This window comes from Sinorhizobium medicae (genome assembly GCF_007827695.1).
Taxonomy (GTDB): Bacteria; Pseudomonadota; Alphaproteobacteria; order Rhizobiales; family Rhizobiaceae; genus Sinorhizobium; species Sinorhizobium medicae.
The window spans coordinates 57,672-114,577 of sequence record NZ_VITA01000014.1; the positions used below are offsets into that span (position 1 = coordinate 57,672).

The following is a 56,906-nucleotide window of genomic DNA, read 5'->3' on the forward strand; positions in this document are numbered from 1 at the left end:
GCGAGGACGGCCTGCCCGAACTGCAGGTTGAAACGTCGCAATCTGGCAAGACACTACCGGAATGCCGCCGTTGAGGAACGAAAAGGCGCTGGTTGGGCGTGGATGGCCACGTCGTGGTGAACCCATGGAACGACGCGACAAAGCACAGGAGAACCTTTCCCGGCTCGAAGAGGCCGCGCAACAGACTGCTGATCCAAAAACTATGCAACAGAAGGCGAAAAGGCCGGAGGAAAAATTTCGCTTCAGCCTCCGCAAGAAAGACGTCTGGTGGACGGTTGGCTTGGCTGCGGTTGCCTTGCTGCTTTTTGGCATCCAGATCCTGATCAGTTGGCGCTTAGATTGGCTCGACGCGCCCTTGCGCCTCCGCGTGATGAACTACGTCAAGGGTGGCCTTCTCATTTTTATTATGCTGACCATTGCGAATGTTATTGAAGTCTTTCTCATTGGCCGAATTCCCAATCGTGTCTCGCGTTTCAACCTGAAACGTATTTTTCGTTTGATCGTCGTGGTCGCCATCGCCTTCGTGACGATTTCGGTCTTGTTTGTAAACTGGTACGCCGCGTTCGTTTCGCTCGGCCTGATTTCTTTGATTCTTGGCTTTGCGCTGCAAATGCCGATCTCCAGTTTCATCGCGTGGATCTATATCCTCGCCAGGGCTCCTTATCGGGTTGGCGATCGAATTCGCATCGGCGATGCCCATGGCGATGTCATTGACGTCAGCTATCTCGATACGACGCTGTGGGAATTCGGCGGCGAGTACCTCTGGACCGATCATCCGAGCGGACGCATCATCAAGTTTCCGAACTCCACCGTCTTTGACACGCCGGTCTTCAACTATTCCTGGCCGCTGTTTCCCTACGTATGGAACGAAATCAAGTTCCAACTCGCCTATAACAGCGATCTCGAGTTCGTGGCGCAAACCATGAAAGAGGTCGTGGAAGAGCACGTCGGCGATATCATGAGCCAGAAAGTGAAGGTCTATAGGCACATCTTATCTAAAACGCCGGTGGACGAACTCGAAGTGAAGGAGCATCCCGTGGTTCATTTTCGCGTCAGCGAAAACACCTGGCTCGAGGCCATCGTGCGTTATCTCGTGCCGCCAAAGGAAGCGGGACGCACCAAAACACGCTTGATCACGGAAATGCTGGCGCGAATGAACGCAGAGCCCGATCGCGTGCTGTTTCCGAAGAGCAATTTGAGGTGAACTTCCTCGCGCCATGCCCGCAGCACTCCTTGCCTGCGTCGCGACAGGAGGCAAGCCATACCTGCAGCGTGTGTGCCTTCGACACGGCCTCCTTCCGCTCATTCGTCCACACGGTCTTCCGACAGCAATCGTATTCGTCGGTTGCCCATGCTGTTGACTAGACACGCCAAGCGCCGGAACGAGACGATCGAGATCGGCACGAGCAAACCCGAAGGCTGCGGAGGAAAACACTGCGGCTATCAAAGAAGTCATCAAGCGGTCTGATTCGGCCAATAGCTGGCGCTAAAAAGGAAGCTCAGCGACCGCTTCCACCCATTTGAGACGGTATGTGGCAGGCCGATGTACCGCCGCGATCGGGACAATGATGTCCTGCGAGTAGTGCTTTCGGATTTCCCTGAGCGCAGCGATCGTCAGTCCTCTCCACAAAGGAAGATCCTGAAAGTCCCCGCTCGCTGGCTTGGGTACAGTCGCCTTCACGAGGAAGCCGATCTTTTCAGGGTCGAAGTTCAGAAATACTGGCCGCCGTTCATGCAGCTTTTCGGCAAGGGTGGTCTTCCCAGCTCCAAACGGTCCGTTGATCCAAAATTTCAATGTGCATGGCCTCCGTGTCGCCCGCTAAGTTGACCGCTCGCGTTAGTGCGAGCGTACGTTTGTAGCCGTTCCAAAATGTTGCTCTAGGAAGGCAACACCGAAAAACACAATATCCTGCGAGCAATCCAGGACCTTGCACCAGCCTAGCGATGGATGGCGACCCGGAGGTTACTCCGTTTGTCGCTGGTCCGTGGGAGGACGCGATCCAGCATAAGCGCTTCGTTCGAGAGCATATTTCAAGGAACTATGGGGACGGGCTCGGATGCCGAAAAATCATCGCCAAAGACGATCCCGGCCGATTTCTCGGCTCCGTCATGCTGGTGCCCCACAACGAAGTCGGACCGGATGTCGAAATCGGCTGGCGCCTGAATAGGGCGGTGTGCGAAGGGGATTTGGAACCGAGGCGGCGGCCTGATGATCGCTTTCGCTTCCCGAACACCGAGCATCAAGCGGATCGTAGCGGATATCCATCCCGAAAACCTGCGATCTATACGCGTCGCAGAGAAGATTGGCCTTCACCACCTTTTCACCGCACATGAATCGACGCCGGTTTGAAACGCGTGCTTTCCGTCTTCAGACTACCCGCGCTGCAACAGAGTGGATCGAGTTGTTGCCGTAGCCCAGACGGTTCCACTCAGCGTGCTCGGGTTGGGTCCGGCCCGTCATGTCGGTGCGCGCGCCCGTACGGTGAGTGGCCCCGTCTCCTCAAGTTGCGTGATCAACTCCCACCATTGCCAGGCAGAGCGTCGTCGTTCGCCAACAAGCCGCGCTCCGCGCCAAGGGCTGCCGTTCAGGCTTACATCGACCCGTGAGATGTTACCGGCACCCGACCACGCGACCCCACGGATCGCAGTGTCGCCGCGCGGCAGATTCTCCCCCTCTTCAGGCGAAGATTTCGTCGCTCGTACGTTCATTCAGCTTCACCTGCGCGCGCTCATCGTGCCCGTTTCGCACCCAACGGTACCAGTATTTCTCCCCCTCATAGTATGCCTCGCAGGGTTGGTCGGTAACGACAATCTCGGTCAGCCACTTGACGGATGCTACCGCATACCAACCCGGCACGATCAGCCGCAATGGATAGCCATGAGGTGGTGAAAGCGGTTCGCCGTTCATCTCATAGGCAAGAAGCGCATCCAATACAGCTTACGGCTCGCACCGCCGGACAAGCAATCCGGCCATGCGCGACGCGCAGTTGACGGCAAATACCGTCGTCTAAGATCGTCCATGCATCGACACACCCTCTAGCATTGCTAGTGCTTGTAGTGGGCTTTGCGGCGGACGTTGTTTCCGTGTCCTTGCTTCATATTGCGGAACAATATTTCAATCGAAATGCCCTGGCCGGGAGACGGCCAGGGTTTCATTTATGCGCCTTCAGGTGCTGAGATTGAACTGCCCGACATCGTCGCCGAAAAGAAAATTGGGCTCCCGGGGCATCCTGCGCGAATGCAGGTGAACTTGTCGTGACAACAGAAGAGACGAGTATGGTGCCCGCCAGCGCGAAGGCCCTCCACCCCTGGGACCTGGCAATAGCCGCGGCGGTCGCACCTAATCTGCTCTCGGAAATAGGCTTCGTTACAATGCTCCTGGTTGAACTGGAGTGGCTGAACGAAGTTATGAAAGAACTGCACTATATATCGGCGGTAGGATGGTATCGCTCACCACAACTGCCAAGGCGAAATGCACGCGTCAGGCTGGACCGTGAAACAGCCGTCCAGCCCTGGGGGATCATTCGACGCTCCGGACAGCCGGCAGCCGATAGGAGCCATCCAGAACCGTCGTCTCAGGACCGTAGAAGCGCATGGTCAAATTGAAGTCGCCCTCGGGAGCGGGCAGCCAATTGGCAGTGTCTGCTGGTTTGTTCTTCTGAATGAGTATCGTCAGCGAGCCGTCAGCGTCCTTGTTCAACCCGTCCGTCGTGCTGCCAATGCTGTAACGCTTGAACTCGTTCTCGACGAACAGCATGTCGGAACCATACATCGCCATGTTCCAGAATACGGAGACAGGCGGAAGTTTTCCGGCATCAAAGTGCAGGACGTACCTCTTCGAGCCGTTGAGGGGCTCGCCCTTGTCGTCGACGCTGGTGTTGGGATAGATGACATGATCGGAAAGCTGGGCTCCGACCTCGTATTTGGCGAGCGCCGCGCGAAGGCCGGGATCGTATCCCGCCCTGCCGCCAGCGAAGGTGTATTTCCAGCCGTTGGTGATTTCCCCGGTCGCCGCCCATTTGCTGTCGACGATCTGCTCTCCCGTCTTGATCGCTCGTTCCAGACCTTTCTTTGTCGACTCGTCGAGCGATTTCCACTGAAAGCCTCCGCCGACGCTCAAACCGATCTGCTTGAACGATGAGACGAGGAAATCCTGCGAGTCGGCGGACGCGGGAAGACGTTTCGTCATCGCGTCGCCGAGCTCGTCGAAATACCTGATCCCCTCGGGGGCATCGCTTTCGAAAAGCCTCATCTGCGGACGTGGATCGGCCGCCTTGTGTGCTAGCCCGTCTCGCAGATAGGCGGATAGGGGCATAAGGTGGAAACCCTTCTGGGCCTCGACAGCATTTGGAAGGTCTGCTTCCCCGTTCGCCAGAATCCGGACGGCGGCCACGCCGATCTTGGTACGGCTCTTCACCTGGATCATGTCCCCCGGAACGTCCCCGCTGAAATCCGGTCCGGTGACAATGTAGACGCCGGGTTCCGCACCCTTGGTTCCGCCGATGTTTCTGACGATCTCGTCGAAGGAATCCCCGATCTGAACGATATACCAGCGCGGTTGCGAAAGAGAGGGAACGAAGATGACGACCGGCTCGACCGTGAGGTCGAGCGTTGCGTAGGCATCGATGGTCACGTTGTTGGGCGTGACGACGAACCTGTCTTTGGCAGTCTTCAACTCCGAATACTTGCGGAAATCATTGATGAAGGTTCCGCCGACCTCGACGCTCTTCGGAGTGCTTCTGCTGTAGTAGTACAGCGGGAAGCCCCAGAGATAGGCCTGCAGACCTACCGCGTATGCGATCTCCTCCCTGCTCTGGTCGGGTGACATTTTGACGGCTGCTGCGCGTGGGTCGGCGCGACGACGGAGAGCGAAACGGCAAAGGCAACGAGGATTCTTTTTAACATCCCACTCGACCTTTCAATTGGCTACCACGATATCGGGAAGGGTCCACGTCTTGTCGAAGAGAGGCTTTTGCGGGCCGTAGAGGCGGAAAGCACTTCGAAGCGGCCCCCGGCTTTCGTGGGTGTCCAGTTCGATTCTTTGCCGGACGGCGCGTCGGGGCCGAAGTATAGATCAACAGTCCCGTCCTCGTTCACCTGAAGCCCCGGCGTCTGCGAGGATTTGCTGGGGCTCGCGACATCGCGGATCAGCGCGTGAGTAGCCCTGTCATAGACCACGGCCGACCAGTACTGCGTGACTGGCACGTTTGCGGGGATGGTGAGCTTGTACGCCTTTCCTCCGTCGAGGGGCGCCCCATGCTTGTCCTTTGTCGACATCAGGTAGAATTGCCCCGCACCGAGGTGCTTAACCGTGCTGAAAGCCCAATAATCTGTGACGCCCCTGGCGTCGATGGCGTAGCTGTCTGGCGACTCGTAGAAGCTGTCGGACACCTCCATCAATTCCGGAGATGCGGGCACGGCCCAGTGCGTGTCCTTGAAGTACGGAGCGAATGTCGTTTCATAACGGAAGTCGAACCAGGCATGCGCTTCGTCAACGGCGCTTTCAAGCACCTTTCGGGCAGACTCGTCTGGATTGAACGGCTTTCCCTTCTCGATGCCGATGGTCTTCAGCATGTCGACCATGACTTTGTCCCGAGACAACCATGGTTCGTACTGGACGACCCGGTTGAGCGACTGGAAAAAGCTGAGGTCATAGCGGATGGTGGAGTCGAACATCTGTCCGAGAACGTCGATGAACTTCGTCTTCGACGGGCTGGCTTCCTGTGCCAGCGGATAGAGTTTGACCTTCAAGCCGTAATCGACGGCGCGCCTGGCCGCATCTGGCCCACTGCCATTGATCACGGACCGGAGCAGACCGAAGCCCTCATAGGTCGAAGACGGCAGGACGATAAAGCCTTCGGGAGGCTTCTCCTTGTAGTCGGGCGGCAGGATCAGATACTTCCCGCCTTTACCCTGGTCCACGCCCGCCGGGCCGACGTCCTCCAGTGCCGCCTGCCACACGTCCATCAGCGTTCCCGTGATCGATCCATCTTCTCCCGCAGGAGGGATTTCGATCACAATCGGTCCGGCCATCTTCGTGTCCCAGAAAGGCTTGAAGTAGATCGTGTCCGGGTTGGGTGTGAGTGTCTGGTTCCTCCAGTCGAACAGTCCGCCCCAGTAGACGATCTGGTTGAAATCGCCGCCTTTTTCCTTGAACGCTTGCAGCATCCGGTCGAAGTTCACCACCGGAATGCCCCAGTTGACGGCTTCGACGGCCCGCCTCTCAATGGTTCGGTTTCGAAGCTCGTCCGTCGTGAAACCAGCTGCAGTGTCGGCCGTCGAAATCGATAGGGCGAGCGCGAGGAAAATCGGCGAGTGCTGCATGCGAGGCTCCTCTGCGTTTGTTGACGAGGATGCTGCAAGGCCTGCGTGTCGACAAGTGCCTAAAAGTAAAGGTGACAGTCACCTCGTCGTTGCCTTATCTGCGACCAGTCGCCCTCGACCCCAAGCTGGAGCCCGACACTACGCAGTCGCGCCGGAGAATGGCCCAGAAGGCTTGGTTCGAGACTTGCGATGACCTTCCTGTTCCCCAATAGCAAAGCCGCCGCACCTCTCGTTGTAAATTAACGCGCCTGCTACCGTAGGCACTTTCCTGAAGATCTCGGCGCTCAATCTTCTCGCCAGAGTTACGTAGCCGCCGGAACACGATTGGCGCAATCATGTCTCAACCACCGGTTCATGGAACGATAATGGAGAGTCCGCTGGGTCACCGCTCGGAACCGCCGGTCGATGCCTTCTGATCGCTGACGTTGTACAACGCCTCTGACAAGATGCTCGTTGAGAACCTGATCCAGCACTACAAGGTTGGAACGGATACACAAGGGCTGAAGAAGGGACCGGATGGATGGCTTACGATTGCCATCCAGAACGCGCAGCCGTCAGACGAAAACCTAAAACTGGCTGCCCGCCCCGAAAGGAGATTTCTACCTGTTCCTGCGCCTGTATCAGCCGAGCGACGCGATTTTGAGCGGGACCTAACCGTTGCGGCAGGTCACCCCGGAATAGTAGCCAACTGCACTCTGTATGCAACGCCACACGGCGGAGGACGAAAGATGCATCTCATTCGAAAGGTGGCTTCGACCACCGCCTAGCTTGCTACCCTGGCCGTTTCGCCGATCGTTTCGGCGCAGGACGGCACGGAAACTCTTGGACGCCACCCGCCTGCAGGTGCGACCGCCTCGGTCAAGGACTTCGACTACCCGATGATACCAGAGGGCGTTTGAAAGCGGTCCTCTGGAATATGCCTGCAATAGCGATCCACAGTTTCCGACGGGCGGCGTTTGATAATCTCGGCGTAAAGGACAACGACATCATAGCCTATTCCGGCACGGGAACGCCGAAGCTGGAAGCGATCACTGCCAATAGCACGACACCTTACATCACGGCCTTCACGGACCTTCGCAAAGGCCCGGTCGTGCTGGAAATCCCAGCCGCCAGCGATGAGGGCAGCGTCTATGGTCAGGTGGTGGATGCGTGGCAGTCTACCATCGCCGATGTTGGCCCATCGACTGGACGGAGGCAAGGGAGGCAAGTTGCTGTTTACGCCTCCCGGCTATGAAGTGACGATACCTGCTGGATATAATCCCGGTCGCCTCACCGAACTACCGCATCGCCTTTGCCTTTCGCTCGGCAAGAGCGTAGCGGATGCCTATGCCTATGCCTACGCCAAGAAGCTGCGAATGTACTCCCTGTCCGAGGCCGACAGCCCGCCCAAGCAGCGCTTCGTCGATCCGATCAATGACCGATATCCGACGCTGCCCTTCTATGACGAGCGTCATTTCGAAGACATGGCTGACATCATGAGCGTCGAGCCGGTCAAAGAACAGGACAAGGTCATGATGGGCATGCTGCAGTCGCTTGGCATCGAGCCCGGCAAGCCATTTGCGCCGGATGAGAAGACGAAGAAGGTCATGCGGCAAACGGCTATCGATGCGTGGTTCTATTTGCAGGAGTGGTTCGACAATATCCCGAAAGACCGCCTCTATTGGCCGGACCGCCACTACGCCTCGCTGCTCACGACCGACGCCAACCTCGCTTCACTTTTTACCTACGACGACCACATCGATCTGATTGCTCCGGCCGCAGAATATTTCTGGTGCACCTACATGCCCGAAGAACTGACGGATAGCCCTGCAACCCAGTATCTGATGGCGATGGCTGACAAGGACGGCAAGTCACCGAAGCCGGGAAACTCTACAAGCTCGACGTTCCGGCGGAAATGCCCGTCAAGCAATTCTGGGCTCTGACGGTCTATCCCCGCGCCACTATGTCTTTCATCTACCATGACAGCAATCGCACGACGCTTTCGTCGTATGATGACGACAACATGAAGAAGAACGCCGATGGCGGTGTGACGATCTATGTCGGTCCGAAAGCGCCCGTCGGCCTGGAATCGAATTGGTTACCGACGGCAGGTAAACGACCGCTTCCCGCGATGCGCTTTACGGCGGAACGGATGCTTTGAACGACAAAACGTCCAAGGTGCCTGATTTTGAGCTGGCGGATTAACAGAGGGGTAGTCTGTCTGTCCGCTCCTCGAAACGTAGTTGGATACTCGATGTCGATCCTGGGTCTGGCGTGATGGCCGCCTACCGGCACCGCCCTGGAGTGGGTGTCCACTAGGTGCTAGTGGACACTATGGCGGCAACTGATGTCGTGAATGAGTGAGCCGCGTGGACCCGTCGTTATTTTTCAGCTGAACTTAACGTTGCGATCAGTCCACAGGCTGATACTGCACCCCAGTAATCAGCTTGCAACCTGAAATCGGTATTCAGCCTACGGACTGATATTGTGGCGCTGAAAATCAAGCTACAGTCTGAGAGTTCTATGAAGAGCGATACTCACAAGAGAGCCCGCCTGCGCCTCGACGAGAGGCTTCAGGCGCTACAGCCCTCTGACCGGTTCAGGGCGCCCCCGCAGGGATGGGTACGCGCTCTGCGCGACGCTCTCGGCATGACGCGCAGCTCGGCTCGCGCATTGGCGTTCGGCCCCAAACTATCGAAGCGATTGAGAAGTCAGAAGCAGCAGGGACGATCCAGCTCAATACGCTGCGCCGCGCCGCCGAGGCTCTCGATTGCACGCTTGTCTATGCCCTCGTTCCAAACAGCTCGCTTCAAGCTGTCGTTGAGGCTCGGGCACGCAAGATCGCGATACGCGAGCTGCAGCGCGTTGCGCACACGATGCGGTTGGAACTCAAGGGACGGAGAATGCAGACTTCGAAGCTCGCGTCCAAGCCTACATTCGCGACAAGCTCTCTGAACGCGATCTCTGGAACGAAACATGACGGATCTCTTCCAAGAGCCTGATGACGCAACGCCGCGTGAGCCGCACGAGCGAGAGGGCCTGCTACAAACCTGGATCACCCACCGCAGCGACCTCAACGAGGCCGAGCAGGAAAACATCGTCGAGGGTGCGGCCTGGGCGCGCGGCCGCCGGCGTTTGCCCCTTGAGCAGATGCTCACTGAAGACTTCATGCGGTCACTGCATAAGCGAATGTTTGGCGACGTTTGGCGATGGGCCGGTTCGTTCCGGACGACGGAGCACAACATTGGAGGTCAGGCCTATCGCATCGGAATGGAGCTCACGAGTCTATTGGGCGACACCCGCTATTGGATCGAGCATGAAACTTTTCCGCCGGAGGAGATCGCGATCCGGTTCCACCATCGGCTGGTCGCTATTCACCCATTTCCGAATGGAAACGGTCGTCATGCGCGACTGGCGGCTTATCTTGTGATTCAGGGCCTTGGGGGAGCCTTTCAGTTGGGGCGGCGGTAGTCTAGCCGACGTGGGTCAACAGCGCGCACGTTACGTCGCAGCACTACGCGCAGCGGACAATCATGACATCGGGCCGCTGCTGGAATTCGCGCGCAATTAAGTGCTGTTTCGCTGCGTCACGTAATTACCAATAGAACAGGTAGACTGCGCACATGCTCGATGAGCTGCTCAAGTAGCTTTAAAGATGTCGGGTTGCAAATTCCGAGGCATTCCGCCCCCTGATTCCGAATGATGCCGCCCCCTGCTTGGGCTGTTCGTCGGGGTCCTGCTGGTGAGACGTTCGTCCTTTCAGTTGCGCTGAGAGGAAGGAACGCGATGCCAGCGGAGAGACTAAGATGCGGCGTGTCCGCGAGATTCTGAGATACAGATTTGAAGATAAGCTTGGTCACAAGTCGATTGCGCTGCGGGTCGGTGCGGCTCCCTCGAGGGTGCGTGAGACACTGCGCCGTGTTGAGATCGCAGGCCTGTCCTGGCCGCTTGGGGAGGATGCTGGAAGCGGCTTTGTACAAGGCCGCGGGAACGAAGACAGGGCACCGCCGCAGCGCTGAGCTGGATTGGGCCCATGTTCATCGCGAGCTCAAACGCAAGCATGTGACGTTGCAGATACTTGAGACGAATATATCGGCCTTCATCCTGACGGGTATCGCTATAGCCGCTACTGCGATCATTATCGTGGCTGGGCCCTGAAGCTGCCGGTGACGATGCGCCAAGACCATGCGGCCGGCGAAAAGCTCTTTGTCGACCATGCCGGCGACACGGTCTCGGTAGTCATCGATCGACTATCGGGGAAAACGCGGCAAGCCCATCTGTTCGTTGCTGTGCTCGGGGCAGCCAAGCGCGCACTGGCTTCGCAAAGCCCTTGATATGATGTGAGCCAAGGTCGGCAAGGTCGAACAGGCCACTGACGAGTTGCCGTGTACTCCGGCTGATCACCACACCATTCGGCGTGGCGAGCGATTGCAGCCGTGCTGCCAGATGCGGTGTTTGACCGACGACGGACCTCTCTTGCGCCTCCCCGACTCCGATAAGCTTCCCGACCACCACGCCACCGGTTGCGATACCGACACGGATCGCCAGCGACAGGTCGTGCTTCGGCCTAAGGCTGTGAATAGCCTCCACCGCTGCGAGGGGTGCTCGGGAACGATCAGAACAGTCCAGGACCTTATTGTCCTTTGGGGCAGAATGGGAGCTTCGGCGAGGGAGCGGCTATCCGCTCGGTTTTGGTGCAATACAGAGTGTGCGCCACGCTAATGACACTGCAGGGTTGATCTGTTAGGTTAACGTAACTTCCCGATGCAAAGGACGCGCAGTATGGTTCGAGCCTGCAGGGTTCCACCACGCCAGACTGTCATCGGATTTTTGTGTCTTCTGTTCGTCTTGATCATTCCGACAGTGGAAACCTGCTCGGCGGAAATCATCGGCCGGGTTCCGCGCGTCCTCATTCTCTATCCCTATGACGAGAGGCTTCCCGCGACGACCTTCGCAGGCGAGACAGCACGGGCACGGCTGCTAGAGTCGACCGAAGGCCTGGTCGACCTGTTCTCGGAGTTTCTCGACCTTTCGAGATTTCCCGAGAAAGTTCACATCGACCGAATGGCGCGGTATCTCGGCGAGAAATACCAAGAACGACGTCCGGATGTGGTGATTGCGATCGGTGAGGAGGCAACGAGCTTCATCATCAAGTACCGCAACGCGATCGCTCCCGAAGCGAAGATCGTGTTCTCTGGTTTTAGCGGCGCCGACGCCGCCAAGATGAAGCTGCCAGACGACGTATTTGGAGCCTTCAGCGACTATGACATCGCGAAGACGCTCGCCATGGCGCGCCGACTCCAGCCGGACGCCCGCGAACTGTTCATCATCGGGGGGTCCGCACCCTTCGATCGTTCCTGGATCGCGACGGCGCGCAAGGATCTTGCCGGCGCCGCGGGCGGTCTTAAACTGACTTACTTCGAGGATCTCACGATCGATGAATTCGTGGATCGCGCCTCTCGTGTGCCGGCGGGAAGTATCATTCTGGTGCTGACCATTCTCAGTGATCGCAGCGGCCGAAACTTCATTCCGCGGGACGCGCTTGAACGGATAGCCGGCAAGGCCAACGCTCCCGTGTATGGGCCCTATGCCACTTACATCGGCCACGGCGCAGTCGGCGGCAACACGGTCACCTTCGAGTCGATGGGAGCGGCTGTAGCCGAACTGGCCGTCGCCGCGATTGCCGGAAAGCCGATTGCGAGTGTCAAGGTACCGCAAACCTATGTGGCCGATGCGAGACAGCTGAAACGCTGGGGGTTGCCGGAGAGCGCTCTCCCATCCGGTACGGTCCAGAGCTTTAAAGAGAAAAGCCTTTGGGAACAATACTGGCCAGCGATCGTCGGTATTGTCGCCGCGCTTGCGCTTCAGGCCGTGATCATCACAGGTCTTCTGGTGGAGCGGCATCGTCGGCGGGGCGCGGAGCAGGAATCGCGTCTCCGCCTCCTCGAATTAGTGCATCTCAACCAGTCGGCAACGGCGGGAGCCCTATCGGCATCGATCGCTCATGAACTGAGCCAACCGCTCGGCGCAATCCGCAGCAATGTCGAAACCGCTCAAGCCCTGCTTTGGAACATGAATCCGAATATCGATCTCGTCCAGCAAATTCTCGCCGATATCCGCGACGACGATCAGCGTGCCAGCGATATTATTGTTCGGCTGAGAGGACTGCTGAAGAAACGAAGTGAGATCGACTGGCAGGAGTTCGACCTCAATGACGTGATCAGCAGTGCCATTCAGATTCTTCACGCCGAGGCCGAACAAAAACGCGTCGTGGTCAGTTCAAAACAGCCGGCCCGGAAGCTGCCGGTGCGGGCCGACAAGGTGCATCTCCAGCAGGTCATTCTCAATCTCGCCACCAATGCGATCGACGCCATGGTCGATGCGGCCACGACGCACCGAGAGCTTGTCTTCCAGACCGCACTGATGGAGGAATCCAAGGTGGTGCTGTCTATTTCGGACACCGGTCGCGGCATCCCCAGGGATCAGCTCGACAGCGTTTTCAATGCGTTTTACACGACCAAGCCGGCGGGCACTGGGCTTGGACTTTCCATCGCCCGCGCGATAATTGAAACCTATGGCGGCAAGATATGGGCAGACAATCGCGCTGAAGGCGGCGCTGTTTTTCGCTTCGTCCTGCCCCTTGCCCAGCATGGATGAACCGCAATGGACCCGATCGTTCACATCGTCGACGACGACAAATCCTTTCGGACCGCCTTGGCGCGGTTGATGGGCGCCGCCGGATTTCGCACAGCCACGTACGAGTCAGGCGAAGACCTTCTGGCGCGCCTGTCAGACCCCGAGGCCGGATGCATTCTACTCGACCTGCACATGCCAGGCTTGAGCGGTCTGGAGCTCCAGGACCAACTCGCCGAATGCGCTCCAATGCTGCCGATCGTGTTTTTGACGGGGCGAGCCGAAATCAGGGCAACCGTTCAAGCGATAAAGGCAGGCGCTGAGGATTTCCTGGAGAAACCGGCCTCCAGGGAGGCGTTGCTGGAGGCGGTCGATCGAGCATTGCGCCGCTGTGATGCACGGCGTGCCGAATACGATCGCATCCATGCACTCAAGGCACGTCTGGTGAGCCTGACCCCGCGGGAATTCGAAGTGTTCGGCCTGATCACCCGCGGCAGGCGCAACAAGCAGATTGCCTATGATCTAAGTACGTCCGAACGGACGGTCAAGGCGCACCGGCGTAGCGCCATGGAAAAGCTCGGGGTGGGTTCGCTGGCCGAGGCAGTTTCGATCGCGGAGAGATTGGGACTACTTAATCCGATGGCAAAGCCGCCGCAGCACCAGAATAAACGGCGCGCTTCCCCATAGGACAATATCAAAATTTCCAAGTTGGTCATACGATCATCATGATCGGAGCTGGTTCATGCTTTCCGCATGGGGCTCCAGAAAGGCATAACTTGGAAAGCCCACCACGCGAAGTGGCTGTCGTGGAAGACGATCCGAGCATGCGGAAGAGCGTCGCGCGGCTCCTGAACGCACATGGTTTTGCGACGGAGGTTTATGCGTCGGCCGAAGCCTTTCTGAGCTGCGCCAGTCAAAACCGGTTTGGTTGCATTGTCCTCGACATTCATCTCAGCGGCATGTCTGGCATCGAACTGTGGCACCGACTGAAAGACACCGATTTCCGGATCAAGGTCATCTTCATCACGGCCTTGGACGATGGGGTGCTCGAAGCGGAGGCGATGAAAGCGGGATGCGTGGCGTATCTTCACAAGCCATTTCCGGCCGACGCTCTGATCGGAGCTGTCAACAGAGCATTGGGTGCTTAGCAAGGCGATGCCGTCTATCGCGCCTGTTGCAGCGTTTCGATGCTCTAGCTGCTTAATCCGGGTGCCCCACCCCAAGCAATCAGGTCGAGCAATAAGATCGGCGCTATTGACGCCGATCCCGAAACGGGACCGCAGCGGCTTCCAGGCTGCCAGTTATCGTCATCACGGTGATCGTAAAAGCGGCCGCGGCCAGTTTCGGTTGCGCCTCCAATCGGCAGAAGCCCTTTCCGCCGGAAGCGCCGACTGTCGCCGTCAAGAGCGCCCTTGGATCCTCGATGCATGTCACCAGAACGCGTGCAGCGGGTTTAGGACAAAGACATGCAAAAAACAAGATTTGAAGCGCTCCCATGAATTCGATTGAACTCGACGTGGTTCAAGGCGCGCCGATCTTGCGAAATTTGCCGAGCAACGCGGGTCGATCTTACCAGCGGTCGGCGGGTTCAGACGACTTCCCCTAAGGACAATATCGCTCAGTGAAGAAACGCGTAAGCTGGGATGAGTTGTTTAAGCAGCCGCGCTTGATTGCCCCCTGGTTACAAGCGCATAACCTAGGAAGGAGCATGACATGAATCGCCTTGCAACTTTTTCGATGATCGCCAGCCTGTCCGCCCTGAGCTTCGCTGGAATCGTGCACGGCCAGGGCGCCGAAATGAACTGGCCTAAAGAAATTGAGCAAACCGTGCGCAGCCACAGCGGCGACAAGATCAATGTCGTCGACGTCAGCACACTCTCGGAGCAGGACCAAACACGCATGTGGGTCGACAATGCCACGCCGGAACAACGCGCGGCGCTGCTCGAGGCCGTCGAAGCAAACAAGCCCTTGGCTGAAAAGCTGAAGGCACAGAATGTCGAGATGAACAACATCGGCGGCGCTGAGCAGGCGGCTGATGGCGGGCTGACGATCTACGTTCGCTAATCTCTGTTCGGTGAAGCGGGGTGCGAACGGTATCCGCAGCCGCATCCCGCTTCAGAGTCAAGGGCGCCGGGCACATCGACTCCGTCGCCATGATGTAGGTGTCTTCGGCACTTGGACGGTTCATGCTTGCATTCGCGTTCGTGTTGTTGCCGGTCATGCTACGTCTAGGAGCCTTTCGGCTGCTATACGCAAGAGCGCCGCTTGGGCAAAGCCCTGCTGCCGCACGTGTCGATGCTGCGACGGCGCCTCGCCGTCACCGCGGTTCGGATCTGGTCTTTTCGGGCTGATCGCGGCCTGTCTGTGGCGTCTCTTCTCACGGGCCTCCGTTAGTGCCTCCTGAGCTGCGTGCATCGCGCGCTAGGAAGAGGAGCAAATGCACTTGTCATCAACCGCCCGCGCTGCCCTGCCCGCCTTGGCAGCTCTGATCGCCGCCTATCTTCTGCTTGCCTATTTCCTGGTGCCCGAGATGTGGATCTTTCGCGAGCATCGCCTTCCACACTTCGATTCGATGGTGACGGCGACCGCCGATGATATCCCCGGTGACCCGATCAACGTCGGTCTGGTAGGCTCAAAAGCACAGGTGATGGGCGCCTTTGCGGCTGCTGGTTGGCATGCCGCCGATGCAATTACCTGGCGCTCCTCGATCGACATCGGCCTTAGCGTTGTACTTCACAGGCCGGACAGCGCCGCACCGGTAAGCCCGCTGTTTTATCGCGGCCGAAAGCAGGACCTAGCCTTCGAAAAAGCGGTTGGGAACAGCGCCGATCAACGTCATCACGTGCGGTTCTGGCAAACGGATCAGAGCGACAACTACGGCCGACCGTTCTGGTTCGGTTCGGTCACCTTCGATCGCGGGGTCGGACTCAGTCATGACACAGGTCAGATCACTCATCACATCGCCGCAGACGTTGACGTCGAACGAGACGGTCTTATCCGTGACCTGCAAGCCGCAGGGCAAATTGCGTCAACCTACGACATCGGCGGCGTCGGGGCGACGATGAATGGTCGCAACGGTGGCGGCGATTCCTACTTTACCGATGGCTTCGCGTTAATCGGCATTGTGCGAGCAGAGCCGAGAACAGGCAAGGCCCGCGCTAATACTTCCCGGTAGATAGCTAAAGCAGTTAAGCGCGATTGCTAAGGCTTTGAAGGACCCACTGACGCGTCGCCAACTAGGCTCGAATGCTGCTCGCGGTCATGAAGATCACTTGAATGTCGGTAACAGCCCGTTTCAGGTAGTGCCTACATCGATGCCAGACATGCCGCCAATATGGATGTCAAGAACAACGCAACGGGTTGAACCTGTCTGGACCTTGTTGAGAAAGCTCTCGGCTGTCGGCTATCCTTCTGTCATGATGCCGTGCGCATTCAACAGCCTTTCGACGCTTCTGCGCATACTTGCATCATCATCGACTACAACCACGGTGCCAGGTGAATTTTCCAAGGAGAGCACCTTTCGGGGCCAAACCGACGGCGGACCCGAACCAAATCTGCGACTATCTTAGCAAGCCCAGAGCGGCCGCTATTGTCCTTTGGTGAACCCTCAAGGGCGGGAATGGTCGCCGATGGTCCCGACAAGTCCCAATCTCTCGGCGATGGAAACCGTTTCGGCCAGCGACCTTGCGCCGATCTTCTCGATGAGAATTGTGCCTATGGGCCTTGATCCTCCTTTCCGACCCATCGGTCCGCAAGGTGGGCGATGTCGCCTGGCCGAGGAGGCAGCCTTCAAATCCGACGACGGATTTCGCGACGCTCAAGGCGGACATCTAACCAAAGAATGCCGCCAAGACCTGGCTCAATGCACGGCTAGGAGGAATCCAGAACGCGGCGTCCTAGTCTTCATCCAATGGCTTCAACAACCGGTTCGAAGACTCGGTCTGTCGCTTCGTGCAGATCGTTCACGATTCCGGCGTCAAGAGTGCGCCCATACTTGGCCGTCGCGCGGCAGGCTTCTGGCGTGTGGTTATGACCGAGAAATCACCAACTATACCCGCAACACGTTGGAAGCGCAGTTCCAATATCTCGCCGCCTATCCGGAGGTGAAAGAGGTATCGATCCTCGCGAATTCAATGGGCAACTGGCTGGCACTCGAAGGCTTGCGGCAGATGGATATACGCAACGACGGTCCTTCGCCGAAGTTCAAAAACGTGATGCTTGCGGGTCCCGACGTCGAGTTGCTCCGCTCGCAGATCAAGGACATCGAAGAGCGGCGGCCGCGCTTCACTTTGTTCGTATCCGCCGACGACCGGGCGCTGGCCTTCTCGCCCAAGATGTGGGCGACGTTCTCCGGCTGGGATCCATCGATCCGGAGCTGGCTCCTTACAAGGACGAGATGACAGAAGTTATGGTATGAACGAATCGCATATTCGTAAGGACGCATGTCGTCCCTCGCAGCGACGGAGGGAGAGGAGCGGGCGATGTCGAATTTTATGATGCTCGTAGTTTCCGGAGCAGTTGCCGCGGTGTCGTATGGCGTTTCGCCGCTGCTGATCGACCATCCGCAAGCGGTCGACTCGCAGACCGATTGGGAATTTTCCGTCGCACCCTATCCCTTGACGGCGGGCTACCGTGCAGCAGGGCCCGATCCTTGAACTCGCAAAAATTCTAGCACTTTTCCGAAAAGCCTCTGGGGGTACGACAATGGCATTCTCCGCATCCACGAACTTCATTTGTCTTCTGATGTTTCTCGGCGGAACAGGCTCGCTCCAGGCTCAGGAGTCCAGTTCCGATCTGGCAAAGAAGCTGTCTAACCCGATCGCTTCGCTGATCAGCGTACCGTTTCAGTTCAACTACGATCATGGCTACGGTCCGCTCGACGGGGACAAGATAACCCTCAACATCCAGCCCGTAATACCGATTTCTCTGAACGGGAACTGGAATCTCATCTCGCGCACAATCCTGCCGGTGACCTGGCAGCACGACATAGCCGGGCCATCCGGGACGCAGTTTGGCCTCGGCGACACCGTCCAGAGCTTCTTCCTTTCTCCCGCCAAGCCAACCGCGAGCGGGATTATCTGGGGTGCCGGTCCAGTGTTCCTTATACCGACCGCGACAGACGACCTCCTGGGAGGTGAGAAATGGGGGGCTGGACCGACGGTCGTCGCCCTCAAGCAGGACGGCCCTTGGACCTACGGCTTGCTTGCCAACCACATCTGGTCGTTCGCGGGCAATGAAGAACGGAATGATATCAGCAGCACGTTCGTGCAGCCGTTCCTCTCCTATACGACGCCTGATGCCTGGACCTTCGCGCTGAACACCGAGTCCACGTATGACTGGAAAGCGGAGGAGTGGTCGGTTCCGATCAATTTCACGGTTTCCAAACTGGTGAAGATCGAGGAGCAGCCGATCAGCCTTACGGCTGGCCTGCGTTACTGGGCGACTGCACCGGACAATGGCCCGGAGGGTCTTGGGATACGGGTGGCGGTGACGTTTCTGTTTCCCAAGTAATGTGAATGGGTCAGAATAGGGAGCTACGCAACGACATCGGGTGGGCAGAGAATCCGCTATTGACGGACATTGACACTGGACCCGTCGTTGCGTGACAACTTCGGTTCACGTGCTGCCGCGGACGATCGGCTTCGTTTCGCACCGATCCTGACTCTGACGCCCCGGGCTTGGGTGGCGTTCGCGACATCCCGCCAGCGTCGAACACGAGCTGACCGATGTGGGCCGCTCCCCTGATCACGCCGCTGAGGCGTGCACGCCAATTGGTCGTTGGGGAAAGAGCCGGAGCGCTGCAAGGAGGTACTCGGGCGCATTGACGTCGGTAAACCCTTGACAATCCCACAACGTGGCATCCAGCTGAGCCTGAAATCCTGAAATTGCAATGACCGACCGTAAAGGAAGCTTACCGGCCGGCGCACGGTTCCAACCGATACACTATGCGACTTTCGAAGCCCAGAACGTGAACATCCTCGAAACAAGCCGTGCGGCGCTCGTGAGAACGGCTCACTTCAACCGCTGCTTACTTTAGCACCGGGCGCGATCGAGGCTCGATTCGCCGGAAGCGGACTGTCAATTCGTTGCGGAGGACGGAAGGTTTGCGCCCCAAGTCGGACACTGAGCAGAGCACGGTGGTATCCCAGAAGCGGGCATGCATACATGCCGCCGAGTTGCAGGTTTGCACCACTTCCAGACCTCACCTCGGAAGCTGCGATCGACGCGTTTCGACCCGTTGCGGTCCTCCAACTATGTCGCGGTGAACGACAGGTCTGCCCCCTTAAACCGGTCCTACGAGCTCGTGTCCTGCACACGAGGGCGGTTTGGGTAATACAGCCTTCCAAGAGATAGTTTCCTGTTCAATACTAGATCGATAGATCATCGCTGAAGAAAATGCCCGGTTTGCCATACCGGGCAAGTTGGCGGGAAGATGCCTCGTTCCCGCGGGGAAACTATACGCACATGACCTTATGCAGCCTGGTGAATTAGAGCCGAGCGCTTCCCTCCATGAAGGTCGGGGGCAAAAATGCACGCGGCGTTGTGGTCCGGCGAAAGGACATGTGATGCTGGTGCTCTTAGGGCGCAGTCCTCAACCGCAAGCGGACAACGTGTCCGGAATCGGCAGCCGGACGGTGGATTGGTCGGACTTGGCACTTCGCCCTTCAGCAAAGGAGCGCTGCGGAGCTTTTCAACGCGTGGGTCGACCTCGGGAACGGAGGCCAGCAACATCTGAGAGTATGGGTGGCCAGGATGATCGTACAGTTCCTGCGACGGCCCATGCTCAACGATCTTGCCTAGATACATGACGTAAACGCGCGAGGCTGCCTGCCTCACAAGTGCAAGGTCATGGGCGATGAACAGGCAGGCGACACCCAGATCCTTCTGCAAGCGCAGGAACAGGTTCATGACTTGCGCCCGGATGGAGAGATCGAGGGCGCTAACCGGCTCGTCGCAGATCAGAACTCGCGGGTTCACCGCGAGAGATCTGGCAATGGCAACGCGCTGACGCTGGCCGCCCGATAGCTCGCGTGTGTGACGGTCCCTTGCCGTATGAGGCAGACCGACCTGCTCCAATAGTTCCTTGGCCCGACGAGTTCTCTCGTCCGCCGACCTGAGGCCATCGATCAATAGAGCTTCGTCGATCGCCTCGCCAACCGTCTGACGATCGTTCAGGGACGAATAGGGATCCTGGAACACGTACTGCAGAGCCCGACGACTGTTTCGCAGTGCGGCGCCCGAAAGCGTGCTGAGGTCGACCCCGTCGAGCAGTACCCGTCCAGCACTTGCCTTCTCGAGACCGACGATGGTTCTTCCGAGCGTGGATTTTCCGCAGCCGGATTCGCCGACCAAACCGACGATCTCGCCTGGATAGAGCTCGATCGAAACATCGTCGACCGCATGGACGTACTTGCCCCGCTGGACGCTCTTGAAGCGTGTTTGCAGGTTTTCGACTTTGAGAACAGGTGCGTGTGTCATGCCGCAGCCTTTCCTTGGTTGACGACAGGGCAGGCTACGCAAACATTGCTGTCGGCGGTTGGGACCATTGGTGGGCGCGCCCGAGTGCATGCGGCCACTGCGAACTCGCAGCGCGGCGCGAAAGCGCAGCCCTGGATGGGTGCGCCGAGCGTTGGGGGCACACCGGGCAGCCCCCGGAATTCGGAGCCGATCGGATCGTCGCGCCTCGGAATCGCGTTGATCAGGCCCCTTGTGTAGGGATGACGAGGATTGACGAGGACCTTGTCCACCGGCCCGCATTCGGCAGCCCGTGCCGCATACATGACGACGATGTTGTCGGCCGCACCGGCGACGACGCCCATGTCGTGGGTGATCAAGACCATCGCCATGTTCAGGCGCTGCTGCAGGTCCTTCAGCAAGCGGAGAATCTGTGCCTGCACCGTGACATCGAGGGCAGTCGTCGGCTCGTCGGCGATGAGCAGCTTCGGCTCTCCAGCAAGTGCAATAGCAATGACGATCCTCTGTCTTAGGCCGCCCGACAATTCGTGCGGATATTGACTCAGCCGAGCGGCAGGATCTGAGATTCCGACAAGTTTGACGAGGTCGAGTGCCCTCGCCTCTGCTGCGCGAGGGCTCATGTTGAGATGCAGCTCCGCCATTTCGGCGATCTGCCGCCCGATACGTCTGACCGGGTTAAGCGCGCTCATCGGATCCTGGAAGATGAACCCGATGGACTTGCCGCGCAACTTGCGGACTTCCGGCTCGGAGAGGCCGATCAGCTCCTGCCCCTCGAACCGTACCGAGCCGGAGAGATTCGTCGTCACGCCCGTTGGCATCAGGCCGAGCGGGGCGAAGTTCATCACGGTCTTGCCGCTACCACTTTCGCCGACTATGGCGAGACACTGACCCTGCCGGATCGCGTAACTGACACCGTCAACCGGGCGCAGCGCGGATTTCGCGGTCAGCAGATCAACCGTCAGATTCTTGACGGACAACAATGGTTCATTTTGCATCGAGACTCTCCTTCCCCCAACCTGCGACCTCGATGCGGCGCGCCGCTAGCGTGCGCCGGGTGAGTGGCTTCGGAATGCGGTTGAGCGCTATCGATTCGCCAAGGGTATTGAAGCCGATGACCGCCGCGGTCAGGGCAAGGCCTGGCAGGAGCACCTGGCGCGGGTCGGACTCGAGATAGGGCAACGCGTCAACGAGCATTTGACCCCACTCGGGCGTTGGTGGCTGAATCCCGAGGCCCAGAAAGCTAAGCGTGGCGACTGCAAGTGCTGCGACACCGGCGTCGGCCGTCGCATAGACCATCACCGCACCGATCGTGCCTGGCAGCAGATGATTGAAATAGATGCGCCAGGGGCTGGCGCCCAGTACGCGCAACGCCTCGATATGCGGCTTGCTCATGATGCTGACGGCGACGGCGCGGCTGATGCGGCCGCTCATCGGCCACCAGGCGAGAGCGAGCGCCAACACCATTGTCCAGTAACCAGGGCCAACGATGCCGATGACAGCGAGCGCGATGATCAGGCTCGGTATGGAAAGACCCACGTCGACCACACGCATCAGAACATCGTCGACCCAGCCGCGGTGGTAGCCGGCGATCGTCCCCATGGCGATGCCGATCGTCATGGCGATGCCGAGAACAGAGCCGACGCTGACCAGCGACGTGTTAGCCGCGATAAGCAGGCGGCTGAGAGTGTCGCGGCCGAGATGGTCGGTCCCGAGCCAATGGGCGGCACTCGGACCAGAGCCGGCCTCGAGGAGGTTCTGGGCGCTCGGGTCCTGAGGAGCCAACCAGGGCGCAAAAGTACCGAGGGCGACGAACAGTCCTATGGTGATTAAGGCCGCTCTGGGAATCTTGTTCAGTCTGGCGAAGAGAGGTTTCAGGTTCTTCATGATCAGCTCCATTGCCGCCTGATGCGAGGGTCGGTCAGAAGCACTGCGAGATCGACAATCAGGTTCACGAGGATAAAGAAGGTGAGAAAGATGAGCAGGCATGCCTGCACCACCATGAAGTCGCGGAAGCGAACGCCGGCGAGGAAGTAATCACCCAGCCCCTGCCAGGAGAAGAGCGGCTCGACGATGATCGCCGTAGCGGTCATGAGCCCGACCTGGGTGCCAAGCGCATTGATGAACAGCGGGGTGATGTTCGGCAATGCATCGCGGAATAATATTGCGGTGCGGCTGAGACCTTTGCTCTTTGCTGTCAGAACGAAGGGACTAGACATCGCCTCTTCCAGCCCAATCCTAACGACGCGGCTGAGGACCGCAGCAGGCAGAACGGCAACCGTGAGCCACGGAAGGACCCAGGTTTCCGGACCGCTGAAGCCGAAGGAAGGTAAGAGCTGGAAGTGCACGGAGAAGGCGTAGATCATCAGTGCGCCAACGAAGAAAGTCGGTGTCGACGCGCCGAGAAGTGCCAGACCGCGGGAAACGCGGTCTGGCAATTTGTAGGGCCAAAGGGCGCCGAGGAATCCGAGTGCCAGGCTCAACAGCGTCGCAATGATAGCTGAGCCGGCAATCAGCGTTCCGGTGATGGACATACGTGCGGCAAGGTCCGCGCTGACGTCCTGGCCTGTCCTGTAGGAGATCCCGAAATCTCCGCTGACCGCGTCGCCGAACCAATCCACGTAGCGCATTAGCAGCGGCTTGTTCAGTCCTATTTCTTCGGCAACCTGCTCCACATATCCGGGCGTCGCGACCGCTCCGCGGAGCTCGGCGATCAGGACGGCGACATTCCCCGGAGCGGAGACGACGAGGGTGAAGCACACCACTGATGCAAGGAAAAGCAGGATCAGTGACTGCTGCAGCCGCTTGCTGATGAAGTGAACCACGGCAACTTCCTCCTACTCGGCGGCCAAAACGATGTTTTCGTATGGCATGTCGTATTCGGTGACGGGACTGGTGAAGCCCTGTACCCGGTTGGAATGCGCCCAGATGCTTGGTACGTAGACCAGCGGCGCAATCGCGTCGTTGTCGCGCAGCCAGTCGTAGACCTTCTGAATGGTCGGCTCGATCTGGTCTCCGGTTGCGGCCGTGGCCGCATTGATCAACGGATCGAGGTTAACCGGATCGGTAACCAGCTTGCCCTCGACATCATTCTTGAAAGTCGACAGGCACAGCCCGACGATCGAGCCAAACGGGTCATAAGGCGCGCCGTAGGTCAGGAAGAAGCCGAGGTCGTACTTCTGTTCCAGCATGTCGGTGTGCTTGGAAGCATGGTCGACCGAGCGGATCACCAGGTCGATGCCGATCTCCTTCATCTCGGACTGGATGACTTCGGCGATGATCCGTGACCCCGGCACTGCGTCCGGACTGACGACCATCTCGAGCGTCAGCGGCTTGCCATCCTTGGATCGAATAGGACCACCAGTCCAGCCGGCCTTCTCCAGCAGCGCGGACGCGGCCGCCGCGTCGCGGACGGGAGCGCCATGCTGCTTGCCGGCATAAGGCAAAGCGCTTGAGAACAAGTTACCCGCAGGCTTGGCATAGCCATGGTAGAGCACCTGAGAGATTGCCGCACGATCGATGCCGATACTGATCGCCTTGCGTACCTGCGAATCCTTGAGTGCCGCGGCGCGATCGGGATTGAACGCCATCACCAGTGTAACATTGCCCGGATCGACGACGACGTTGACGGCGGCCGCCTCGAGTTGCTTGGCCTCTTCCGGGGTCAAGGGCGCAATCCAGAAGCCGCCGACCAGATCGATCTCGCCGCTGCGCAGTGCCGCGACCCGCGAGCGCGGGTCGGGAATAACCTTCGCCTCAAGACGCTCGTATGATGGTTTGTCACCCCAATAGCCGTCGTAGCGCTCGAATGCGCTTTCGGTGTCATCCGCCTTGACTTGGCGCCAAGGGCCCGTACCGACCGGCTCTTTGAACTTGCCATCGGCTCCAACGGACATCGGGCTGAGGAAGCGTGGCGGCCGGGTGTAGGAAAGCTCTTGCATCAGCGCCAGCACGGGCTCGTTGAAGTGGAGGGTGATGTGGTAGTCGTCAACGACTTCGAGCGACTCGAAATACTTCGAGCAGTTCATCCAACTGAACTGGTCGAGCCCCATCCACCGCTCGAGATTCCACTTGCACGCGGCGGCATCGAACTTGGTTCCGTCCTGGAAGGTAACACCCTGTCGCAAGGTGAGATGTAGCGTCTTGCCACCGCCCTCGATCTTCCAGTCGGTCGCGAGACAAGGTTCGATCTGGCCTCCCCGGCCGTATTTGACCAGCGGTTCGAACATCAGGTCCTGTATCGCCCAGATTGCGTAGTGGCTTTGCGGATCGAGGTTACCTGCGGGCTTTGCGATAGCGACCCGCAGCGTGCCGCTTGCCCCTTGCGCGTATACAAGCTTGGACAAGGCGCCCTGCGCCATGACCAATCCCACGGCGCCGAATGCGCCCTGCAGGAACGTACGCCTGTTCACTGTCATTGTAGCTCCTCCCTTTGATGTCCCCGGCGCCGTCGACCGCCATCGGCTTTCAGTGCCGTTATGTATAGACAATCTGACTGTCTCATGTATACAATCTGGCGTCAAGATTGTATTTTTTTGAGCGAAACCGGTGCCCAGTAATGGTAGGTTGCGTTGAGGAGCAATTGACGAATTAGTGACACCAAAGGAGACTACTCAGCGTTTATGCGGACGAAACGCAGGATTTAAGCCGGTTACTGCTCGTTCGCTGCGCGTTAACTTGTATTATTTTTCGTATACAATCCGGTCTGTTATGCTGATCAAACTGATAAATCCAAACACGACGACCGCGATAACAGAGCTCATGGGAGAGGCAGCACACGCGCGCTCGGCATGCGGCGCAAGGCGACTGTCAGCCACGCCTTTTGTCTCGTCATGACCGACCGTGTCCGCGCCAACGCCTTGGTCGAGCAGTTGGCCCGCGAAGACATCGCGATTGCTACCACGGCGCAGCAAGTTGGCCGGCTCCAGCCGCAGCAGAATTGCGACAAGCCGGCATCCGCCTACGCGCGGGTTCAGATGGTTGGGGACACCTGGGGTCCCTACGGCAATCTCGACATGCTTGAGCGCGCGCTGTTTATCGGCTTGCGCAACAACTTCCGCAAAGACAGCGACCTCGAATATGCCCTGCATGTCTGCACGCAGGGCGGCGCCGACGTGCTGGAGCTTCAGAACTATGGTCTGTACGAGGGATCTTATGCGGACATCGTGCTCGTCGAAGCCGAGACAATCGCCGAAGCGGTCGCCTCTCGCCCCCAACGCAAGCTTGTGCTCAAGCGTGGCGAGCCGATCGCGCGCTACGGAAACGCCTTGTTTACTGCCGCGTGAGTTCCGTGGAGTCAGGTACAATAGGTAGACGCAGCTTCAATAAGGGAATAAATCGCAGGTTTCAGGCGCGTTGGGAACAACTGCATGTTTAAGGACGACAGATCAGCGGAGAAGCAGACCAGTTGGTGGCCGATCTATAAAGCTCTGCGCGATGCAATCGTAAGCCATCGGCTGGCACCCGGCACCAAGCTGCCGGAGGACGAACTGGCGTCGATCTATGCGGTTAGTCGGACGGTAGTTCGATCGGCTCTTCAGGCGCTGACACATGACAGGCTGGCGCGCCTGCAACCGAACCGCGGCACCTTCATTTCCAGCCCAAGCAAGACGGAAGCCCGCGACGTTTTTGAAGCGCGTATCCTGATCGAGCCGAAAGTTGCGGCGATAGCGGCTGGGAACGCAAAAAAGTCAGACATTGCCAAGCTGCACAAGCACATGCAGGCCGAGCATGAGGCCGTCCAGTCGGGCGACACGAGCGAGGCGATCGCTGCCTCTGCACAATTTCACATAGAAATTGCCGAGATAGCCAACCACACCGTCTTTACGGATTTTGTCCGCGAGCTCGTTTCGAACTCGTCGCTTGTCGTCGCACTATACTGGAAAAGACGCGAGACGACCTGCGAGAGCCATGCCCATGAGACCTTGATCGAGGCAATAGCAAACGGAGGCGGGTCCGAAGCCGCCGACCTGATGAAGAGGCATCTGGAGGACGTTTTGTCGGGGATGGATCTCGGCCCCGCGGAAAGAAAACAGGAGCGGTTGGCGGACATTCTCCGATTGCGCTGAGTGGGCAAACGTATCACCTGTTCGTGCCGTTCTGACCGGTGGCTTCAGTTTCCATGATCGAGCTCGCCACGACCAGGGGCTTTCCGGGCGACTTTGAAGCTGGAAGCACCAGCCTTACGAATTGCTGGCGTCCGGAAACAAAGAGAATGTAGAGCCGGTTGGTTTGCACGGGGCTGCGTTCCTCGGAAATCTTCTCGGCATCTGTCCGGGTGAAGAAATCCTTCTGAAACTGTTCTGGGTCAATGCCGGGCAAGGCGAGTGTGCAGGTGAGGACCGGCTTCCCGCCAACCGATGCTGTGGTGAAGCCGATGATGGTGCCGGCCGGGAGCCCCCCGTCCACTTTGGTCGTCAGCCATACCCGCACTGACTTCGGATCGGCGATCGGCGCAAGTTCTTCAAACGCCACTTCAGCAAGCAATTCCCAGTCGCGGCCGCTAGCATTTTGGCTCATCCGCAGGAAGCTTGGCCCCTCCGCCAAACAAATGTGGTGGAACTCTTCGACAGTCTGCGTTGTATCGCTGGCGGAACGGGCTGCCAGCGGCGCTAAAGAGAGGAGAATTGCCCCTGCCAAGGCTGTTCGGCGGCACGCGACTGAACTCATCGGCCTCTCGAGAGTTTGGGCGATGACATCTAACCCCTGAACACAGTCTTGGTTCCCCCCGAGGCTTCGTCTCGGAGATGTGCGAGTTGAGCTTGGCAAATGGCGAAAGAAGGGCGTCGGCCGCGTCGCACCCCCCGCAAAGTGTTCAAAACCTTGGTCTTGTTGCGGGCCATTACCGCCAAGCCTATAACCTCGTGTCCAGGCCCGACATACGCTCGCCCAGCCGCCTCCAGCGGTGGGCTCAACAGGTTCGCAAACCATGAAACGACCATTTCTGTTTTTCCTGCTGTCAATCGCGATGAGCACATGCTCTGCAGCAAGGGACCGAGGCAATGTCTTCCGAGGCCTCATGGCTGCTGCCTATCAAAATATCGTGTCGACGTACGAATGCCGCAACGTGATAGGAACATCTCACTATGTTCTTGCTCGGGTCGAGGCTGAGAACGCGTTTCGCTTACGGCATGCCGACTGACTCTGCGATCGCAGCAGTCGACAAAATTATGGGCAAGTCGAGAGTGCTTCGAGTCCTGCGGAGCGATCACTGAATGATTGCATCGAGTTCACGCGGCAAACTCAGAAAGATCTCAGCGAATGGCAATCGAAAATGAACGCCTTGAAATGGCAAGAATGAAGCGGTCGAACAGACTACAATTTGCTTGGACGCGACTGAACAGCCGCTGACGGGATGGCCGCCAGCGGCTGCTGTTGTCGGTTCGGGTCACATCATCTTGTTAATGTCGCTGTAGCTTCCTTCTGTTTTCAGCGTCACGGTAACATCGGCATCGGTCCGGTTGCGCCAGAACCACCCGTGCTTGCCGTTGAATGCCGCCTCGAGAACGCCTTCGGCTCCCGGAGCGCCGCGCCCCTTCTCATAGCTGGTGCTTTCGCCACCGCCGTCGCCATGCATGTCGAAGTTCACGACGCCGCCGTTGGCGCTCCAGGAGTAGGTTACCTTGGCACCGGCCGCCATCGTCAGCTTGATCTCGGTTCCTTCACCTGGCTTCAGCGTCACGGACATCTCGTCCTTCCTAACCTCCTGAGCATTGGCCGTTCCGACGAACATCTCGCGGAAGATGCGGTCTATCAGGAACGAGTCCTGTTGGGTTTCCGGTTGGCCCGAAGCGGGCTTCGCCTCTCCGCTTTCGCTCTGGCGGCGGTCGGCTTCCGCTTCCTCCGAGAGCTGGGTCTTGATCTCGCCCATCTCGGTGAGCCCCAGCACGGAGCCAGCTCCGGTCGGATCAATGCCGTACTCGGATGGCAGCACGACCGTCACGAGGATCGCGGCGGCCGCGGCCGCGGCGGCAATGGTCGATCGGATGAGCTGGCCGGAGGACGGCAGGTCTTCGGGTGCAGGTGCTTGCGAATTGAACATGTTCTGTCTCTTTCTTGTGCGAGGTTAGGCAACAAAGTAGCCGGTGAGCTGATAACCGATCAGCACGAAGCCGGCGGCCATCATCAGCACGTTGGCGGCATAGGCGTGTTGGAGAAAGCTCGGTGTCTTTCTCCAATAGCTCATCGCGATCAAAATCATCGCGAGAGCGATGAGCTGGCCGATCTCGACACCGACATTGAAGGCGAGAAGGTTGGGGACGAGTCCGTCTTGCGCGATCTCGTACTCCAGAATCTTCGTCGCCAGGCCGAGGCCGTGGAAGAAGCCGAAGATCAACGTCGCGAGCTTGGTGTCGGGCTGATATCCGAACCAGCGCTGGAAGGCCCCGAGATTGTCGAGCGCCTTGTAGACGACGGAAAGGCCGATGATCGCGTCGATCAGGTAGGAACTGACGTTCCAGCCGAAATAGACGCCGAGCAGCATCGTCGTCGAATGGCCGACGGCGAAGAGGCTTACATAGACGGCGATGTGCTTCAGCCGGTAGAGGAAGAAGATCACGCCGAAGAGAAACAGCAGGTGATCGTATCCGGTCACCATGTGCTTCGCTCCTAGATAGACGAACGGGATCAGATGGACGCCCGTGATCTCCTGGATGTAGCCCTTGTCGCCTTCCGCGACAGCATGGGCGGCCGCCGTGCCCGCGAAAGCCAAAAGCGAAAAGATGGCGATAGCGAGCTGGAGCGCGAGCGAGCAGGGCGCAAAAGCGCGGCTGCCGCCTGCGAGAGGTGGTTGTTTCATGAGGCGTTTCCGTGGATGTGTTGAACCAGCCGCCGAGGCGGCAACGATCAGCTCAACGAGAGCATGCGCGGAGGGCGTTCTATGCCGTTGGGCGGTCCTTCGCTCAGGCTAGCAGTCGCTAGGGAATACACCGGATCGATGGGCAGCGGTGTGCCGAAGTCGTCCGCCGCGACCAGCTCTGCCTTCTCATGCGTATGGTCCGCATGATGATGGTCGGGAGCACTGCTTGTGTCGTCGACGAGGTCGAGATCATCGTGCGAATGATCGCCGTGTTCATGGGAATGACTGTCCACGGCAACCATCTTCGTGTGGGCCGAATGTAGTCGCGGCGAGTGGGTGGCGGGTGCGCAGAACGCGTAGAACAGCATGGCCATCCCCGCCGCGAACGCGGCAAAAACGGGCAGCAGTCCTTGGCCGCGACGAAGCATCATCGGCGCACTGATAACCGTGTTCGTTGAGTCGGGCAAGTTTCTTCGATTGAATTATCCCCTCCGGGAGGATAGGAAAAGCGGCATGACAGAGCACAAACACGAAACCCATCCAGAGATCGTCAAGCGGCTGAAGCGGGCCGAAGGACATCTGAAAAGCGTCATTGCAATGATCGAGTCGGGGAGGCCGTGCCTTGATATCGCCCAGCAGCTCCATGCTGTCGAAAAGGCGATCGCTCAAGCGAAACGGACACTGATACAGGACCACCTCGATCACTGCCTCGAGGAAACCGTCGGCGTTCTTCCCCGCGAGCGACGCCAATCGATCGATGAGTTCAAGTCAATCACCAAATATCTCTGAGGCGCTCCCGACATGCTGCAGGTCCTTGCCAACTACACCTACCGCCACCTGTTCCTGGCACAGGTGATCGCGCTTATCGGCACGGGTCTCGCCACCGTCGCGCTCGGACTTCTCGCCTATGAACTGGCAGGAGCAGAGGCCGGCGCGGTGCTCGGCACTGCACTTGCCATCAAGATGATCGCCTATGTCGGCGTCGCCCCCGTCGCGGCCGCCTTTGCCGAACAACTTCCCCGCCGTACGATGCTCGTTTGCCTCGATCTCGCGCGTGCAGCCGTTGCATTGTTCCTGCCCTTCGTGACCGAGGTCTGGCAGGTCTACGTCCTGATCTTTGTGCTACAGTCGGCATCCGCCGCCTTCACGCCGACTTTCCAGGCGACCATTCCGGACGTCCTGCCGAACGAGAAGGAATATACCCGCGCCCTGTCGCTGTCGCGGCTTGCCTACGATCTCGAAAGCGTCGCAAGTCCGATGCTGGCAGCCGCGCTTCTGACCGTGGTCAGCTTCCACAGCCTGTTTGTCGGAACGGTAATCGGCTTCCTCGCATCGGCGGCCTTGGTTGTCTCGGTCGTGCTTCCGAGCCCCACGACGTCGGACCGCCGCGGCATCTATGATCGTACGACGCGTGGCCTGCGCATCTATCTCGCCACGCCACGCCTGCGCGGCCTGCTCGCCCTTAGCCTCGCGGTCTCGGCGGCAGGATCGATGGTCATCGTCAACACCGTCGTGCTGGTCCAAGCGGAATTCGGCCTCACTCAGCGTGACACCGCCGTGGCGCTTGCGGCGTTCGGCGTCGGCTCAATGATTGCCGCCCTGCTGCTGCCGCGACTGCTCGACAACATGCCGGACCGCACTGCGATGCTGGCGGGGGCCGTCGTTCTCGTCGCCGGACTGTTCGTCGGTGTGTTCGTACCGAGATTCGCTCTGCTGCTGCCGCTGTGGCTGGCAATCGGCGTCGGCTATTCGCTTACGCAGACGCCGTCCGGAAGGCTCCTGCGCCGGTCGTCGAGTCCGGAAGACAGACCCGCGCTGTTTGCGGCTCAGTTCGCCCTGTCGCATGCCTGCTGGCTGATCACCTATCCACTCGCCGGATGGCTTGGCGCAACGGTTGGCCTGCCAGCGACTTTCTCCGCGCTCGGGGTGATCGCCGCCGCCGCCATCTTCGTCGCCACTCGGCTCTGGCCGGCGGACGATCCCGAGGAAATCGAGCATGTCCACGACGACCTTGCCGCGGACCACCCGCATCTTGCCGACGCCGAGCGTGTCGGCGATGGACACAGACATAGCCATGTCTTCGTCATCGACAGCCATCATCCCGATTGGCCGACCGAGCGATGAGCGAACTCGCCGTCTATGCCGGGCTGTTCCTGGTGGCGCTTGCGGCCGCCACGATCCTGCCGATGCAGTCGGAAGCAGCGCTGGCGGGCCTCCTGGTCTCCGGCTATTCCCCATGGCTTCTCATCGCCGTCGCAAGTATCGGCAACGTGCTTGGCTCCGTCGTGAACTGGCTGATCGGCCGCGGCATCCAGCGCTTCCGGCATAAGCGCTGGTTCCCGGCGAGCGATGCCGGGCTGGAACGCGCCCAACGCTGGTATCATCGCTATGGAAAATGGTCACTGCTCCTCAGTTGGATGCCGATCATCGGCGATCCGTTGACTGTGGCGGCGGGCGTCATGAAAGAGCCACTAACGCATTTTGTGTTGCTGGTGGCGGTCGCCAAGGTGGTGCGCTATCTGGCCGTGGCGGCCGTTACCTTGAACTGGGCATAAGCGCGTTGCTGCAAGCGATCGTAGACATACAGCGGGACATCTATCTCGCCTTCGCTGAGCATATCAAAACCTTCGCGAACGGCGGCGGATGGACGGCTTTCCTCTCCTTCCTGCCTATGGGGATCGTCTTTGGCGCGGTGCACGCGATGACGCCCGGTCACAGCAAGGCTGTACTTGCCACCTACCTGACCGGCGCGTCGGCAGGTATGCGGCGCGGGCTGGTGGTCTCCCTGGCGTTGTCCGCCACGCATGTGACGATGGCCGTGGTCATAGCCTTGTTCTCGCTGCCGCTGGTATCGGTGATGCTCGGTAGCGCCGGTTCGGCTCCGCTGCTCGAGGACGTGAGCCGGGGATTGCTCGGCCTCATCGGGGCGTGGATGCTGTGGAGCGCCTTCTTCCAGCCGCCGCATGTGCACGGCGAAGGCGAAGGTGTCGCCGTCGGCTTCATGGCCGGGCTGATCCCTTGCCCGTTGACGCTGTTCGTCATGACCTTCGCCATGTCGCGCGGCGTACCCGAGGCCGGGATCATGTTCGCGCTCGTCATGATGACGGGGGTGGCGATCACCCTCTCCAGCGTGGCACTCGCGACCGTCTTCTTCCGGACGCGGATAGAAAAATTGCTGGAGACCCGGCATGCCTTGCTGACCAAAGTCTCGAAGGCGGTCGAGGCTTTCACAGGGCTGACCTTGGTGATCATCGCAATGCGAGAGATTTTCATCCGTTGAAGGACTCTGTCGTCGCTCGCGTCAGCATTCCTCCGGCGGCTTCAACCGCCGGAACTGCATCAGCAGCAGCAGGTCGTAGACGATCTTCAACGCGCCGCAGATAAGCAGCGGCGATGCCCGGAAAGAGGCGGCGAAGAGAGCGCCCGCCAGTGCAGGACCGACCGAGGCGGCAAGGCTGCGCGGAACCGAGGTGAAGCTTGCAGCGGCGGCTCGCTCCGCCTCGGTGACGACGGCCATCACGTAGGACGAGCGCGTCGGCACGTCCATCTGCGACAGTGCGGCCCGGACCAGCAGAAAGGCAAGCGCGAGGGATAGTGTGGGCGCAAGCGCCGCCAGCATTAAAGCGATGCTGGACGGGATGTGTGTGAACACCATCGTGTTGATCAGTCCGATGCGTCGCGACAGCCATGCGGCCACAGGAAACGACAGCGCCGACAGCACGCCCGACCAGAAGAAGAAAACACCCGCCTCTGAAAGCGACAGGCCAAATCGCTCGAACAGCCAAAGCGCGAGCAGCGATTGGACGACGAAGCCACCGGCGAAGGCATCGAGACTGAACAGCGCCGCCAGCTTGAAAACAATATGGCGCGAAGGGCCGAGCGCGGCCATAGCGTTCGCGTCTGGTGCCGAGCGGCGCGGGACTTGCGCGTAGAGCAAACCGCCGAGCAGTCCCAGAAGCGCGTAAACGACGAACATGGCCCTGATGCCCCCGAGCCGGTCGAGGCCAATTGGCCCCAGAAGGTCAGGTACAGCCGCAGCCAGTCCACCAACGGCAGCCGCGAACGCCCCCACAAGGCTGTAACGCGCGAACATCCCGGTTCGCTCTCGCGCCGGGATTTCGCGTGTGAGCACGGCGTGCTCCAACGGCACGAATACGCTGACGCTGCCGGCCGAGGGATTGATCGTCCCGACGAACGCGATGACCAGAAGCAGCGCGTATTCGTGGACAACGGCAAAGGTCACGCCGGTCGCAATCATGAGGCTCGCACCGGCCAGCAAGATTTGGCGATGATCGTACCGGGCTCCGAGGAACCCGACACATATCGTCAGCAGCGCCGAGCCAAGGAGCGATGCCGTTGCGATGACGCCTACCTCAAGCGGAGTAAATCCGAGCGCGAGCAGATAGATCGGTAACAGCACGGATACGAAGCCGTCGCCTATGTCGCGGACTGCACGAGCCGCGAGGAGGAACGTGGCAGGGTGATTTCGCAGCAACGATCTTGTCTCTCCGTTTGGGTCATTGCTTCAGCATGTGGCGTTCGTCGATCGGCACAACTGAAGTCGGCAAATAATGCTCGAAGGCGGCGTTGGTTGTCACTGGCAATCGGCTCTTTCTTGGTCCCGTTTCGACGGAGCCAGGCCTGACCGGGATATTGTCGACGCGCGTTCCGTGGTGCTGGCGTCGCGCGGCTCGTAGGCACGCTGGTCACGCAGGATCTGGAAGGCGATCGTCAAAAGCTTGCGCGCAATGGCAATGCTCGCCTTGTTTACTCCTCTAAACTTCAGGTGTTCGTACTGGGCGCGCCGTTGTGCATTGCTGACAATGGCCGGCGTGACCGCCTCGACGAACGCCCAGCGCAGCCACTTGTTGCCCCGTTTGATGATCTTGCCATGGAAGGTCTTGCCGCCACTGGAATAGGTCGAGGGTACAAAGTCGGCACAGGCGGCAAGCTTCTTCGGTTGCGGAACCGCGCTATGTCGTCGATCTCGGCGTCGATCAGCCGGGGGAAGAACTCACCAATACCAGGGATCGTCTTCAACAGCTTCACATTGCCATTGGCTTTGGTCATTGCCCGGATCGTCGCTTCCGACGGCTTGATGCGCACATCGATGTCGCCGATGAAGGCGAGAACACGATCAATCTGGATGCGGTCGATCTCTGAGACGTTGACCTGCGCCAGCTGGATGCGGCCGGCCTTGGGGCTCAGCCGAGGGCGTGACTTGCCAAGCCGTAGAGGTTTGGTCCTGGTACTACGTCGGCGCGGCCTTTGCCCGGACGCGACATTGCGAGTACCGTATCGAAGACGGCTAGGCCGGATTGGGAGAGAAATGTCGCGAAAAGGCCGGTCTCGATCGGGGTGTCGAGCCTCAGAAACTGGTTTTCTTTGGCGGCGACATGCGGTCGGATAACTGCGATAGCGTCGGCATTGGAGTCCGCAACGACCGGGCCCACGACATGGCCCCTGCCAAAGGGACGACAAAGCGCGAAAGCTTGCAGCCGATCGCCACGAAACAGGCCGTAGCCGACCGATTGCGTGAAGAGTTTGCCGATCAGAGCCGCCCTTGAAACGCCGAATGCCCCTGCATCCAGCTCAGCGACGGCGACAAGGTCCTCGCCTTCCAGTCGCCTGACCGGTGGCTGCTCCGTCGTAGTCGTCGAGTCGGCCGGGCGGACGATGCCCTGGCATTGGTAAATGGTCCGCATGGGCTTGAAATCGAGCGAATGATACAGACGGCGGGAGGCCCTCGTTGCATTGAGTCTGAGGTTGCGTCCCAGACAATCCCGAAGCACGTGTTCCATGAGCCAGCGTGCGGTGCCGTTTGACTGCAGACGCGGGGAAGTGATCACCATGCCTATGGTGGCGAAATCGTCGCCATGTGGGAACCACATGGCCGAACCTGTTAGCCTGCCAATGTCGTCGCGTGCGACATAGCCGCGGCCGCACTCGCGCAGAAACTGCAAATCCTCGGAGCGCAGAGGCCACCCGACGGAAACGGACAAGGCATGCAACTGCTCGAGATCGGCGCTCTCGATTGTGGCCACATGCATTTTGAAGCTGTCGATCAACTTGGATTCGGATGCCGGTGCGTCCACCCCTTGCCTCCCTGCCATTGCGTTTGCTTTCGTCTCTTCTTTACCAATTCAGGTTCGGCCAGGCAGCGGCGAAAGCTTTTCCATTGTTCACAATAGAGCCCGCGGCTCGACAGGATTCGCTCGAGAGCGCGTCGCGCGCACAATAATCCTCCGAATTCGACACGCTTTCGGCATGTAAATCCTTCGAAGGCTTCTAAGCTACCTGGGAGCACGAGTTATGGGTCGCTTGCCCGTCATCTCATGCATGGTGACGCGAAACAAACCTTTCGTTGCGGACGCATGATCGACGGCATCGATATCGACGAGCCCGGCATATTGCGAGGACACCAATGCAGGCAGCGGAAATACTAGGGAAACTCGTCGGCTTTCGCTCCGTCGTGGGGCTACCTAACGACGACGCCGTGTCCTGGATCCGGGGCTATTTGGAATGCCATGGCATCGCAGTGGATGTCCTTCCCGGTCCAGAGGGCGATCGGTCCAACATCTTCGCCACCATCGGGCCAAAAGAGGCGCATGGCTATATCCTCTCCGGCCATATGGACGTCGTTCCGGCAACCGAGGCCGGCTGGACGAGCGATCCCTTCATCCTTCGCGCCGAGGGGGGCCGGCTCTATGGCCGCGGCACCACCGATATGAAAGGTTTCCTTGCCGCCGGTCTGGCCGCCGTTCCGAAGCTTGCGGCGATGCCACTTCGCCGGCCGCTGCACCTCGCCTTCTCCTATGATGAGGAGGCCGGCTGTCGCGGCGTACCCCACATGATCGCACGCATGCCGGAACTTTGCCGCCAGCCGCTCGGCGCGATCATCGGCGAGCCGAGCGGCATGCGCGCTATCCGTGCCCACAAGGGCAAGGCGGCGGCACGGCTGACGGTCAGGGGGCGCTCCGGGCATTCTTCGCGCCCGGATCAGGGACTGAATGCGATACACGGCGTAGCAGGCGTCCTGACCCAGGCGGTCGCGGAAGCCGTCCGGCTGGCCGGCGGCCCCTTCGAGCATGTCTTCGAACCGCCCTACTCCTCCCTCCAGATCGGAACGGTAAAGGGCGGTCAGGCGGTCAACATTATTCCGGACAGCTGCGAGGTCGAGTTAGAGGCACGAGCAATTTCCGGTGTCGACCCGGCAGAGCTGCTGACGCCGGTGCGAAAGATCGCCGAGGCGTTGACGGCACTAGGCTTCGAGGTGGAGTGGCAGGAACTCAGTGCCTATCCGGCGCTTTCACTTGAACCTCACGCTCCGCTGGCGGCACTGCTCGAGGCGTTGACCGGCCGCGAGCCTCTCCCCGCCGTCAGCTACGGTACCGAGGCGGGCCTTTTCCAACGGGCTGGCATCGACGCGATCATCTGCGGCCCCGGTGACATCGGCCGCGCCCACAAGGCGGACGAATACATCCTCATCGACGAGCTTATGGCATGTCAAGCGATGATAGAGGCGCTCGGCGCCCACTGCATAGCGTAAGGAGACGCGCGATGGCCTTCCTGTTCAACTCCGATGCGAAGCGCGGCGCGATTTTCGCCGAAGCATTCGCGCGCAAGCTGCCTGACATTCCTTTTGCCATGAACCCGGCAGCGGTCGATCCCGACGCCGTGCGCTACCTGATCACCTGGACGGTGCCGGACAATCTCGCACGCTATCGAAACCTCGAAATCCTCTTCTCGATCGGCGCCGGCGTCGACCAGTTCCGCATCGATGCGGTGCCGCCGCATGTGCGGGTGGTGCGCATGGTCGAGGACGGCATCGTTCGAATGATGCAGGAATATGTGACGCTTGCCGTCCTCGCGCTTCACCGCGACCTGCCGGCCTATCTCGAGCAGCAGCGAGGCCAAAATTGGAAAGCCATGGCGCCGGTCCAGGCGGACGAACGCCGCGTAGGCGTGCTCGGGCTCGGCATACTCGGAACTGCGGTACTCGATCGGCTGAAGCCTTTCGGCTTTCCGCTCTCCGGCTGGAGCCGCAGCCCGCATGAAATCGAAGGCGTGAGGTGCCTAAGCGGCCGGAACGGTCTCGACACTTTGCTGGGCTCGACCGACATTCTCGTCTGCCTCCTGCCGCTCACCGAAGAGACGCGCGGCTTCCTTAACGCCAAACTGTTTGCTCGGCTCCCGACCGGTGCTGCACTCGTCCATGTCGGCCGCGGCCCTCAACTCGATCGTGACGCACTTATCGAGGCACTTGATAACGGCCGTCTCTCCGGCGCCATGGTCGATGTGACCGACCCCGAACCGCTTCCTTCTGGTCATCCCTTCTGGGCCCACTCGAAGATCCTGCTGACGCCGCACATCGCGAGCGTCACCCAGCCGGAAACCGCCGCCAAAGCCGTGATCGAGAACATCAAACGGCATCGGTCAGGTCTCGAGCCGATCGGGCTGGTCGACCGTCGCCGCGGCTACTGAGGCGCGCGAACCCGATCGAAGACAAATGCGGTTGTCCAGTACCGCCGGGCGGCATGCATCAAGTTCTAAAACGAGGAAAGGAAAACCATGTCGCTCTTGAAAACCATCGAGACCAACCCTTCTTTCGCGCCGCGCGAGTCCAGCCCGCTCCCCGACCGTCTGATCTCCGGCAATCCTACCTTCAAGACCTGGGCACAGGACGTCGCCCGCGGCGAGATAGTCCACACCGGCGTCTGGGAAGCGACACCCGGCGAGACGCGCTCGATCAAGGGGGAGACCTTCGAGTTCTGTCACATTCTTTCCGGTGTCGTCGAACTCACGCCGGAAAACGGGGAGCCGGTCGTCTACAAGAGCGGCGACAGCTTCGTCATGAAGCCGGGTTTCGTCGGCATCTGGAAGACAATCGAGACGGTGCGCAAGATCTACGTGACCGTGATGTGACGCTCGTGGCCGCCCGACCCAGGTTGCCGCGGAGGTCGCGCAAGAGCTATTCTCACCACATTCATGCTGAAGATGGCACGCTCTCTGGTTCTCGGGCGTGCCATTACCGACCGCGCCGTCTCCGCGTGACTATCAGACGTCTCTCCGCTCCAGGCCCATCGCGGCGAACCCTTCTCTTCCGCCGCCTTCTCGGATCGCCTCCCCCACCTTTGCCGACGCGTCGCACGGCTGGCGTCGGAATGACCGCCGAAGATTTGGTTGTCGTGCCGCCAAAAACGTAATTTTCCACCGCCTCGGTATCGCCAGTCGATGCATGCTGCTCGCGTTCCTCCACTAGCTTTGAGTTCAAGCCCATACCGAGGACGCGCGATGACACTCAGCTTTGATCCCGACACACTTCCCCTGCCCGTCGGCCACTTCATCGGCGGTCGGCTCGTGCCGGCCGAAGGCGTCATCGACATGCATCGCCCCTCCGACGGCAAGTCTTATGCGGGTTGCCCGCTTGCGGATGAGGTACTCGTCGATCGCGCCGTCGAAACCGCCAGGAAGGCGCTCAAGGCAAGCAACTGGGGCGGCGTGCGGCCGCGCGAGCGAACAGTCGTGCTGCAGCGCTGGGCAGACCTGATCGAAAGCGAGGCGGAGACCCTCGCCAAGCTCGAGGCGCTTTCCTCGACCCGGCCCGTTGGTCATCTCGTCGCCGGCGACATTGCCATCAGCGCCGAACAGATCCGTTTCTTCGCCGAATTCGCCGACAAGGAGGGAAGCGATCTCGTGCCGACCGACGATGCCAGCCTCGGAATGATCATGACCGAGCCCTATGGCGTCGTCGGTGCCATCACGCCCTGGAACTTTCCCGTTTCCATGGCCGCCTGGAAGCTCGGCCCGGCGCTCGCGGCCGGCAATGCGGTGGTGCTGAAGCCCTCGGAAATGACACCGTTCTCGACGGTCTACCTTGCGGAGCTCGCAATCCGCGCCGGTCTGCCGGCCGGCCTCATCAACATCGTTCTGGGCGACGGCCCCGTCACCGGCACGGCCATGACCGGACACCCGGACATCGCCAAGGTAAGCTTCACCGGCTCGACCGGCGCGGGCTCCGCCATCATGGCCAACATCGCTCGCGCCGGCATCAAGCCAATGACGCTGGAACTCGGAGGAAAAAGCCCACAACTGGTCTTCTCCGATGCCGATCTCGACAAGGCGGCGGCGGCGATCGCGCAGAGCATGCTGTCAAATGCCGGCCAGGCCTGTGTCGCGGGCTCCCGGCTGATCGTAGAGGAAAGAATTGCCGCTCCCCTCGCCGAAGCGATCGTCACGCGCATGAAGGCGGCGAAGCCGGGGCCAACCTGGGACGAGACGAGCGAGTACTCGCCAATCATCTCGAAGAGCCAGTTAAACCGCATCCACCACATCGTCCAACAGGCCGTCGCGGCGGGCGGCGAATGCCTGTTCGGTGGCGCCCCAATGGATGCGCCGGGCTATTTCTATCAGCCGACGCTAATGGCAGTACGCGACAGCTTCTCGCCGGCGGTTGCAGAGGAGATCTTCGGTCCGGTGCTCACCATGCAGACCTTCGTGGACGAAGAGGAGGCGCTCGCGCTCGCCGATCACCCGACCTACGGCCTTGCCGCCGGCCTCTTCACTCGCGACCTGTCGCGCGCCCTGGGGCTGACGCGAAGGCTCCAGGCCGGAACCGTCTGGGTCAACCGCTACAGCCGCTCTCGCGACCACATCCTGCCGACCGGCGGCTACAAGCGCTCCGGTATCGGCAAGGATCTTGGCCGCGAGGCTTACCACGCCAACCGCAAGAGCAAAAGCGTGCTCATCAGCCTCTAGGGAAAAGCAATGAAATGCTATTCTATCGCACTCATCCCCGGCGACGGCATCGGCCGCGACGTTACGGATGCCGCCTGGCACGTCCTTTCCACCGTCGCCATGCACTCCGGTTTCACGCTAACCGGTACACCTTTTCCCTGGTCCTGCGCCTTCTACAAGGAGACCGGCGCGATGATGCCGGCGGACGGCATCGAAGCGCTGCGCCCTTTCGACGCCATCCTGCTCGGCTCCGTCGGCTGGCCGGCGCAGGTGCCGGATTCCATCTCGCTGCACGGCCTGCTGCTGCCGATCCGCAAGGCCTTCGTGCAATATGCCAATATTCGGCCGCATAGACTGCTGCCCGGCGTCGAAGGACCGCTGAGGGCGAGCGACTTCGATATCCTCTGCGTCCGCGAGAACACAGAGGGCGAATATTCCGGCGCCGGTGGTCGCGTACATCAGGGCACGCCGGGCGAGGTGGCGGTCGAGACCTCGATCTTTACGCGCGCGGGTGTCGAACGGATCCAACGCTTCGGCTTCGAGCAGGCACGTCAGCGTCGCGGCAAGCTCGCCTCGGTGACCAAATCGAACGCCCAGAAATACTCGATGGTGTTCTGGGATGAGGTCACGCGAGAGCTCGCTGCCGAATACCGGGACGTCGAGGTGACGAGCTATCATATTGATGCCATGGCCGCTCGCATGGTGATGGCACCGGAAAGCCTTGATGTCGTCGTCGCCTCGAACCTCTTCGGAGACATCCTCACCGACCTCGGCGCTGCCATACAGGGCGGTTTGGGCTTTGCCGCTTCCGCCAACATCAATCCGGACAGAGGTGCCCCCTCCATGTTCGAGCCGGTACACGGTTCTGCCCCGGATATCGCCCATCTCGGCATCGCCAACCCAATCGCCGCCATCTGGTCCGGCGCGATGATGCTCGAGCATCTCGGAGAAAAAGAGGCGGCGGGGATGATCATAGCCGCGCTCGAAAGAGCGACCATCCGCGGCATCGGCACCGTTCCGGGAAAAGACAGGACCGAAACCATCACCGCGGCTGTGCTCGCCGCGCTCGATTGATCGCAAGAGGGATAAACACAGGAGGGATAAACACATGAGATTGAAGGACAAGAAACTTTTCCGGCAATTGAGCCTGATCGGCGGTGAGTGGATCGCCGGCGCTTCGGGCTCGGTCGTCGACGTCGTCGACCCTGCGAACGAGGCCGTTCTCGGCACCGTGCCGGACATGGGAACGGCCGAAACCCGCGCGGCCATCGAAGCGGCCAATGCCGCATTCGGACCCTGGAAGAAGAAAACGCACGCCGAACGCGCCGCCCTGCTCGAGCGCTGGCACGCGCTGATGATCGAAAACCTCGAAGACCTGGCGCTGCTCGTGACGATGGAACAGGGCAAGCCGCTCGAGGAGGCGCGTGGCGAGATCCGCTATGGCGCCGCGTTTGTGAAATGGTTCGCTGAAGAAGCCCGCCGCATCGGTGGCCAAACCATTCCCTCCCCGACGCCGGACCGCCGCATCGTCGTGCTGAAGGAAGCGGTCGGCGTCTGCGCCATCGTCACGCCGTGGAACTTCCCGAACGCGATGATCACCCGGAAGATCGCCCCGGCGCTCGCCGCCGGCTGCACGGTGGTCATCAAGCCGTCGGAGTTCACGCCCTTCTCGGCGCTCGCCCTTGGCGTGCTCGCGGAGCGCGCCGGCATTCCGGCCGGTGTCGTCAATATAGTGACCGGCTTGCCGACGGCGATCGGTAACGAGTTCATGACGAACGAGACGGTACGCAAGATCTCCTTCACCGGCTCGACCCGCGTCGGTTCGCTGCTGATGCGCGGCGCCGCAGACAGCGTCAAGAGGCTCTCGCTCGAACTCGGCGGTAATGCCCCCTTTATCGTTTTCGACGACGCCGATCTCGATCTTGCAGTCGAAGGCGCGATCGCGTCGAAGTTCCGCAACGGTGGTCAGACCTGCGTCTGCGCCAACCGAATTCTCGTGCAGGCCGGCGTCTATGACGACTTCGCCGAGAAGCTCGGCGCCCGCGTCAACGTGATGAAGGTCGGCCCGGGGACGGAGCCCGGCATCGCGATTGGCCCGATGATCAATGAGGCTGCCATCGCCAAGATCGACCGTCACGTCGAGGACGCGATTGCCAAGGGCGCAAAGATAGCGGCACGCGGCAGGTCGCTGACGGAGGGCCGGCAATATACGGCCCCGATCGTGCTCACCGGCGCGACGACTGAAATGCTGCTCGCCACTGAAGAGACCTTCGGCCCCGTCGCTCCACTTTTCCGCTTCGAGACCGAGGACGAGGCGATCGCCATCGCCAACGGCACGCCCTTTGGGCTGGCCGCCTATTTCTACACCGAAGGCCTGAAGCGCTCCTGGCGGGTGGCGGAAGCACTCGAGTTCGGCATGATCGGCCTCAATACCGGCGCCATCTCGACCGAAGTCGCGCCCTTCGGCGGCGTCAAGCAATCCGGCCTCGGACGCGAAGGCGCCCAGGTCGGCATTGAGGAATATCTCGAGATGAAGAGCTTCCACATCGGCGGGCTGGACTAGGGTCGCGAGGGTCTTGGGTCGGATCGACCCAAGATCTTAAACTTGATCGGATTCTCGAGTTAGAGCGAGATGGGCGCAGAAGGCCCCGTCCATTCCTCATCCCGCCCTCAGCCGCGTGCGAAGGCGCTCAGTTCCTTATCCTTGCGCATGTCGCCGCCGCAAGACTGCTGCACGCCATAGGCGGCATGCGCCAGGCTAAACATGATAATCTCGGCGCAACTCCAAGCAAAAAAGGCGCGGCACCTTTCCGGTCCGCGCCCTTCATTATAGCGGCGCTGGCTACCGGAACCTGTCCAGCATCTTGTAATACATGCCGACGAGCGGCAGAAACCAGGGCTTGCCGAAGTGGCCCGGTACCGCCGGCCACTCGAGGCCCTTCAGCGGATTTCGGTCCGGCCGGTCGAGGATCGCGTCCGCCATGATCATGCCGAGATGTGTCGAAAGCTGTGCGCCGTGGCCGGAATAGCCCATGGCGTACCAGACTCCATCGTGATAGCCGGCGCGGGGGAAGCGATCTTTGGTCATGTCGACGAGACCGCCCCAGCAATAATCGATGCCGACATTGGCGAGTTGCGGAAAGATCTCAGCCAGACTCGCTTTGAGGATCGCACCGCTTTTCGCGTCCGAGCGTTGGTCGGACGTCGCAGAGAAGCGGGCGCGGCCGCCGAAGATCAGCCGGTTGTCGGGCGAGAGCCTGAAATAGTTGCCTATGTTCATCGACGTGACGCAGGTGCGGTTGCCCGGCATCGTTGCCTCGATCTCCTCCGCCGTCAGCGGCCGGGTGGCAATGATGAAGCTGCCGACGACGATGATCCGGCGGCGGAAATAGCCGAAAGTCGAAGGCGTATAGGCGCCGGTGGCGACAAGCACTGCATCCGCAGTGACGTTGCCGCGCGGGGTCTTCAACGCGTGCCGACCGCCTTCCTGCCGGTGCTCAGTGACGGCTGCCTGTTCGAAGATCGTGGCGCCGTAACGCGTGGCCGCTTCGGCGAGACCGACTACGTAGCGGCCCATATGCATCATCGCGCTTTTCTTCGAGAGCATTCCGCCGAAGAAAGGCGCGCCGACTTCCTGCTGCAGGTCGACTGCGCCAAGTAGCGCCGTATCGGGGTCGACCTCCGCGTGCACGGCTTCGAAGTTGCGTGCGATTGCCTCAAAATGCTGAGGCTTGGAGGCGAGCTTTAGCTTGCCGGCGCGGCGGAACCTGCAGTCGATCCCCTCCTCCGCGATCAATGCCTCGATCGTGTCGATCGAGTCGTCAAGCGCCTTATAAAGCGCTATCGCCCGCTCTCTGCCGAGCTCCGCTTTGGCCGCCAGATAGCTATGTGCAAGTCCGTTGTTGAGGTGCCCGCCATTGCGTCCGGAGGCGCCCCAGCCGGCTTTCTCCGCCTCCAGCACGACGACCTTCGCGCCAGCCTTGGCGAGTTGCCGGGCAGCAGCCAGGCCGGTGAAGCCGCCGCCGATTACTGCGACGTCGAAATGGCCTTCGACCGGACCCTGCACAGCCCCGGCGAAGGCCGGGGCTGTGTCGTGCCAGTAGGACAGGAATTTCATGGCGCCACGCCTTCTCTCTAAAGACCGACGACGCCCGGCAGGCCGGAAATGTCGGCGATTTCGACGTAGCCGTAATAGGGATTGGCCGGCTCGTGACCGCGATTGACCCAGACCTTGTTCTTGATGCCGAGGTCATGCGCCGACATTAGATCGTAGCGGAAGGACGATGAACAATGGAGAATATCCTCCGGACCGCAGCCCAACATGTCGAACATGTATTCGAACGCCTTGAAGCGCGGCTTATAGGCCTGCGCCTGTTCGGCGGTGTAGACCGCATGGAAAGGAGTGCCGAGCTTCTCGACATTCGACATGATCTGCGAATTCATCGCGTTGGACAGGATGACAAGCGGGATCTCCTTGGCGACCCTGGCAAGACCGGCAGGCACGTCGGGATGCGGACCCCAGGTCGGGACGCGTTCATAGACCAGGCGCGCCGCTTCCTCGCGGAATTTCATGCCATTGCGCTTGCAGGTCCGTTCGAGCGAATTGTGCACCACCTCCGCATAGGGCTTCCAGTGGCCGAGGATCTCGTCAAGTCGGTAAGCGGCGAAATTCTTGATGAATTCCGCCATGCGCGACTCGTCGAGCTGTTCGCTGTAAAGGTCGCGCGCCGCTTCCGCCATCTGGAAGTTGGTCAGCGTGCCATAGCAGTCGAAGGTGATGTATCTCGGACGGAAGGTCGTCATCTGTACTATCCTTGAAAGAGCGGGCCAGGGTTTACGCGTAAGATCATAGGCGCCAGCTCATTCCTCGGCTCACCTGATTTCGCAACGATCGAAGCAGAATCTATCGTATACAGAGTCGGGTTTGGCAGAAGGTTGCGAGCTTTGCCTGCCGCTCTGCCTCCCGCCGCCCCACATTTTCGCTTCCGATCTTGTCCGCCAGCATAAAATGCGGCGCTCCGTGAGAGCAAAGCTATAAGATATCGCGCGGGCCGCAGCCTTCAGACGAACTGCCGGCCGGCACTCCTTCAGACTTCAGGCAGAAGTGAAGGACATCCCATGCAGACAAATCAGATCGAACTCACCGTCTTCGGTCCCGAGTATCTGGAAGCTGCCGTCAGGCTCTCGCGGCAGGCCGGCTGGCCACATCGCCTGGAGGATTGGCAGATGGCGCTCGCCTTGAGTGCAGGCGTGGTGGCTATTGAGGATGCCCGAGTTGTCGGCACTGTGCTCGTCACGCCCTATGAGGCGGACTGCGCGACCATCAACATGGTCATCGTCGACGAGACGGTGCGCGGTCGCGGCCTCGGCCGCAAGCTGATGGACGCCGCATTCCAGATCGCCGGCGACCGGCCGCTCCGGCTGGCGGCGACAACCGAAGGCCGGCCGCTCTATGAAAAGCTCGGTTTTGGCGAGAGCGATGCCGTCCTCCAACATCAGGGCGTAGTCGGAGAGATCGCCGCACCGGCCGAAACGGAGGCTGCAAGCACTGACGACGTTGAAGCGATCGCCAAGCTCGACCGCCTTGCCTTCGGCGCCGACCGTGGAGGATTGATTGACTATCTCGCCAAGGTGGGCGAGTTCGCCGTCCTTCGCCGCGACTGCCGCGTCACCGGGTTTGCCGCGCTGCGTGCCTTCGGTCGTGGCGAGGTCATCGGCCCCGTGGTCGCCGCCAACCTCGACGATGCCAAGGCACTCGTCGCCCATTTCATCGCCGCGCGGCCGGGCCGGTTGCTCCGCGTCGATACGACTGCCGGCACCGACCTTTCCCCTTGGCTCGCGGCACAGGGGCTCGCTCATGTCGGCGGCGGCATCGCCATGATGAAGCCGTTGATCCGCCGATCCGTCCATTCCATCGCTCATACCTTTGCCCTCGCCAACCAGGCGCTTGGCTGATCCGGAGGCTCTTGATGAACAGCAACTCCCTCATCGAACTCGATCGCGCCCACCTCATCCATCCGGTCGCCTCCTATCGCGGCCACGAAAAGCTCGGCGTGCGCGTGCTTGCCTCGGCCAAAGGCGCGACGGTTACCGACGCTTCCGGCAGGCAACTGGTCGACGGCTTTGCCGGTCTCTGGTGCGTCAATGCCGGCTATGGCCACGAGACAATCGTCGAGGCGGCGGCAAAGCAGATGCGCGAGCTGCCCTACGCGACGGCCTATTTCGGCCTCGGTTCGGAACCGGCGATCCGCCTCGCCTCGGAGCTCGCTGAGCGCGCGCCGGGCGATCTAAACCACGTTTATTTCACGCTCGGCGGCTCCGACGCCATCGATAGCACGATCCGCTTCATCCGCTACTACTGGATTGCCCGCCGCGAGCCGCAGCGCGACCAGTTCATCTCGGTGGAGCAAGGTTACCACGGCTCCTCCACGGCCGGGGCCGGCCTGACGGCGCTGCCCGCCTTCCACACCGGCTTCGGCATACCCTTCGACTGGCAGCACAAAATTTCGTCGCACTACGCCTACCGCAATCCGGTGGGTGATGATCCGCAGGCGATCATCGCGGCCTCGCTGACAGCTCTCAGGCGCAAGGTCGAGGAAATCGGTCCCGAGCGCGTTGCTGCTTTCTACGCCGAGCCTATCCAGGGATCGGGCGGCGTGCTTGTGCCGCCCAGGGGCTGGATGAAGGCGATGCGCGAACTCTGCCGCGAACTCGGCATCCTCTTCGTTGCAGACGAGGTGATCACCGGTTTCGGGCGCACGGGTCCGCTCTTCGCGTCAACCGAAGACGAGATCGTGCCGGATTTCATCACCACGGCCAAAGGTCTCACTTCCGGCTATGTGCCGATGGGTGCCGTCTTCATGGCCGACCACATCTATCAAACGATCGCCGACGGTGCAGGCGCTTCCGCCATCGGCCACGGCTACACCTATTCGGCCCACCCGGTCAGCGCCGCCGTCGGCCTCGAGGTGCTGAAGCTTTACGAGAACGGTCTCTTGGAGAACGGCGTGAAGGCCGGTGCCCGACTGATGGGAGGTCTCGAAAGCCTGAGGGATCACCCACTCGTCGGCGATGTGCGCGGCCGCGGCATGCTCGCCGCCATCGAACTCGTAATCGACAAGGCGAACAAGACACCTTTGCCGGCAGCCGCGGAACCCGCCCGCCGCATCTTCGACCGTGCCTGGGAAAACGGTCTCGTCATCCGCGCGTTCGCCAATGGCGTTCTCGGCTATGCGCCGCCTCTCTGCTGCAGCGAAACGGAAATCGAAGCGATTATCGAGCGCACCCGCCAAACACTGGATGAGACCTTGGAGGACCCGGATGTTCGCCAGGCTCTGAAGACCTGACGCATGACGGGGCGCGATATATCGCGAAAACGTCATATTCGCAATTTTGTGCCGCTTCAGAATGTCTTTTCGGCCACTTCCGTGCGGCACAAGTGCCAAACTCGAATCGAGGAAAAAGACCCGCAAATTGGGGCCTTTTCACCAAGAGCGGAAAAAAGCATCCGCCGGGAACAGTATAATCTTCTTAACGAAGCCGGTGCTCCGAGCCGGCGCCCGAAAAACTGGGGAATCGACGTGCGCAAGAGCCTTCCGGAATTCAAATACATGACTTTCGACGTCGTCGGCACGCTGATCGACTTCGAAGGCGGCCTCAAGGACTGTCTCGCCGGCATTGCCACCGAGGCAGGTGTCACGATAGATGGCGAGGAAGCGCTCAACCTTTACCGCGCAGCGCGCTATTCCAAGGACGCCGACCTCTTCCCGGACGATCTCGTACGGGTCTATCTTGAAATCGCGCCAAAGCTTGGCCTGCCAGCCGAACCGAAATACGGAGAACGTTTCAGGGACTCCACGAAGAACTGGAAAGGTTTCGCCGACAGCGCCGAGGCGCTGGCGCGCCTTGCCGAAGGTTGCCGGCTCATCGCGATGACCAATGCCCGTCGCTGGGCCTTTGATCTCTTTGCCCAGAAGCTGGGCAACCCCTTTCACGCAGCCTTTACGGCCGACGATACCGGGACCGAGAAACCGGACCCCGTCTTCTTCGAGAAGCTCTTCGATTTCGTCGGCTTGGAAGGAAATTCAAAGGACGACATTCTGCATGTCGCCCAGAGCCAGTATCACGATATCGGCATGTCCCGAAAGCTCGGATTGGCCAACTGTTGGATCGAGCGTCGCCACGCACAGAAGGGCTATGGCGGCACGATCGAGCCCGCCGAATTCACCGCGCCCGATTTCCATTTCACCTCCATGGCCGGTCTCGCCGATGCCGTGGCCGTCGCACGCGGCTGACCAGTTCACCGTATCGGGTCCAAACCCGCAAAAGACGGGCAGCCCGCCACAAAACGAAAAGGGGAATGACATGAATGACATCACCAATTGGACCAGATCTGACGACGCTATGATCGAAACCGCCATTCGTCGCGGAGCGACGCGCCGCGAACTCCTGCAGATGATGCTGGCCGGCGGTGCTGCCCTCTCTGCCGGCAGTCTGATGCTCGGCCGAGCCGGCAATGCGGTTGCCGCAACGCCGGTGGCCGGCGGTACGCTCAAAGCGGCCGGCTGGTCGGCTTCCACCGCCGACACGCTGGACCCGGCCAAGGCATCGCTCTCCACCGACTATGTCCGCTGCTGCTCCTTCTACAACCGACTCACCTTCCTCGATAAAGGCGGCACGCCGCAGATGGAACTGGCCGAAGCTATCGAGACCAAGGATGCCAAGACCTGGACCGTCAAGCTGAGGAAGGGCGTTACCTTCCATGATGGCAAGCCGCTGACAGCCGACGACGTGATCTTCTCGCTGAAGCGCCACCTCGACCCGGCGGTCGGTTCAAAGGTCGCCAAGATCGCCGCGCAGATGACGAGCTTCAAGGCGGTGGACAAGCAGACGGTCGAGATCACGCTCGCGAGCCCGAACGCCGACCTGCCGACGATCCTCTCGATGCACCACTTCATGATCGTCGCCGACGGCACCACCGACTTCTCGAAAGGGAACGGCACCGGCGCTTTTGTGAGAGAAGTCTTCGAGCCCGGCGTGCGCTCCGTCGGCCTCAAGAACAAGAACTACTGGAAGTCCGGACCGAACGTCGATTCCTTCGAGTACTTCGCCATCAGCGACGACAGTTCCCGGGTGAATGCGCTCTTGTCCGGCGACATCCACCTTGCCGCCACGATCAATCCGCGCTCCATGCGCCTGGTCGAGAGCCAAGGCGACGGCTTCGTCCTCTCGAAGACGACCTCCGGCAACTACACCAACCTCAACATGCGGCTGGACATGGAACCCGGCAGCAAGCGCGACTTCGTCGAAGGCATGAAGTACCTCGTCAACCGCGAGCAGATCGTCAAGTCGGCGCTTCGGGGTCTAGGCGAGGTCGGCAACGACCAGCCGGTGTCCCCGGCCAACTTCTATCACAATCCCGACCTGAGGCCGCACGCCTTCGACCCCGAGAAGGCGAAGTTCCACTTCGAGAAGGCCGGCATGCTAGGCCAGTCGATCCCGGTGGTTGCCTCCGATGCAGCGAACTCCGCGATCGATATGGCAATGATCATTCAGGCCTCCGCTGCCGAAATCGGATTGAAGCTCGATGTGCAGCGCGTTCCCGCAGACGGTTACTGGGATAATTACTGGCTGAAGGCGCCGATCCACTTCGGCAACATCAACCCGCGCCCCACGCCGGATATCCTGTTCTCTCTGCTCTACTCCTCGGAGGCTCCGTGGAACGAGAGCCAATACAAGTCGGAGAAATTCGATAAGATGCTGATCGAAGCGCGTGGCTCGCTCGACCAGGAGAAGCGCAAGGCGATCTACAATGAGATGCAGGTGATGGTCGCCAGTGAAGCCGGCACCATCATTCCGGCCTATATCTCCAACGTCGACGCGATCACCGCCAAGCTCAAGGGCCTGGAAGCCAATCCGCTTGGCGGGCAGATGGGTTATGCTTTTGCGGAATATGTCTGGCTCGAGGCCTGACTGAGCAACTGGGCTCGGGGCTGCAGCCGCATCGCTGCGCCCCCGGCACTATAGTTCGAAACCTGTCTTCAAAGCCGAAAGGGAGCGCCGTGAACAACCGGGTCCTATCCCTTGTGCTGAGCAGATTGCTCATCGCCGTGATCACCTTGGTGATCGTCTCCTTCGCCGTCTTCTTCGCGACGACGCTCCTGCCGGGGGACACCGCGTCGATCCTGCTCGGTCAGGCCGCCACGCCGGAGGCCGTCGAAGGCCTGCGCAAGGCGATGCACCTCGACGAGCCGGCAATCTTCCGTTTCCTGCGCTGGATCGTCGGTCTGCTGCAAGGCGACCTCGGCATATCCTATGCCAACGAGATGCCGGTCGCAGATCTGATTGGCGGGCGCTTCGTCAATACACTTCAGCTCGCCGGTGTTACCGCCCTCTTCTCTGTGCCGATCGCACTCACCCTCGGGATTACGTCGGCGATGCTGCGCGGTTCGCCTTACGACCGGATTGTGACGGTGCTTACCATCGGCGTCATCTCCGTGCCGGAGTTCATGATTGCGACCTCCGCGGTGCTGATCTTCGCCGTTTACCTGAAATGGCTTCCGGCGCTCTCCTTTGCCAATGAGGTGACGTCGCTCACCGATCTGCTGCGCATCTATGCCATGCCGGTGATCACGCTCAGCTTCGTCATCTCGGCCCAGATGATCAGAATGACGCGCGCGGCAGTGATCGAGACGCTGAACACGCCCTATGTGGAGATGGCTCTGCTCAAGGGCGCCTCCCGGCCGCGCATGGTGTTTCGCCATGCCCTGCCAAATGCTCTGGGGCCGATCGTCAATGCGGTCGCGCTTTCGCTCTCCTATCTGCTCGGCGGGGTCATTATCGTCGAGACGATCTTCAATTATCCCGGTATTGCCAAGCTGATGGTCGATGCCGTGTCGACCCGCGATCTGCCGCTGATCCAGAGCTGCGCGATGGTCTTCTGCCTGGGCTATCTGCTCCTGATCACGACAGCCGACATCATCGCCATCCTTTCCAATCCGAGGCTACGATGACAATGACCCACTCTGAGACCAAGTCTGCCCGGATTTCGGGAACCCGGCTCGGCTATCGCTTCAATATCGTCGGGATGGTCGGCCTTTCCATCATTCTTTTTTGGGCGCTCGTCGCGATCTTCGCGCCGCTGATCATCCCCTATCCGGTCGGGGAGATCGTCGATCTCGATTACTTCGGCCCGATGAGCCGCGACTTCTGGCTTGGTTCCGACTACCTCGGCCGCGACATGCTTTCACGCATCCTGATGGGAGCCCGCTACACGGTCGGCATCTCGCTTGCGGCAGTCACCATCGCCTGCTTCAGCGGCGTGGTGCTCGGCATGATCGCAGCGGTCGCCGGCGGGTGGCTCGACACTATTCTCAGCCGCCTTCTCGACGCCCTCAATTCAATCCCGAGTAAGCTCTTCGGTCTCGTGGTGGTCGCCGCCGTCGGCTCCTCCATACCCGTGCTGATCCTGACGTTATCGGTGGTATACATCCCCGGCGCCTACCGCTTCGCCCGCGCGCTCGCTGTCAACATCAACGCGATGGATTTCATTACCGTGGCTCGCATCCGCGGCGAGAGCACGCTTTATCTCATACGCTCGGAGATCCTGCCGAACATCATCGGCCCGGTGCTTGCCGACCTCGGCATCCGCTTCGTCTTTATCGTTCTGCTGCTCTCGGGCCTCTCCTTCCTTGGCCTCGGCGTCCAGCCGCCCTATGCCGATTGGGGGGCACTGGTGCGCGAGAACATCGGCGCCCTTCCCTTCGGCGCACCGGCGGTGATTTTTCCGTCCTTCGCCATTGCAAGCCTCACGATCAGCGTGAACCTCCTGATCGACAACCTGCCGCAGAAGATCCGCGATCGGAGCGAATAATGGTGAACCTTGTAGAAATCCGTGACTTGAAGGTCGAAGCCACCACCGATTCCGGCCGCAAGGTCGAGATCATCAAGGGCGTCAGCCTCGATGTCGCCGAGGGCGAGATCGTCGCTCTGATCGGCGAAAGCGGCTCGGGCAAGACGACGATCGCCCTGACGCTGATGGGATATGCCCGCCCGGGCTGCCGCATCTCCGGCGGCAGCGTCTCGGTCGCCGGCAATGACTTGGTGACGCTGACGGAAAAGCAGCGAGCCAAGGTGCGCGGCACCGAGGTCACCTATGTTCCGCAATCCGCTGCAGCCGCTTTCAACCCGGCCGCGACGATCATGGACCAGGTGATCGAAATCACCCGCATCCACGGACTCATGCCGGTCGTCGAGGCGCGCGCACGCGCCGTCGAGCTTTTCCGGGCGTTGTCGCTACCCGAGCCCGAGACGATCGGCAGCCGCTATCCGCACCAGGTTTCCGGCGGACAACTGCAGCGTTTATCGGCCGCCATGGCCCTCATCGGCGACCCGAAGCTCGTCATCTTCGACGAGCCGACAACGGCGCTCGACGTAACGACCCAAATCGAGGTGCTACGCGCCTTCAAGTCCGTGATGAAGAAGGGCGGCATCGCCGGCGTCTACGTCTCGCATGACCTCGCGGTCGTCGCTCAGATCGCCGACCATATTGTCGTGTTGAAGGCCGGCGAGGTACAGGAGGCCGGCACCACCGAGGAAATCCTTTCGAACGCCAAGCACCCCTATACGCGCGAACTCCTCTCGGCCTTTGAACCAAAGCCGCGGGAGGCTGCCGACGCAGCCGAGAGCGCACCGGCTCCCCTGCTAAAGATCGAAAATCTGGTCGCGGGATACGGTGCGTCCAAGAGCGATGGCTTGCCGCTCGTGCGCGCCGTTGAAGATGTGAGCCTCAAGGTGGAAAAGGGTCGCAACCTCGGCATCATCGGCGAGTCGGGTTGCGGCAAGTCGACGCTCGCCCGCGCCATTGCCGGCATATTGCCGGCCGCCGTCGGCAAGATCGTCTTCGATGGCAAGGAACTCGGCCGCAGCGCCCGCGAGCGCACGCGCGACCAGCTGCGCGAAATGCAGATCGTCTTTCAATATGCCGACACCGCCCTCAACCCGGCGAAATCCGTCGAGGACATTCTCGACCGACCGCTCGTCTTCTATCATGGGATGAATGCAAGGGCCCGCAGCCTCCGCATCGACGAGCTGCTCGACATGGTGCGCCTGCCTCGCAACCTGCGTCATCGCCGGCCGGGCGAGCTTTCCGGCGGCCAAAAACAGCGCGTCAACTTCGCGCGCGCGCTCGCCGCCGATCCAAAGCTGATCCTTTGCGATGAGATCACTTCGGCACTCGACACGGTCGTCGCCGCCGCGGTCATCGAGCTGCTGAAGGAATTGCAGCGCGAGCTCGGTCTATCTTACATCTTCATCAGCCACGACCTCTCAGTGGTGGAAGCGATCTGCGACGAGATTGTCGTGATGTATGGCGGCAGAAAGGTTGAGGACATCACTCCGGCCAGGATCAATGCGCCGCACCACCCCTATTCGCAGCTGCTCTTCTCCTCGGTGCCAAAGCTCGATCCCGCCTGGCTCGATGGCCTCGAGCAGGATCCGGAATTGGTCAGGGCCTACTGCCGGAGGTAGAGGGTTCCGATCCGATCGCACCGACGCAAATCGGGAAAGGTGTGACACACCTTTCTGCCCTGCCGGGAGAGGGGCGGCCCCCCCGGGGCATTGCAGATCTCGGCCGAATCAAACGCGAAACAGGCTGGTCAGCGGCATGTGCGCCTTGACGATCGGCGACTTCAGCACGACGAAGCTGAAATATTTGTCGATGCCCACGTCCATGTCAGTGAGGCGCTCCATGATCGTCTGGTATTCGCCGATGCCGGCCGTGACGAACTTCAAGAGATAATCATAGCCGCCGGACACCAGATGGCATTCGATCACCTGGTCGACCTTGTCGATTGCCGCAAGGAAGCGGGCGAAATCGATCTGCCGGTGGTTCTTCAAGGTGATTTCGGTGAAGACCGTCAGGGTCTGCCCGAGCTTGCCGATGTTAATCTGCGCGGAATAGCCGTCGATATAGCCCTCCGACTGCAGCTTTTTCACCCGCATCAGGCAGGGGCTCGGCGAGAGGTTGACCAGCTCAGCGAGTTCCACATTGGTGATGCGGCCATTCTTCTGCAGTTCGTACAAAATCTTAATGTCGATCCGGTCGAGTTTCATGGCGCGCCTTCCCCTTGCTGAAGTGGGCCAACGGCGCAGCAGATTGTGCTGCGACTTCCCGACGACGACCTTAACACATGTGAAAGGCGCGTCGATTTCGTTTGCAGCAATGAACCGAAGCAGAAAGGGCGGCATTGCTCCTGCAAGACGGCATCTTGTACTGCACTCCGGGCGTACTCGGACAACGCCGCCGCGCCAAAGCCGCTAGACTGCGGGGCGAAACGGAGGTCCCGCCATGCCCGCACCGCTGAAACTCGTCGATACATCGCCGAAGCTGCCCGAGACCGCCGATGCCGTGGTAATCGGCGGCGGCATCGTCGGCGTGTTTGCGGCCTATTATCTTGCCCGCCGCGGAATGAAGGTCGCGCTCGTTGAGAAGGGACGGATCGGCGCGGAACAGTCGAGTCGCAACTGGGGTTGGTGCCGCCAGCAGAATCGGGACGCCCGCGAATTGCCGATGGCAACGAAGAGCCTCGATCTTTGGGAGCGTTTCGCCGCCGAGAGCGGCGAGGACACCGGTTTCCGCCGCTGCGGGCTGCTCTACCTCAGCACTAGCGAAGAGGAACTGGCCGGCTGGGCACGCTGGCGCGATTTCGCCCGGAACGTCGGCGTCACCACCCATATGCTCAACAGCGCCCAGGCGAGCGAGCGCGGCCGCGCAACCGGCAAACCATGGAAGGGCGGCGTCTTTTCGCCGACCGACGGCACCGCCGATCCGGCAAGCGCGGCACCCGCGGTCGCGCGTGCGATCCTGAAGCTTGGCGGCACAGTGCACCAGTCCTGCGCCGCCCGCGGCATAGAGACAGAAAGCGGTCGCCTGTCCGGTGTCGTCACCGAGCATGGCACCATCCGCACGAAAACGGCCGTCCTTGCCGGCGGCGCCTGGGCCTCCTCCTTCTGCCGCCAGCTGGGTATCCGCTTCCCGCAGGCCGCTATCCGCTCGTCGATCCTTGCCGTCTCGCCGGGCTCCATCGGCCTTCCGGATGCGCTGCATACGGCCGCTGTTTCGGTGACGCGCCGCGCCGACGGCGGCTATACGGTTGCCATCAGCGGCCGCGGCCGCGTCGACCCGACGCCTCAGCAACTCAGGTTCTCGCCGCAATTTCTGCCGATGTTCGTCAAACGCTGGCGCAGCCTGGCGCCAGGCGGGCTTGAGGGCTTCCACTCAGGCCATGAGACCTTGGCCCGCTGGCGACTGGACGCCCCTACGCCGATGGAGCGCATGCGCATCCTTGATCCCGCGGTCGATAAGGCCACTATCCGCCTCACCCATTCGCGCGCAGTCGATCTCCTGCCTCCCCTGAAGAACATCAGCATCGCCGCCGCATGGGCGGGCTATATCGACAGCACGCCGGACGGGGTCCCGGGCATCGGCGAAATCGCCGCCGTACCGGGTTTCATCCTCGCCGCCGGCTTCAGCGGGCACGGCTTCGGTATCGGTCCGGGCGCCGGCCACTTGATCGCAGACATCGTGACCGGTAACGAGCCAATCGTGGATCCCCGCCCCTACCATCCGGACCGCTTCCGAAAATCCGCCTGGGGTAAAGTCGCTGACTTTTAGATGAGGTCCCTGCATGGGCACCGCTCTGGGCAAGCGCCTCTTCCAACATTTTCGCCTAAGCTCGGAAAGACGCCTGCCGCAACTCTCTGCCAAAGCTCCTATGCGATACATACAATCTGCTTCAGCTCACGGCGAATGCGGCCACTATCCCTGCTCTCCCGCTATCGTGATTGCGGTACAGGGTGTGCCGTGCCGATGCATTCCACACGGTCCCAGGGATCATCGACTTTCTCAAGATTATTGTATCGATCCGGACGCAAGCCCCGACGTCATCGAGGCTGAATTTTTCGCTCGTGATTGCCCTACATCTCTCATCCAGCGGATGATTGAGCCGCAGGAGATCGCAAGTCTGGTCGCATATGTCGCAAGTCCCCTGTCCGCGGCCACCGATGGCGTTGCGCGCTGACGGTGGCATCACACCGAAAATCATTTGAACCGTGATTGCGGTGTCCAGTGGGAGCAATGGAAGGTGGACCTCGGCTCTCCGGTTCTACTTGTCCTCCGGCTTTGGAACTGTTGCCGGCAGTAGTGAGCCTGAGCCCGTCAGCACTGCTGTTCCCGCGAGGATGGCCAGCATGGTAAGGTTGGTGAGGACGAATAGACCGATCGCAAGGCTTGTTATCGCCGGATCCTCAGTCTTACCAGCTGCTCGCGGCGTTGCACTCGCGAGTGCCGTGGCTCCGAACGTGAACGACCAATACGAGACGGAAAATCCATGCTTCGCAATCCATGGAATGAGGCGGGCGTAGCCCAGCATGCCGTGCAAGAGCGCGTCGGGAGGTGCGCCTGTCGACAGGCGACACTTCCAACGGCTGAAGGTGCAAGCTGAACGCAGAATGTGGGACGCAACTGGTGAGACAGCTCCGGAGCATTTAAAAACCGGTGCAGAACAACCGAATCAATCGCAAGCCACGCGAAGAATCCTGCATCGAACGCAAGCTTGGCCAGCTCGTGGCAGCCAAATGAACCCAAAGCTATCGCCGTAACGAAAGGGCCCGCGACAAGGGGAATATAGAGAGCCGGGATAGAGTGTTTTGGATCGCGTCCTCCCTGCCAAAGCCTGCCTGCCTGTCGCCATGGCGGGAGAATATGGTAAGGCGCCGAGAGCAACAAGCATCATGGCGACACCTGCCAGTCCAACGAAGAGGCCCTGCATCGGTGGTTCAGCTCAGCTTGCGATCTTCGCGTGCGGTCAGCCATTTCGCGCCGTAGGTGATCGCGAGGAATAACCAGATCGACCCTGGGGGGGCGTTGAGCATCTCACCGGAACGGGCGTTAGTCCCCAGACAT

Annotated in this window: 53 protein-coding genes and 7 pseudogenes; 37 read left to right on the forward strand and 23 right to left on the reverse strand. The window is 60.4% G+C overall.

Going from position 1 to position 56,906, the window contains the following annotated elements:
* The first annotated feature begins 124 nt into the window (after positions 1-124).
* Complete coding sequence (locus FB009_RS22100) at positions 125-1,204, forward strand: mechanosensitive ion channel family protein (protein WP_011970488.1); 1,080 nt, start codon at positions 125-127, stop codon at positions 1,202-1,204.
* A 282-nt stretch (positions 1,205-1,486) separates the two neighbouring features.
* Here the strand turns inward: FB009_RS22100 and FB009_RS22105 are convergent, their stop codons facing one another.
* A complete protein-coding gene (locus FB009_RS22105; protein WP_011970487.1) occupies positions 1,487-1,795 on the reverse strand; it encodes a DEAD/DEAH box helicase family protein in 309 nt (102 codons plus the stop codon).
* A gap of 414 nt (positions 1,796-2,209) precedes the next feature.
* On the opposite strand from FB009_RS22105, the gene FB009_RS33950 reads away from it, so the two are divergent.
* Positions 2,210-2,350 carry a GNAT family N-acetyltransferase gene (locus FB009_RS33950; RefSeq protein WP_127580755.1) on the forward strand — a complete coding sequence of 47 codons (141 nt, stop codon included), beginning with the start codon at positions 2,210-2,212 and terminating at the stop codon, positions 2,348-2,350.
* 18 nt (positions 2,351-2,368) lie between these two features.
* On the opposite strand, the pseudogene FB009_RS33765 reads toward FB009_RS33950, so the two are convergent.
* The 3 genes and pseudogenes from FB009_RS33765 to FB009_RS22135 all read right to left on the reverse strand — a co-directional run.
* Positions 2,369-2,929, reverse strand: a pseudogene (locus tag FB009_RS33765) (molybdopterin-dependent oxidoreductase); the annotation flags it as partial.
* A 591-nt stretch (positions 2,930-3,520) separates the two neighbouring features.
* Positions 3,521-4,828 (reverse strand): DUF1254 domain-containing protein, encoded by a 1,308-nt coding sequence (locus FB009_RS22130; protein WP_011970485.1) that lies wholly within the window; start codon positions 4,826-4,828, stop codon positions 3,521-3,523.
* Between the two features lie 98 nt (positions 4,829-4,926).
* Positions 4,927-6,324 carry a DUF1214 domain-containing protein gene (locus FB009_RS22135; RefSeq protein WP_127580753.1) on the reverse strand — a complete coding sequence of 466 codons (1,398 nt, stop codon included), beginning with the start codon at positions 6,322-6,324 and terminating at the stop codon, positions 4,927-4,929.
* A 446-nt stretch (positions 6,325-6,770) separates the two neighbouring features.
* Here FB009_RS22135 and FB009_RS33955 point away from each other — a divergent pair, with 446 nt between their 5' ends.
* The 7 genes and pseudogenes from FB009_RS33955 to FB009_RS22160 all read left to right on the forward strand — a co-directional run.
* Positions 6,771-7,091, forward strand: coding sequence for a hypothetical protein (locus FB009_RS33955; RefSeq protein ID WP_408021740.1), 321 nt, complete (start codon positions 6,771-6,773; stop codon positions 7,089-7,091).
* Positions 7,092-7,219: 128 nt separating this feature from the next.
* A complete protein-coding gene (locus tag FB009_RS33245) occupies positions 7,220-7,558 on the forward strand; it encodes a DUF1254 domain-containing protein (protein WP_234837582.1) in 339 nt (112 codons plus the stop codon).
* Positions 7,533-8,246 carry a DUF1254 domain-containing protein gene (locus tag FB009_RS33250; RefSeq protein WP_234837583.1) on the forward strand — a complete coding sequence of 238 codons (714 nt, stop codon included), beginning with the start codon at positions 7,533-7,535 and terminating at the stop codon, positions 8,244-8,246. Before FB009_RS33245 ends, FB009_RS33250 begins: the two co-directional genes overlap by 26 nt.
* A complete protein-coding gene (locus FB009_RS33255) occupies positions 8,219-8,464 on the forward strand; it encodes a DUF1214 domain-containing protein (RefSeq protein ID WP_234837584.1) in 246 nt (81 codons plus the stop codon). The genes FB009_RS33250 and FB009_RS33255 overlap by 28 nt, the downstream gene beginning before the upstream one ends.
* 362 nt (positions 8,465-8,826) lie before the next feature.
* A pseudogene (locus FB009_RS33260) lies at positions 8,827-9,283 on the forward strand (mobile mystery protein A).
* Positions 9,280-9,874: pseudogene (locus FB009_RS22155) on the forward strand (mobile mystery protein B). The pseudogenes FB009_RS33260 and FB009_RS22155 overlap by 4 nt, the downstream one beginning before the upstream one ends.
* Before the next feature lie 235 nt (positions 9,875-10,109).
* Positions 10,110-10,622 (forward strand): annotated as a pseudogene (locus FB009_RS22160) (IS21 family transposase); the annotation flags it as partial.
* Here FB009_RS22160 and FB009_RS22165 read toward each other — a convergent pair.
* The gene (locus FB009_RS22165; protein WP_234705130.1) at positions 10,543-10,893 is read right to left on the reverse strand and encodes an adenylate/guanylate cyclase domain-containing protein; all 351 of its coding nucleotides are present in this window, start codon (positions 10,891-10,893) and stop codon (positions 10,543-10,545) included. The pseudogene FB009_RS22160 and the gene FB009_RS22165 overlap by 80 nt on opposite strands.
* Positions 10,894-11,085: 192 nt before the next feature.
* On the opposite strand from FB009_RS22165, the gene FB009_RS22170 reads away from it, so the two are divergent.
* From FB009_RS22170 to FB009_RS22195, 5 genes are all read left to right on the forward strand, one after another.
* Positions 11,086-12,960 (forward strand): sensor histidine kinase, encoded by a 1,875-nt coding sequence (locus tag FB009_RS22170; protein WP_011970483.1) that lies wholly within the window; start codon positions 11,086-11,088, stop codon positions 12,958-12,960.
* Positions 12,961-12,966: 6 nt separating this feature from the next.
* Complete coding sequence (locus FB009_RS22175) at positions 12,967-13,623, forward strand: response regulator transcription factor (RefSeq protein ID WP_011970482.1); 657 nt, start codon at positions 12,967-12,969, stop codon at positions 13,621-13,623.
* 38 nt (positions 13,624-13,661) lie between these two features.
* Complete coding sequence (locus FB009_RS22180) at positions 13,662-14,084, forward strand: response regulator transcription factor (RefSeq protein WP_011970481.1); 423 nt, start codon at positions 13,662-13,664, stop codon at positions 14,082-14,084.
* 565 nt (positions 14,085-14,649) lie between these two features.
* Positions 14,650-15,000: a hypothetical protein gene (locus FB009_RS22190; RefSeq protein ID WP_011970479.1), complete on the forward strand. Its 351-nt coding sequence runs from the start codon at positions 14,650-14,652 to the stop codon at positions 14,998-15,000.
* Between the two features lie 373 nt (positions 15,001-15,373).
* Entirely contained in the window at positions 15,374-16,111 is a 738-nt protein-coding gene (locus tag FB009_RS22195; protein ID WP_011970478.1) for an LssY C-terminal domain-containing protein, read from the forward strand.
* 432 nt (positions 16,112-16,543) lie between these two features.
* Here the strand turns inward: FB009_RS22195 and FB009_RS33770 are convergent.
* Positions 16,544-16,676, reverse strand: a pseudogene (locus tag FB009_RS33770) (DNA-binding response regulator); the annotation flags it as partial.
* Between FB009_RS33770 and FB009_RS22205 the strand changes: the two are divergent.
* From FB009_RS22205 to FB009_RS22215, 3 genes and pseudogenes are all read left to right on the forward strand, one after another.
* Positions 16,672-17,341 (forward strand): annotated as a pseudogene (locus tag FB009_RS22205) (alpha/beta hydrolase); the annotation flags it as partial. The pseudogenes FB009_RS33770 and FB009_RS22205 overlap by 5 nt on opposite strands.
* Positions 17,342-17,417: 76 nt before the next feature.
* Positions 17,418-17,591, forward strand: a complete 174-nt coding sequence (locus FB009_RS22210) for a hypothetical protein (RefSeq protein WP_164830014.1) — start codon at positions 17,418-17,420, stop codon at positions 17,589-17,591.
* A gap of 88 nt (positions 17,592-17,679) precedes the next feature.
* On the forward strand, positions 17,680-18,447 hold the full coding sequence (locus FB009_RS22215; protein ID WP_234705134.1) for a transporter: 768 nt from the start codon (positions 17,680-17,682) through the stop codon (positions 18,445-18,447).
* A gap of 960 nt (positions 18,448-19,407) precedes the next feature.
* Here FB009_RS22215 and FB009_RS22220 read toward each other — a convergent pair.
* The 5 genes from FB009_RS22220 to FB009_RS22240 are packed head-to-tail and all read right to left on the reverse strand — an operon-like array spanning position 19,408 to position 24,827.
* Positions 19,408-20,415, reverse strand: a complete 1,008-nt coding sequence (locus FB009_RS22220; protein WP_011970473.1) for an ABC transporter ATP-binding protein — start codon at positions 20,413-20,415, stop codon at positions 19,408-19,410.
* On the reverse strand, positions 20,412-21,407 hold the full coding sequence (locus FB009_RS22225) for an ABC transporter ATP-binding protein (protein WP_127585840.1): 996 nt from the start codon (positions 21,405-21,407) through the stop codon (positions 20,412-20,414). The genes FB009_RS22220 and FB009_RS22225 overlap by 4 nt, the downstream gene beginning before the upstream one ends.
* Positions 21,397-22,308 (reverse strand): ABC transporter permease, encoded by a 912-nt coding sequence (locus FB009_RS22230; RefSeq protein WP_127580745.1) that lies wholly within the window; start codon positions 22,306-22,308, stop codon positions 21,397-21,399. The genes FB009_RS22225 and FB009_RS22230 overlap by 11 nt, the downstream gene beginning before the upstream one ends.
* On the reverse strand, positions 22,299-23,234 hold the full coding sequence (locus tag FB009_RS22235) for an ABC transporter permease (protein WP_011970470.1): 936 nt from the start codon (positions 23,232-23,234) through the stop codon (positions 22,299-22,301). Before FB009_RS22235 ends, FB009_RS22230 begins: the two co-directional genes overlap by 10 nt.
* 12 nt (positions 23,235-23,246) lie before the next feature.
* Entirely contained in the window at positions 23,247-24,827 is a 1,581-nt protein-coding gene (locus FB009_RS22240; protein ID WP_011970469.1) for a nickel ABC transporter substrate-binding protein, read from the reverse strand.
* A 372-nt stretch (positions 24,828-25,199) separates the two neighbouring features.
* Between FB009_RS22240 and FB009_RS22245 the strand changes: the two genes are divergently transcribed.
* Both FB009_RS22245 and FB009_RS22250 read left to right on the forward strand, forming a co-directional pair.
* Entirely contained in the window at positions 25,200-25,694 is a 495-nt protein-coding gene (locus tag FB009_RS22245) for an amidohydrolase family protein (protein ID WP_186447675.1), read from the forward strand.
* 84 nt (positions 25,695-25,778) lie between these two features.
* The gene (locus FB009_RS22250; protein ID WP_011970468.1) at positions 25,779-26,477 is read left to right on the forward strand and encodes a GntR family transcriptional regulator; all 699 of its coding nucleotides are present in this window, start codon (positions 25,779-25,781) and stop codon (positions 26,475-26,477) included.
* Positions 26,478-26,490: 13 nt separating this feature from the next.
* Here FB009_RS22250 and FB009_RS32810 read toward each other — a convergent pair whose 3' ends face one another.
* From FB009_RS32810 to FB009_RS22270, 4 genes are all read right to left on the reverse strand, one after another.
* Complete coding sequence (locus tag FB009_RS32810) at positions 26,491-27,078, reverse strand: hypothetical protein (RefSeq protein ID WP_164820984.1); 588 nt, start codon at positions 27,076-27,078, stop codon at positions 26,491-26,493.
* 718 nt (positions 27,079-27,796) lie between these two features.
* Positions 27,797-28,450, reverse strand: a complete 654-nt coding sequence (locus FB009_RS22260; RefSeq protein ID WP_127580741.1) for a transmembrane anchor protein — start codon at positions 28,448-28,450, stop codon at positions 27,797-27,799.
* Positions 28,451-28,474: 24 nt separating this feature from the next.
* Positions 28,475-29,206: a HupE/UreJ family protein gene (locus tag FB009_RS22265; RefSeq protein ID WP_011970465.1), complete on the reverse strand. Its 732-nt coding sequence runs from the start codon at positions 29,204-29,206 to the stop codon at positions 28,475-28,477.
* 47 nt (positions 29,207-29,253) lie between these two features.
* On the reverse strand, positions 29,254-29,673 hold the full coding sequence (locus tag FB009_RS22270) for a hypothetical protein (protein ID WP_234705129.1): 420 nt from the start codon (positions 29,671-29,673) through the stop codon (positions 29,254-29,256).
* 46 nt (positions 29,674-29,719) lie between these two features.
* Between FB009_RS22270 and FB009_RS22275 the strand changes: the two genes are divergently transcribed.
* Genes FB009_RS22275 through FB009_RS22290 form a run of 4 tightly spaced genes read left to right on the forward strand, consistent with a single transcriptional unit; the run spans position 29,720 to position 32,486 of the window.
* Positions 29,720-29,995 (forward strand): metal-sensing transcriptional repressor, encoded by a 276-nt coding sequence (locus FB009_RS22275; protein WP_011970463.1) that lies wholly within the window; start codon positions 29,720-29,722, stop codon positions 29,993-29,995.
* A 12-nt stretch (positions 29,996-30,007) separates the two neighbouring features.
* Complete coding sequence (locus FB009_RS22280) at positions 30,008-31,330, forward strand: MFS transporter (RefSeq protein WP_011970462.1); 1,323 nt, start codon at positions 30,008-30,010, stop codon at positions 31,328-31,330.
* Entirely contained in the window at positions 31,327-31,761 is a 435-nt protein-coding gene (locus FB009_RS22285) for a YqaA family protein (protein WP_011970461.1), read from the forward strand. The genes FB009_RS22280 and FB009_RS22285 overlap by 4 nt, the downstream gene beginning before the upstream one ends.
* 5 nt (positions 31,762-31,766) lie before the next feature.
* Positions 31,767-32,486: a nickel/cobalt transporter gene (locus tag FB009_RS22290; RefSeq protein ID WP_011970460.1), complete on the forward strand. Its 720-nt coding sequence runs from the start codon at positions 31,767-31,769 to the stop codon at positions 32,484-32,486.
* A gap of 21 nt (positions 32,487-32,507) precedes the next feature.
* On the opposite strand, the gene FB009_RS22295 is transcribed toward FB009_RS22290, so the two are convergent.
* The 3 genes and pseudogenes from FB009_RS22295 to FB009_RS22305 form a co-directional block, all read right to left on the reverse strand.
* Entirely contained in the window at positions 32,508-33,701 is a 1,194-nt protein-coding gene (locus tag FB009_RS22295) for an MFS transporter (RefSeq protein ID WP_011970459.1), read from the reverse strand.
* Between the two features lie 99 nt (positions 33,702-33,800).
* Positions 33,801-34,405 (reverse strand): annotated as a pseudogene (locus FB009_RS22300) (transposase); the annotation flags it as partial.
* A 5-nt stretch (positions 34,406-34,410) separates the two neighbouring features.
* Positions 34,411-35,301: a GNAT family N-acetyltransferase gene (locus FB009_RS22305; RefSeq protein WP_011970458.1), complete on the reverse strand. Its 891-nt coding sequence runs from the start codon at positions 35,299-35,301 to the stop codon at positions 34,411-34,413.
* Positions 35,302-35,630: 329 nt separating this feature from the next.
* Here FB009_RS22305 and argE point away from each other — a divergent pair, with 329 nt between their 5' ends.
* From argE to FB009_RS22340, 6 genes are all read left to right on the forward strand, one after another.
* The gene (argE, locus tag FB009_RS22310) at positions 35,631-36,755 is read left to right on the forward strand and encodes an acetylornithine deacetylase (RefSeq protein WP_011970457.1); all 1,125 of its coding nucleotides are present in this window, start codon (positions 35,631-35,633) and stop codon (positions 36,753-36,755) included.
* Positions 36,756-36,766: 11 nt separating this feature from the next.
* A complete protein-coding gene (locus tag FB009_RS22315; RefSeq protein ID WP_011970456.1) occupies positions 36,767-37,690 on the forward strand; it encodes a 2-hydroxyacid dehydrogenase in 924 nt (307 codons plus the stop codon).
* An 87-nt stretch (positions 37,691-37,777) separates the two neighbouring features.
* Positions 37,778-38,131 (forward strand): cupin domain-containing protein, encoded by a 354-nt coding sequence (locus tag FB009_RS22320; RefSeq protein WP_011970455.1) that lies wholly within the window; start codon positions 37,778-37,780, stop codon positions 38,129-38,131.
* Between the two features lie 369 nt (positions 38,132-38,500).
* Positions 38,501-39,964 (forward strand): aldehyde dehydrogenase family protein, encoded by a 1,464-nt coding sequence (locus FB009_RS22330; protein WP_018210487.1) that lies wholly within the window; start codon positions 38,501-38,503, stop codon positions 39,962-39,964.
* Positions 39,965-39,973: 9 nt separating this feature from the next.
* Positions 39,974-41,017 (forward strand): tartrate dehydrogenase, encoded by a 1,044-nt coding sequence (locus tag FB009_RS22335; RefSeq protein WP_011970453.1) that lies wholly within the window; start codon positions 39,974-39,976, stop codon positions 41,015-41,017.
* A gap of 34 nt (positions 41,018-41,051) precedes the next feature.
* Positions 41,052-42,506 carry an NAD-dependent succinate-semialdehyde dehydrogenase gene (locus FB009_RS22340; RefSeq protein WP_011970452.1) on the forward strand — a complete coding sequence of 485 codons (1,455 nt, stop codon included), beginning with the start codon at positions 41,052-41,054 and terminating at the stop codon, positions 42,504-42,506.
* Positions 42,507-42,785: 279 nt separating this feature from the next.
* Here FB009_RS22340 and FB009_RS22345 read toward each other — a convergent pair whose 3' ends face one another.
* A complete protein-coding gene (locus FB009_RS22345) occupies positions 42,786-44,060 on the reverse strand; it encodes an NAD(P)/FAD-dependent oxidoreductase (protein ID WP_145161955.1) in 1,275 nt (424 codons plus the stop codon).
* A gap of 17 nt (positions 44,061-44,077) precedes the next feature.
* A complete protein-coding gene (locus FB009_RS22350; RefSeq protein WP_011970450.1) occupies positions 44,078-44,746 on the reverse strand; it encodes a haloacid dehalogenase type II in 669 nt (222 codons plus the stop codon).
* A gap of 315 nt (positions 44,747-45,061) precedes the next feature.
* Here FB009_RS22350 and FB009_RS22355 point away from each other — a divergent pair, with 315 nt between their 5' ends.
* The 7 genes from FB009_RS22355 (at position 45,062) to FB009_RS22385 (ending at position 53,470) form a co-directional block, all read left to right on the forward strand.
* A complete protein-coding gene (locus FB009_RS22355) occupies positions 45,062-45,898 on the forward strand; it encodes a GNAT family N-acetyltransferase (RefSeq protein ID WP_011970449.1) in 837 nt (278 codons plus the stop codon).
* A 14-nt stretch (positions 45,899-45,912) separates the two neighbouring features.
* Positions 45,913-47,289, forward strand: a complete 1,377-nt coding sequence (locus FB009_RS22360; protein ID WP_145161958.1) for an aspartate aminotransferase family protein — start codon at positions 45,913-45,915, stop codon at positions 47,287-47,289.
* A gap of 234 nt (positions 47,290-47,523) precedes the next feature.
* Positions 47,524-48,237: an HAD-IA family hydrolase gene (locus FB009_RS22365; RefSeq protein WP_011970447.1), complete on the forward strand. Its 714-nt coding sequence runs from the start codon at positions 47,524-47,526 to the stop codon at positions 48,235-48,237.
* Positions 48,238-48,307: 70 nt separating this feature from the next.
* Positions 48,308-49,915, forward strand: a complete 1,608-nt coding sequence (locus tag FB009_RS22370) for an ABC transporter substrate-binding protein (RefSeq protein ID WP_011970446.1) — start codon at positions 48,308-48,310, stop codon at positions 49,913-49,915.
* A gap of 89 nt (positions 49,916-50,004) precedes the next feature.
* Positions 50,005-50,955 (forward strand): ABC transporter permease, encoded by a 951-nt coding sequence (locus tag FB009_RS22375; protein ID WP_011970445.1) that lies wholly within the window; start codon positions 50,005-50,007, stop codon positions 50,953-50,955.
* Entirely contained in the window at positions 50,952-51,815 is an 864-nt protein-coding gene (locus tag FB009_RS22380) for an ABC transporter permease (protein ID WP_011970444.1), read from the forward strand. Before FB009_RS22375 ends, FB009_RS22380 begins: the two co-directional genes overlap by 4 nt.
* Positions 51,815-53,470 (forward strand): ABC transporter ATP-binding protein, encoded by a 1,656-nt coding sequence (locus FB009_RS22385; protein ID WP_011970443.1) that lies wholly within the window; start codon positions 51,815-51,817, stop codon positions 53,468-53,470. Before FB009_RS22380 ends, FB009_RS22385 begins: the two co-directional genes overlap by 1 nt.
* A gap of 108 nt (positions 53,471-53,578) precedes the next feature.
* On the opposite strand, the gene FB009_RS22390 is transcribed toward FB009_RS22385, so the two are convergent.
* The gene (locus FB009_RS22390) at positions 53,579-54,055 is read right to left on the reverse strand and encodes an Lrp/AsnC family transcriptional regulator (protein WP_011970442.1); all 477 of its coding nucleotides are present in this window, start codon (positions 54,053-54,055) and stop codon (positions 53,579-53,581) included.
* A gap of 235 nt (positions 54,056-54,290) precedes the next feature.
* On the opposite strand from FB009_RS22390, the gene FB009_RS22395 reads away from it, so the two are divergent.
* A complete protein-coding gene (locus tag FB009_RS22395) occupies positions 54,291-55,616 on the forward strand; it encodes an NAD(P)/FAD-dependent oxidoreductase (RefSeq protein WP_011970441.1) in 1,326 nt (441 codons plus the stop codon).
* Positions 55,617-56,106: 490 nt separating this feature from the next.
* Here FB009_RS22395 and FB009_RS33960 read toward each other — a convergent pair whose 3' ends face one another.
* Positions 56,107-56,352 (reverse strand): TDT family transporter, encoded by a 246-nt coding sequence (locus FB009_RS33960; protein ID WP_375714214.1) that lies wholly within the window; start codon positions 56,350-56,352, stop codon positions 56,107-56,109.
* Positions 56,235-56,729: an SLAC1 family transporter gene (locus FB009_RS33965; protein WP_127658448.1), complete on the reverse strand. Its 495-nt coding sequence runs from the start codon at positions 56,727-56,729 to the stop codon at positions 56,235-56,237. Before FB009_RS33965 ends, FB009_RS33960 begins: the two co-directional genes overlap by 118 nt.
* Between the last annotated feature and the right edge of the window lie 177 nt (positions 56,730-56,906).

What these genes read in the sequence shown, in the direction of transcription:
- FB009_RS22340 (WP_011970452.1), top strand. Translation starts at nt 41,052, where the DNA reads ATGAGATTGAAGGACAAGAAACTTTTCCGGCAATTGAGCCTGATCGGC.
- FB009_RS22350 (WP_011970450.1), bottom strand. Translation starts at nt 44,746, where the DNA reads ATGACGACCTTCCGTCCGAGATACATCACCTTCGACTGCTATGGCACG.
- FB009_RS22315 (WP_011970456.1), top strand. Translation starts at nt 36,767, where the DNA reads ATGGCCTTCCTGTTCAACTCCGATGCGAAGCGCGGCGCGATTTTCGCC.
- FB009_RS22250 (WP_011970468.1), top strand. Translation starts at nt 25,779, where the DNA reads ATGTTTAAGGACGACAGATCAGCGGAGAAGCAGACCAGTTGGTGGCCG.
- FB009_RS22260 (WP_127580741.1), bottom strand. Translation starts at nt 28,450, where the DNA reads ATGTTCAATTCGCAAGCACCTGCACCCGAAGACCTGCCGTCCTCCGGC.
- FB009_RS22395 (WP_011970441.1), top strand. Translation starts at nt 54,291, where the DNA reads ATGCCCGCACCGCTGAAACTCGTCGATACATCGCCGAAGCTGCCCGAG.
- FB009_RS22385 (WP_011970443.1), top strand. Translation starts at nt 51,815, where the DNA reads ATGGTGAACCTTGTAGAAATCCGTGACTTGAAGGTCGAAGCCACCACC.
- FB009_RS22100 (WP_011970488.1), top strand. Translation starts at nt 125, where the DNA reads ATGGAACGACGCGACAAAGCACAGGAGAACCTTTCCCGGCTCGAAGAG.
- FB009_RS22240 (WP_011970469.1), bottom strand. Translation starts at nt 24,827, where the DNA reads ATGACAGTGAACAGGCGTACGTTCCTGCAGGGCGCATTCGGCGCCGTG.
- FB009_RS22285 (WP_011970461.1), top strand. Translation starts at nt 31,327, where the DNA reads ATGAGCGAACTCGCCGTCTATGCCGGGCTGTTCCTGGTGGCGCTTGCG.
- FB009_RS33955 (WP_408021740.1), top strand. Translation starts at nt 6,771, where the DNA reads ATGCTCGTTGAGAACCTGATCCAGCACTACAAGGTTGGAACGGATACA.
- FB009_RS22280 (WP_011970462.1), top strand. Translation starts at nt 30,008, where the DNA reads ATGCTGCAGGTCCTTGCCAACTACACCTACCGCCACCTGTTCCTGGCA.
- FB009_RS22195 (WP_011970478.1), top strand. Translation starts at nt 15,374, where the DNA reads ATGCACTTGTCATCAACCGCCCGCGCTGCCCTGCCCGCCTTGGCAGCT.
- FB009_RS22175 (WP_011970482.1), top strand. Translation starts at nt 12,967, where the DNA reads ATGGACCCGATCGTTCACATCGTCGACGACGACAAATCCTTTCGGACC.
- FB009_RS22170 (WP_011970483.1), top strand. Translation starts at nt 11,086, where the DNA reads ATGGTTCGAGCCTGCAGGGTTCCACCACGCCAGACTGTCATCGGATTT.
- FB009_RS22320 (WP_011970455.1), top strand. Translation starts at nt 37,778, where the DNA reads ATGTCGCTCTTGAAAACCATCGAGACCAACCCTTCTTTCGCGCCGCGC.
- FB009_RS22130 (WP_011970485.1), bottom strand. Translation starts at nt 4,828, where the DNA reads ATGTCACCCGACCAGAGCAGGGAGGAGATCGCATACGCGGTAGGTCTG.
- FB009_RS22230 (WP_127580745.1), bottom strand. Translation starts at nt 22,308, where the DNA reads ATGGAGCTGATCATGAAGAACCTGAAACCTCTCTTCGCCAGACTGAAC.
- FB009_RS22335 (WP_011970453.1), top strand. Translation starts at nt 39,974, where the DNA reads ATGAAATGCTATTCTATCGCACTCATCCCCGGCGACGGCATCGGCCGC.
- FB009_RS22190 (WP_011970479.1), top strand. Translation starts at nt 14,650, where the DNA reads ATGAATCGCCTTGCAACTTTTTCGATGATCGCCAGCCTGTCCGCCCTG.
- FB009_RS33950 (WP_127580755.1), top strand. Translation starts at nt 2,210, where the DNA reads ATGATCGCTTTCGCTTCCCGAACACCGAGCATCAAGCGGATCGTAGCG.
- FB009_RS22390 (WP_011970442.1), bottom strand. Translation starts at nt 54,055, where the DNA reads ATGAAACTCGACCGGATCGACATTAAGATTTTGTACGAACTGCAGAAG.
- FB009_RS22370 (WP_011970446.1), top strand. Translation starts at nt 48,308, where the DNA reads ATGAATGACATCACCAATTGGACCAGATCTGACGACGCTATGATCGAA.
- FB009_RS22220 (WP_011970473.1), bottom strand. Translation starts at nt 20,415, where the DNA reads ATGACACACGCACCTGTTCTCAAAGTCGAAAACCTGCAAACACGCTTC.
- FB009_RS22380 (WP_011970444.1), top strand. Translation starts at nt 50,952, where the DNA reads ATGACAATGACCCACTCTGAGACCAAGTCTGCCCGGATTTCGGGAACC.
- FB009_RS22265 (WP_011970465.1), bottom strand. Translation starts at nt 29,206, where the DNA reads ATGAAACAACCACCTCTCGCAGGCGGCAGCCGCGCTTTTGCGCCCTGC.
- FB009_RS22355 (WP_011970449.1), top strand. Translation starts at nt 45,062, where the DNA reads ATGCAGACAAATCAGATCGAACTCACCGTCTTCGGTCCCGAGTATCTG.
- FB009_RS22345 (WP_145161955.1), bottom strand. Translation starts at nt 44,060, where the DNA reads ATGAAATTCCTGTCCTACTGGCACGACACAGCCCCGGCCTTCGCCGGG.
- FB009_RS22360 (WP_145161958.1), top strand. Translation starts at nt 45,913, where the DNA reads ATGAACAGCAACTCCCTCATCGAACTCGATCGCGCCCACCTCATCCAT.
- argE (WP_011970457.1), top strand. Translation starts at nt 35,631, where the DNA reads ATGCAGGCAGCGGAAATACTAGGGAAACTCGTCGGCTTTCGCTCCGTC.
- FB009_RS22245 (WP_186447675.1), top strand. Translation starts at nt 25,200, where the DNA reads ATGCGGCGCAAGGCGACTGTCAGCCACGCCTTTTGTCTCGTCATGACC.
- FB009_RS22180 (WP_011970481.1), top strand. Translation starts at nt 13,662, where the DNA reads ATGATCGGAGCTGGTTCATGCTTTCCGCATGGGGCTCCAGAAAGGCAT.
- FB009_RS33255 (WP_234837584.1), top strand. Translation starts at nt 8,219, where the DNA reads ATGCCCGTCAAGCAATTCTGGGCTCTGACGGTCTATCCCCGCGCCACT.
- FB009_RS22225 (WP_127585840.1), bottom strand. Translation starts at nt 21,407, where the DNA reads ATGCAAAATGAACCATTGTTGTCCGTCAAGAATCTGACGGTTGATCTG.
- FB009_RS22330 (WP_018210487.1), top strand. Translation starts at nt 38,501, where the DNA reads ATGACACTCAGCTTTGATCCCGACACACTTCCCCTGCCCGTCGGCCAC.
- FB009_RS22135 (WP_127580753.1), bottom strand. Translation starts at nt 6,324, where the DNA reads ATGCAGCACTCGCCGATTTTCCTCGCGCTCGCCCTATCGATTTCGACG.
- FB009_RS22210 (WP_164830014.1), top strand. Translation starts at nt 17,418, where the DNA reads ATGTCGAATTTTATGATGCTCGTAGTTTCCGGAGCAGTTGCCGCGGTG.
- FB009_RS22215 (WP_234705134.1), top strand. Translation starts at nt 17,680, where the DNA reads ATGTTTCTCGGCGGAACAGGCTCGCTCCAGGCTCAGGAGTCCAGTTCC.
- FB009_RS22275 (WP_011970463.1), top strand. Translation starts at nt 29,720, where the DNA reads ATGACAGAGCACAAACACGAAACCCATCCAGAGATCGTCAAGCGGCTG.
- FB009_RS32810 (WP_164820984.1), bottom strand. Translation starts at nt 27,078, where the DNA reads ATGAGTTCAGTCGCGTGCCGCCGAACAGCCTTGGCAGGGGCAATTCTC.